The sequence below is a fragment of the Micromonospora sp. NPDC048907 genome, from assembly GCF_055586885.1.
The window spans coordinates 285530-343200 of record NZ_JBVJHI010000005.1 but is presented as its reverse complement, the minus strand read 5'-3'; the positions used below and the strand labels follow the sequence as shown (position 1 = coordinate 343200).

Here is a 57671-nt window from a genome sequence, read left to right as displayed (position 1 = left end):
CGCGGACTGCACTGGATGAACCTGTTCGTGCTGTTCACCACGGCGCTGCTGCCGTTTCCGACCATCGTCGTGTCGCACGCGCTGCAGGAGCACGACAACGCGGACCAACGTGTGGCCATCGCCTTCTACGCGCTGATCGGCGCGTCGCTGTGCGCGACCTGGCTGGCGTTCTACCACTACCTGGCACAGAACCCCGACCTGCTGAAGGAACAGGTCAAGGACGCGTTCTTCCGCGTCGAGCGGTTTCGCGCCCTCGCCGGGGTCGTTCTGTACGTCCTGGCGGGGGTGGTCGGCTACCTGGTGGCGCCGCTGGTCGGCCTCGCCATCTTCCTCCTCCTGCCCGTCTTCTACGCCGTCACCAGCGCCGGCCTGTACCAGTTTCCAGTGACCCGCCGGATCACCCACCGCCCTCCGCCACCCTCGGACTGAGGGCGGGTGAGCGCGGGTTGACCCCGGCGGGCGCGTGGGTACCCGCCGCAATCCGGGTTTGAGAGGGGATCCGAATGAACTACACCGAGTTCATCCAGTCCGTGGCAGCGCGACCGAAGGTTCCGCCGGGGCAAGCGGAACCGATCACCCGCCCTCGGGCGGGCCTGGGCATTTTCGGCGACCGGCACTTCGGCAGGCAGACGCATCGCGACACGAGCAAAGGCCCGCGGCGAGTGCCGCCAAGGGTGGAGCCGCGCCGTTTGACCTGACGCAAGCGAGCCTCATTGCCGCCCCTCGCCTACCGCCCGCAACACGGCTCCCTGGTCTCGCGCTGGGCTGACCGAGGCCCTGGCGTCTCTCGAGGCTCCGACCGCCCTCCACCTCGCGATCGCCGAGCGGATCGCGCCGACGTGGACCGGCGCCGTCCGCCGAGAAGGTGGGTTAGCTACAACATCTCCAGCGGTTGCGGGCCGGCCGGCGGCGGGAACGCCGTGTCCAGTGCCGCCAGGTCCTCCTCAGTCAGATGCAGGCCGCGCGCTTCCGCGTTCTCGCGGGTGTGTTCGGGCTTGGACGACCGGGGGATGGCTGCAACCCTCTCCTGCCGCAGCAGCCAGGCCAGCGCCACCTGAGCGGCCGTGGCCCCGTGCCGGGCGGCGACCTCCGCGACCTGGGGGTGGCCGAGCAGCCGGCCCTGCTCGATCGGCGAGTACGCCATCACCGGGATTCGGTGCTCCCGTAGCCACGGCAGCAGGTCGTACTCGGGACCGCGGCGGGTGAGGTTGTACAGGATCTGATTGGTCGCGCAGGAGTTCCCGCCCGCCTCGAAGAGCTCCGTCATGTCGGAAAGGTCGAAGTTGCTCACGCCCCACTGCCCGATGTCACCGGCGTCGACGAGTTCGGCGAACGCCTCGATCGTCTCCGCGAGTGGATGCGTGCCGCGCCAGTGCAACAGGTAGAGGTCGATGTGGTCGACGCCGAGTCGTTGCAGGCTGCGGCGGCAGGCCTGCACGGTTCCCCGTCGGCTCGCGTTGGACGGCAGCACCTTGTCGACCAGAAAGACGTCGCCGCGTCGTCCGACGATCGCCTCGCCGACGAGTTCCTCGGAAGCGCCGTCACCGTACATCTCGGCAGTGTCGATCATGGTCATGCCCAGGTCGAGCCCGGCGCGTAGGGCGGCCATCTCGTCCTGCCGCCTCGTGGGTTGCTCGCCCAGGTACCAGGTTCCCTGGCCGAGCACGGGCATCGTCTGGCCGGACGGCAGATCGATCGCGTTGGCAGCGAGGGTCATGTCATCCTTCCGGAAACCTGGGTAGCAGTGGGTTGTCTGCGTTACCCGCCGCGATAGGCAGCACACCTCGTAGCGCGACCCTTTCCTGCGCCGGCCCTCGTTGTGCGTCGGGCATGTGGCCGGACTGTCCGCCCTCGAGCGGCGTTCGCCGGCCTGTTTCCCGGTGCCCGCACCGGGAAGGCGACCGCGAGCGAACGATGCGCCGCCGACGGGGCGACGCCCGAGGGGAAGGCCGCAGAAATGGCGCAGAGCCAGCAGCCGCTGACCGGCAAGCGAGTCGCTTGCCTCGCCGCCGACGGGGTGGAGGACGTGGAGTACACCCAGTCCCGGGCCGCCGCGGAACAGGCGGGGGCCGAGGTCCACCTGATCTCGTTGAAATCCGGCGAGATCCAGTCCATGAACCAGGACATCAATCCGGCCAACCACTATCGGGTGGACCGGACCGTGAACGAGGCCAATGCGGCCGACTACGACGCCCTGCTGCTGCCGGGCGGAACGGTCAACCCCGACCGGCTCCGGATGAACCAGCAGGCGATGGACTTCGTCCGGGCGTTCTTCCAGCAACAGAAGCCGGTGGCAGCGATCTGCCACGGCCCCTGGTCGTTGGTCGAGACTGGGATGGTCAACGGCCGGACCGTCACCTCGTTCCCCAGCCTGCGCACCGACATCCGCAACGCCGGCGGGAACTGGGTGGACCAACAGGTGCAGGTCGACAACGGCCTGGTCACCAGCCGCAGCCCCAGCGACCTCCCGGCCTTCTGCGCGAAGATGGTCGAGGAGTTCGCCGAGGGTAAACACGTCCGCCAGATGGCGACAGCCTGACCGATGGGGCTCCAGGCCGGGTGGATCAGCCCGCCCTGAGCCCCGCCGCGGACCTCTTCGCCGACCGGCGCGGCCGGCGTGTCCTGGTCCTGCTCTCCTTCGTCGCCGGGATCGTCTCCCTGGTGTTGATCACCAACGGCCGCTACCGGCTGGTGCGGGTGACCGCCGCGCTCGCGGTCGCAGTCGTGCTCCGCTCCTGAGCGGGGCCTAGTACCCGATCCTGCTGCCAGCCGATCTCACCGTGGCCGAGGCGGCCGGCGGTCCCAGCGCGCTCGCCACCGTGCTCGCCGTCCTCGTCGTCGGAGCGTTGCTCCTATGCCTCCCTGCTCTGGCTGTTCGGTATTTTGCAGGGCGCCAAGCCGGCAACGGTGAAGCCGCCGCCGGGCGGCTGACGCGCGCCCGGTCAGCGGTCGTTTGGCGATGTTCGCCGCCAACCACCGGACCGGATGGCAACCTGGGCACGTGGAGTGGGCAGGGACCTGGGCGAAGGCGGCATCGGGATCACGGTGAGCGGCTTCTGATGCGATCGGCCTGATCCTGATCACCTTCCGGCCGGTACGCCTCTTCGGCATCTCCGTGCTGACCTCGGCGGGGGTGGTCGGCGCAGTGATCGGCCTGTCCGCCCGAACCGCGCTCGGCAACGCGTTCGCCGGCGTCCAGGTCGCCTTCGCCGACGGGCTGCACGTCGGCGACGTGCTGGTGGTGGACGGCGAATGGGGCCGAGTCGAAGAGGTGAAGCTGACCAACGTGGTGATCCGGCTCTGGGACGAGCGGATGCTTATCCTGCCGACCACGTACTTCACTGAGCGGCCGTTTCAGAACTGGACCCGGAACGAGTCGCGGGTGGTCGGCAAGATTCAGATCCATGTCGACCACACCGCCGACCTGGACGACCTGCGTCGGGAGGCGCGCCGGCTGGTTGAGTCGTCGCCGCTGTGGGATCGCGGCCAGTGGGTGCTCCAGATGGTTGACTCCACCCCCTCAGGCGGTGGTCATCCAGGTGCAGGCATCGACCGCGGATGGTGCCAGCGCCTGGGATCTGCGCTGCGACCTGCGCGAGGGACTGATCAGCTACCTGCGCGACCACCATCCGCAGTGGCTGCCCCGCACCCGCAGCCAGTACCAACCCTGACCGGCGGTTCCGACGGGCTGCCCGTGCCGATGACTGCCCGTCTTCGTGATCGAGGACGGTTGAGCAGCAATCGGTGGCGCGTCGCCGCTCCAATCCACGCGCAGCCGGACCCGCCTGACAGCGCTGATCCGCGACTCACCGAGGACAACTACCGCTACCTGCACGACACCCATGGGCTGCCGCGCGAAATGGACGGGATGCGGTGCCTACGGACCGGGCGCGCAGCACTACCGCGGGCAGTCACCCGCACGAGGTGAGTGCCTTCACCGAGGTCCTCCTGCGACTCCCACGGGAACGGCTGGCCGGCACCGTCAGCATCGACGCCCGCATCGTCACGCCGATCGGCGTGCGTCGCGTGACCCAGTCCCTCAGGGGTTCGGTCGTGAGTCGCGGCATGCGCTCACTTATCCCCCTGCGGTGGGGCTGCGCTTTCCCTCTCGTCCCGCCAGCCGCCGGGTTCGGGGTGGTAGCCGTAGGCGGCCGCCCGCACCGTTTCCTCGTTCTCCAGCCCGGAGCCGATCGCGCCGCCGACGGTGGCCAGCGAGCTGGTGATCCAGGCGAGCGTCAGGTAGTCGGTGAAATCGACCGGCCGCTGCAAGGTCTGTTCCAGCACGGATGTGTCGATCAGCAGCGCCCCGACGAGCGCCGTTCCGGCGAACAGCGCCAGGTAGGACACGGCCGTGGCCAGAGTGAGGGTGAGGATCGTACCCAGGTTGAACAGCCGGGCCAGCTCAGCGGGTGTCTCCCGGTCTGGTTTCTGCCACAGGTCATGCGCGATGATCAGCCAGGCGATCAACGCGGTCAGCCCAAGTAGCATGATCACGGCGAGCCGGAGTCCTCCGAGGGCATTGCCCATTTGCCAGATGGTGTCCGTGGTGAGCGCGAACGCGGTCGTGCCGAACGCGCCGACCAGCAGCTTGGACAGGCCCAGCAGGGCGCGCCCCGGGCGGTTGGCTCGGACCATGCCGGTCAACAGCCGCCCCCGGCCGATGAGCCGCGAGGCGACGAAGCCCAGTTCCCCGGTGTCGGCCTCGCCGACGACCCGGTGGACGGCGGGAATCCGGCTTGCCATCTCGGCCGGTGCCCAGCCGGCCGGCGGCACCCGCTGGTCGGAAGCGTCGGTGAGCAGTCGGCTCACCAGATCCGGAAGGGCCGCGCGGGCCGCTCGCAGCTGGGGTAGTCCCAGCGCGGGCAGGGACACCATCGCGACCCGGCGCCGAGCGGAGGTCTGCGCGACCAGCGGCACCCGCTCGGCGTGCAGCGGCAGGTCGGTCAGGCAGATCGCGATGTCCCACCGGTCGTTGGTGCGCCGTTGGGCAGCATCGTCGAGCAGCGCCTCCACCCCCGCGTCGCGGCGCGGCGCCACCTCACCCCAGCCCTCCCTGACGGTCCACCGCACGTCCGAGTCCACCCGCTCGGCGAGCCGGCCGGCCAGCTCGGCGGTGAGCCGCGCGGCCACCCGGGCCGGGTGGTCCGGCGGGGTCGCCACCAGTCCGACGACGATCTCCGGGCGGTGCTGCTCACTGTGCGTCATCGGTGCTCCTCACCGATAGCCGGGGCTCTTCGCCGCCATCGCCGCCATCGCCGCCATCGGCGCCGTCGTGAGCTCTTCAACCGTCATGGTGCTTCCCTCTCGGTGTCGGCACCGAGGTGTACCCGCCACCCCGGTCGGGGCGAGTGGCCGGACTCGGCGGGATTGCTCCTGTGGTTCAGCCAGTTCACCGCGAGGTAGAGGTACGACGTGACGTGGGCCAGGTAGACCGGCCGGCGGGTGAGTCGCGCGTGCAGCAGCACACCGGCGGTACCTCAGGGTGCGCAGGTCGAGCACGCCGCCGCGCGCCTCGACCCGCTCCCACCAGTCCGCGAACGCGTCGAGCGCCCCGGCCAGAACCCGTATTGAGGCGATGTCCACAACGTACCGAGGATCGCGCCTTTGCCGCCCCGCGTCCACCCCGCTACCAGCGAGCGGCGGCTGTCGTACTAGCGCCGACCGTCAGGGTGCAGCAGGACCTTGGTCCAGCCGTCGTTGCGAGCATCGAAGTTCTGGTACCCCGTTGGCGCCTCGTCCAAGGTGAGTTCGTGGGACACCAGGAACGAGGGCTCCGCCTTGTGTGACTCGATGAGGTTCATCAGCTGCCGGTTGTAGGCCTTCACGTTGCACTGCCCGGTGCCCATGCTCTGTCCCTTGAACCAGAACATGCCGTAGTCGAAAGGCGTCTTGCCCTGTTTCTGCAGCGGATCCGGCGACCCGGGGTCCTGCGGGACGTATACGCCGACCACGCCGATCGTGCCGCCGAACCGCACGGAGTGCACGAGGTTGTTCAACGTCAGTGCCGCCTTCTCCTGGCCCTGCGGTTCGTGCGCCTGGTAACCGACGGCCTCGCAGCCGCGGTCCGCGCCCATCCCGCCGGTCTGCTCCAGGATCTGGTCCACCGGTGATGCCTTCGAATCGTCGATCGGGATCGCGCCGATCTGCTCCGCCAGGCGCAGCCGGTCCGGATGGCGGTCGACCACCATCACCTTGTTGGCACCCTTGATGATCGAGGAGTAGGCGGCGAGCAGGCCGACCGGCCCGGCGCCGTAGACCGCCACGTTGTCGCCGGGCCGCACGCAGGCGAGCTCGGTGGCGTGCCAGCCGGTCGGGAAGATGTCCGACAGCATCACGTAGTCGCGTTGACGCTGCATGTCCGCTGCGTCCGGCGGGAGAACCAGACAGTTGAAGTCCGCCCACGGCACCCGCAGCAACTCCGCCTGACCGCCGCTGTAAGGACCCATGTCCGCGTAGCCGTAGGCCGCGCCGGCCATGCCGGGCGCCGGGTTGGCCACCAGGCAGAACGCGGTCAGCCCCTGGTTGCAGTTGGCGCAGGACCCGCACGAGACGTTGAACGGCATGCACACCATGTCGCCGACCTTGACCAGATCGACCCCTTCGCCGATCTCGATGACCTCACCCATGTTCTCGTGCCCGAGCACCCGGCCGGGCTCCATGTCCGTGCGTCCGTCGTACATGTGAAGGTCGGACCCGCAGATGTTCGTCGTCGTGATTCGGACCAGGGCATCCGTCGGTCTCTCGATTCTCGCGTCCGGCACCTCCTTGACGCTGACCGTCTTCGGTCCCTCGTACACGACTGCCTTCATCTACTACCCCCGCGTGAAGATTCGCCCTACCGCGGCTCCAAGACCGCCCGGCAGTTGAATTCTTGCAATCCGCTTCGCCCGCCACCTCATGATTCGCGCTATCGGTTCGGCTGCGAGGAACCGGTTCACGCGGGCCGCGGCGGGTAGCCAACGGCCCCGAGTGGGCCGTGACCAAGTCCACGACCACGGCGGCCGCCAGCGCGGCCACCACGATCGACGCGGCACGCATCAGAGGCGTCCAACGTGATCCGGATGCCGCTCCTCCTCGAGTCGCGATCGCATTTCCCGCCGTTCAGGGTGTCATCCGATCGGGTGGCAGGCGGCGGATATCGGGTTGCCAGACAGCCGTGACCGATGCGCCGCGACAGCGAGGATCTTCTCGCGGTCGTGGATCGCGTTGTTCGTGGCTCGGCTGTTCGTCGGGCGGCGACATCCGTCGCCCGCGGCGTCGTGCACGTACCACCGCTCCTTGCGGCGTGTGGGAATCCCCAGCGTGACAATGTGTCGATATGGCAGGGTTCGTCCGTGACGGAGCCGTCGGGCGGGCAGATGCGGCGACGGGTGGGGTCGACTCGGGGGCGTACATGAAGGCATTGGTCAAGGCGGGGGTCATCGTGGTCGGGGGGTTGGCCCTCCGCAGGCTCCTGCTTCCGTCGGGCCGTAAAGGGCCCTGGCAGCGGGCCCCGTTGATGCGGCGCGAACCGCGCTGGCACGTGGTGACCGTGAACCCGACACGCGACGAGCTGACCCCGGACTCGCCACTTCCTGAGCCACTGGCCGGTCTCGGTGACGCCGTGGACGTGCAGATCCGCCGCGCCGCGGCTGACCGCGGCATCGAGCTGGCGGTACGGCTGCGTGACGGTGCCCAGTCGCCGGTGACCGCGGGAGCCAGGCGGTTCGCGGGTCGCGATCCCAACCAGGCGATCCGGGCCGCACTGCGCGAGGCGAAGCAGTTGCTGGAGACCGGCGAGGTGCTGCACCCCGATTCTCCACCCACCACCCAGACGACGGCGGTCAACAAACCGCTGCAGATGGCGACGCGGCAGGGTCGCCGGGAGGGGCGACTGTGAAGGCACTGTTGTGGCAAGGCGTCAACGAACTGTCGGTGGGCGAGGTTCCGGACCCGACGATGCGCAACGAGCAGGACGCCATCATCCGCGTGCGCAAGACGGTGACGTGCGGCTCCGACCTGCACCTGCTGGGTGGGTACATCCCGTTCATGGAACGGGGGGACGTCCTCGGGCACGAGTTCCTGGGCGAGGTGGTCGAGGTCGGCCCGCAGGTGCGTAAGCACAAGGTGGGCGACCGGGTGGTGGTCTGCTCGTTCGTCTCGTGCGGCCGCTGCTGGTACTGCCAGCAGCAGCAGTACTCCTTGTGCGACAACGGCAACACCAACCCCGCGATCACCGAGAACGTCTGGGGCTTCGCACCCGGCGGCTGCTACGGCTACTCGCACGCGCTCGGCGGCTTCGCGGGCAGCCACGCCGAGTACATCCGCGTCCCGTACGCCGACCAGGGGGCCTTCGCCGTCCCGGACGGGGTGAGCGACGAGCGTGCTCTCTTCGCCTCCGATGCCGCCCCAACCGGCTGGATGGGCGCGGACCTCGGTGGCGTCAAGGCCGGTGACGTGGTCGCGGTGTGGGGCGCGGGCGGGGTGGGCCAGATGGCCGCACGCGCGGCGGTCCTGCTCGGCGCGGAGCGGGTGATCATCATCGACCGTTTCGTGAATCGGCTGCAGATGGCGGAGAAGTACCTGGGCGTGGAGACGCTCAACTACCAGACCCAGGACGTCGGCGGTGAACTGCTGGAACGCAGCGGCGGGCGCGGGCCCGACGTGTGCATCGAGGCGGTGGGGATGGAGTCCCACAGCACCGGACCGCAGTACCTGTACGACCAGGTCAAACAGCAGCTGCGCCTGGAATCGGACCGCCCCATCGCCGCCCGGGAGGCCATCTACCACTGCCGCAAGGGCGGGAGCGTGTTCCTGCTCGGCGTCTACGCGAACCTTGTCGACAAGTTCCCACTCGGGGCGCTGATGAACAAGGGCCTCACCCTGCGCGGCGCCCAACAGCACGGGCACCGCTACATCCCGATGTTGCTCGAACGGATGGCACGCGGCGAACTGGTCACCGAACACCTCGCGACGCACACCATGCCACTCGACGAGGCGCCACAGGGATACAACATGTTCAAGAACAAGCTCGACGGCTGCGTACGCGCCGTCTTCGAGCCCGCCCGATGACCGGTGCGCGGGGTCGTGTGTCGCGCTCCGGGGCCCACCCTCAGGCCACGCTGATCCGTACCGGCTCGTCGTCGGGCCTGCCGGGAATCCGCACGGTCACCCGCCCCTGCGCGCCGTGCACGCTGCCGCGGCTCGCGGTGACCGGCCGGTCGGTGGCCAGCACCACCTCGTCGTCGCCCTGGGTGGGGCGCAGCAGCACGGTGTTCCCGTCGCGGGACACCAGTTCGCAGGTGGTCTCCACCAGCGTGGCGGCGCCGACCCGGATCCCGTACGGCAGGATCAGCCCGGTGCGGGCGGGCACTCGCAGCCGCCGGCCGGCCAGCACCGGGACGCCCTGCCAGCCGAGCGTGACTGTCACCGCGGACGGTGCCACGTTGACCAGGTGCAGCAGCCGCTGACCGGCTGGGTCCACGGTGGAGGTGAGCACGAGACCGGGCCCGTCGGCGTCCGTGGCGAGCCGCGGACGCACTCCGAGCCGCGCCACCGCGGCGCGCCAGAAGTCCAGGTCGCAGGGCACGTCGGCGGCGATCACCAGCGCTCGTCCGGCGCCGACGGCGACCTCCACCGCGCACGGCTCGCCGGAGCCGACCTCGAGGAGCACGGGCTCGGCGGCGGCGCCAGCCAACCGCTGTGCGTAGCCGACCCGGGCCTCGGCCCGGCCTGCCGCCCAGCGCTGCCCGAGCACCGACGGGAACGACTGCGGCCCGTCGTGGACGCGGCCGGTGACGGTCAGCCCGAGCGCGTCGGCGAGCAGCGTGCACCGGGTGCCGTCGTGGTCCCGCTCCGGCAGGACGCCGTGCAGCAGTAGCCGACCGCCGCCGTGCAGGTGCTCGACCAGCCGCTGCTGCACCTCCCGCCCGAGCGTGGTGGCGCTGGCCAACGCGATGACCGGCGGCGTGTTCGCCGGCAGCGGCGACTGCAGGTCGACGGCCGGGAACGAGTGGCCGGCGAGCAGCAGCGCCCGGGCGAGCACGTCGCGCGGACCCATGCCGCGGAACCGTTCCAGGTCGGCGACCTGCGTGGCCCGCGACGCCGAGGCGGGGTGGTGGTATTCGGTCAGGTAGTGGTCGGGCACGAAGCCGAGCGCCAGGCCGTCGTTCTCCTCGTCGGAATCGGCGAGCAGGTCGGCGACCCCGCGCACGGCGTGCAGGGCGCGTCGGGCGGCGGCGTAGGTCGGGTTGAGCCGCCCCTCCGGGTCGACGGGCGCGGCGAATCCGTGCCGCTCGCCGGTGAACGCGATCCGGTCGTTGCCGTCGCCCACCGGCTCGGCCAGCGGCGGGTTGTATCCGCCCGCGAAGAGGTAGAGGTTGAGCAGCCGGTTGCCCTGCGCCACGCAGAGCCGGGTCTTCAGCTCGATCGCCTCCGGCGGGTAGAGCGTGGACAGGTCCTGGCCGTAGTCGCCGTTGCCGGCCTCGAACTCCAGCGACATCGGCGGCTGGTCGGCGTCGTGCACGGCGGCCAGGAAGGCGTTGCTGACGTACAGGTCGGCGACGTTGGTGACGGTGAGGTCGCCGAGGTAGTAGTCCGAGCCGGAGGTGAGCTGCGGCTGACCCCGGTAGGACTCGAAGAGCTGGCTGATGCCGATCGGGAAGGTCCGGCCCCGCCCGCCCCCGGTGCCGTGCACGTTGATCAGGAACGGCACTCCGGTGACCCCGTGCCGTTCGGCGGACTCGCGCAGCGCGAGCACGTACCGCCGGTACCGGTCGCGCATGTAGCGGCCCAGATCGTCGTGGACCGTCAGCGACCGCGCCTCGGCCGGGGTGCGCAGCGCCGCCGCCCAGGCGTCGGGGTCACCCGGGTCGGCGCCGATGCGCGCGGCCGCGGCGTCCTTGCCGTACCGGTCGACGGCCCAGCGCCGCAGGTCCTCGCAGACGACGTCGGTGAGGTCGGGGGAGTTGGTCACCCAGGACAGCATTCCGATCTCGTTGTCGAGTTGGACGCCGATCACCGGTCCGCCGCGGTCGGCGAGTCGCTCGGCGATCACCGGCATCACCTGGGCGTACCAGTCCTCGGCCGCGGCCAGGAACTCCGGGGCCAGGTAGTCGATGGTCCGGGTCTCGACGGTTCGGCCGTCCCAGGTGGTCGGCAGCAGGTGCGGGTGCTCGTCGTACAACCGGTAGGGGATGCCCTCGTTCTTGATCTCGGCCATGATGAACGGGCCGGGCCGGACCAGCGCGTACAGGCCCTTGTCGTGGGCGAGGTCCAGGAAGCCGGCGAGGTCGCGCTGCTCGTGGGTACGACCGGTCAGGTCCACGCTGCGGTCGGGCAGCTCGTGCCAGAGCCAGGGCACGTAGGTCGCCACGGTGTCGCCTCCGCACTCCCGCAGCCGGTCGAGGCGGTCCGCCCACTCGGCCCGGGGCAGCCGGAAGTAGTGCACCTCCCCGGCGAGCAGCAGGCGGGGGCGACCGTCGACGACGATCCTGCGGTCCTGGAGAAGAACGCGCGACATGCGGGGTGACTCTTCCTCTCGGCGGATCTTCAGGCGGTCCCACTTGTGATCTGGCGGGTGCCTGCTTATGGTGCCTGAAACCGGTTACCGTCACGCACGTTACGGATAGAGGAAGCCATGGGCAACAGTCGGGTCACGGTTCGGGAGATCGCCCGGCTCGCCGGAGTCTCGGTCGCCACGGTGTCCCGGGTCTCCAACGGCACCGGTCAGGTGTCGGAGGAGATGCGCCGCCGCGTCCTGGCGGCCATCGAGGAGCACGGCTACCGGCCGGACCACCTCGGTCGGGCGCTCGCGGCGGGCCGGCACGGCGCGCTCGGCCTGGTCTTCCCCGGCCTGTCCGGCCCGTACTTCACCGAACTGATCCAGGGCTTCGAGTCGGAGGCCGTCCCGGCCCGGGCCAGCGTGCACATCCTCTGCACGCACCTGCGCGAGGACTCCGACGACCAGGTGCTGGAGATGGCCCGCCGGGTCGACGGCATCGCCGTCATCGGCGGCACCATCTCCGACCCGGCGCTGCTCCGGCTCGCCGCGACGGTGCCGGTCGTCGTCCTGGCCGGCCGGGGCCCCGACGCGGTCTCCTCGGTCAGCGTCGACAACGCCCCGGCCATGACCCGGCTGACCCGACACCTGCTGGTCGACCACGGCCTGCGCGAGCTGGGCTTCGTCGGCAACCCGGACGGCTCGCCCGACGTGAGCGAGCGGTGGGCCGGCTTCCGGGCGGCATACCAGGAACTGGGCCGCACCCCGCCGGCCGAGCCGGTCCGGGTCGCCATGCAGCAGCCCGACGGCGTCCTGGCCGCCGAACGGCTGCTCGTCGACGGCGCGGCGCCGCAGGCGGTGGTCTGCGCCAACGACGAGATCGCCATCGGCGTCCTCGTCGGGGCCCTCGGCCGGGGGCTGCGCGTGCCCGAGGACCTCGTCATCACCGGTTTCGACGACGCGCCCATGGCCGCGCTCGTCTCCCCGTCGCTGACCACCGTGCGGCAACCGATCCGGGACCTGGCCGCCGAGGCCGCCCGGCAGATCCTCACCGCCGCCGGCGACCCCCACGCCGCGGCGCCCGAGAGCATCGTCCTCCCCACCGAGTTCGTCGTGCGTCGCAGCTGCGGCTGCCCGGCGGAACCCCCCACTGGAGGTACCGGCAAGTGAAACGATCGAGACTGGCCCGGATCGCCGCGGTCGCCGCGGCCGTCGCCCTGGCGACCGCCGGGTGCACCGGTACGGAGCAGAAGTCCGGCCCCGGCACCGACGGCCGGATCGCCTACCTCGACTACGGCGACTTCGGCGGCGGCAGCAACCCGCAGGCCAACTACAACCCGTACCTGGACGCCAGCCGGCTCGGCGCCACCGAGTACGTCTTCGAGCAGTTGATCACCTACGACAACTACGGCTGCCAGGCCAAGCCCTGGCTCGCCACCGAATGGACCTGGACCGACCCGAAGACGCTGGTCTGGAAGCTGCGCCGGGGCGTGAAGTGGAACGACGGCAAGCCGTTCTCGGCCGACGACGTCGCCTTCACCTACGACATGCTCAAGCAGCACAAGGCGCTCGACACCAAGGGCATCTGGCGGTACCTGGGCGCGGTCGAGGCGACCGACCCGCAGACCGTCACGATGCGGTTCGCCCAGCCCGGCGCGGCGGCGTTCACGCTGTTCAGCGAGATCAAGATCGTGCCCAAGCACGTCTGGTCCACCGTGGGTGACCCGGTGACCTTCCCCAACGCGGAGAAGCCGGTCGGCACGGGACCCTTCACCGTCAAGGCCTTCAACCCCCAGCAGCTCACGCTCGGCCGCAACGCCGACTACTGGCAGGCCGACAAGGTCAAGGTCGACGAGCTGCGGTTCCACAAGGCCGACGGTGGCGGGCAGATCGACCAGCTCAAGCTCAGCCGCGGCGAGTACGACACCAACGCGATGTTCGTGCCGGACATCAAGAAGGCGTACGTCGACCGGGACCCCGAGCACAACAAGTACTGGTTCCCCTCCGGCGGCTCGATCAGCGTCTACATGAACCTGACCAAGGCGCCGTTCAACGACACCGCCTTCCGCAAGGCCCTGGTGCCCGCGTTCAACCGCCAGGAGATCGTCGACAAGGCGCAGCTCGGCTACGTCAAGCCGGCCAGCCAGACCGGCCTGGTGGTCCCCGGGCAGGCCGAGTGGCTGCCCAAGGACATCCCCAACCAGGGCGTGGCCGGCTACGACGCGGCCCGGGCCGACGCCGAGCTGACCGCCGCCGGCTACCCGAAGAACGGCGCCGGCAAGCGGGTCGGCAAGGACGGCAAGCCCATCGCCTTCAGCTTCCGGGTCCCCGGCGCCTGGACCGACTGGGTGCAGGCGCAGCGCATCATCGTGGCGAACCTGAACGCGCTCGGGTTCACCGTCCGGGCCGAGACGCCCACCCCCGAGGCGTACGAGAACGACCGGGCGATCGGCAACTACGACATGCTGCTCGGTGTGCACGGTGGAAGCTGCAACATGTTCCGCAACTTCCAGGAGCCGCTGGCCAGCGACCAGTCCGCGCCGATCGGCAAGAAGGCGGTCAGCAACTTCGTCCGCTGGAACGATCCGCGCACCGACCAGTTGATCGACACCCTGCGCACCGCCACCGACGAGGCGGGCCAGAAGGCCGCCGTCGCCGACCTGACCCGGGTCATGACCGAGCAGGTCCCGATGATCCCGCTCTGGTACGGCGCCAAGTGGTTCCAGTACCGCACCGCGAAGGCCACCGGCTGGCCCAGCGAGGAGAACCCCTACGCCGCGCCCAGCGACAACCTGCTCATCATCACCAACCTGCGGCCCGCCGGAACCAACGCCAAGTAAGCCGATGGCCGGCCGGCGCGCACCCCGCACGCCGGCCGGCCCGTCCCCCGGAAGGGAGGGTCCCGGTGGCCTACTTCGCCCGACGCTTCGTCTTCTTCCTCGGCACCCTGTGGGCCGCCGTCACGCTGAACTTCCTGATCCCGCGGCTGCAACCCGGCGACCCGGCCGAGGCCATCGTCTCCCGGCTCGCGGGGCAGAGCGAGAGCGTCGACCCCGCCCAGGTGCAGGCCGTCCGGATCATGCTCGGCGCCCCCGACGGCAACCTCTTCGAGCAGTACCTGCAGTACCTCGGCGCGGTGCTGCACGGCGACTTCGGGGTGTCCTACACCTACTTCCCCTACAGCGTCACCCACATGATCGGCCAGGCCCTGCCGTGGACGGTGATCCTGGTCGGGGTCACCCAGATCATCTCCTTCATCGTCGGCACGCTGCTGGGCACCTGGGCCGCGTACCGTCGCAACAGCCGGGTCGACTCGGTCATCACCCTCGGTTCGACGTTCATCGGCACGCTGCCGTTCTTCTGGCTCGCCCTGCTGCTCATCTACGTCTTCGCGATCACCCTGCGCTGGTTTCCCGAGCGGGGCGGCTACGGCGGCGGCAGCAGTCCCGGCTGGAGCTGGATCTTCATCTCCGACGCCTTCCAGCACAGCGTGCTGCCCGCCGTCGCGCTGCTGATCACCGGCCCGATCGGCTGGATCATCGGCATGCGCAACAACATGGTGCAGAGCCTCGGCGAGGACCACGCCCGTCTCGCCGTCGCCCGCGGCCTTCCCCGGCGGCGCATCGCCCTCACCTACGGCGCCCGGATCGCGATCCTGCCCAACGTCACCGGCTTCGCCATCGCGCTGGGCAGCGTCCTGGGCGGCACGGTCCTCGTCGAGACGGTCTTCAACTACCCGGGCATGGGCCGCCTGCTGCTGGAATCCGTGTCCAGCCGGGACTACCCGCTGATGCAGGCGATCTTCCTGTTCACCACCGTCGGCGTGCTGGTGGCCAACTTCCTCGCCGACCTCCTCTACGGGTTCCTCGACCCCCGGGTGCGAAAGGCGGAGACGGCATGACCGCGCGGACCAGGGAGCTGTCATGAGCACACCCGCTCCGGCCGTACCGGCCCCGGGCCGGGACACCGAGGGCCTGCAGACCACCGCCACCGAGCTGGCCCGGCGCAGCCGGCTGCCCGGCTGGTTCGTCATCCTGTGGCGCAACCGGAAGTGCCGCGCCGGCCTGCTGCTGCTCGCCGCCTTCATCCTGGTCGCGATCTTCGCCCCGCTGATCGCGCCGTACGGCCCGCGCGACGACGACTTCCCCACCTCACTCGGCCCGACCGGCAGCCACTGGCTCGGCACCACGGCGCAGGGCGAGGACGTCTTCTCCCAACTCGTCGTCGGCGCCCGCACCTCGCTGATCGTCGGACTCGCCGCCGGGCTGCTCTCCACGCTGATCGCGCTGGTCATCGGGCTGACCGCCGGGTATCTGCAGGGCTGGGTCGACGAGGTGCTCTCCTTCCTGATCAACCTCGGCCTGGTGGTGCCGGCGCTGCCGCTGATGGTGACGCTGGCCGCGTACGCGCCGGTCCGTGGTCTGTGGCTGATCATCTTCGTGATCAGCGTGACCGGCTGGGCGTACGGCGCCCGGATCAAGCGCTCGCAGATCATCACCCTGCGCACCCGCGACTACATCACCGCGGCCCGGTTCGCCGGCGACGGCACCGCCCGGATCATCGCCCGCGAGATCGTGCCCAACATGACCTCGCTGATCGTGGTCGGCTTCATGGGCGCGGCGCTCGGCGCGATCGGCGGCGAGGCCGGCCTGGCCTTCCTGGGGCTCGGCGATCCGCAGACGGTCAGCTGGGGCACCATGCTCAACCAGGCCAGCCTCGGCGGCGCCCTGCTCACCGGCCAGTGGGCCTGGCTGATCGCCCCCGGCCTCGCGCTGTCGCTGCTGATCACCTCGTTCACCCTGATCAACTTCGGTATCGACGCGCTGAGCAACCCGCACCTCCGGGAGGATTGACATGGCCCTGCTCGAGGTGCAGAACCTCTCCGTCACCTACACCCCGCGCGACCAGCCGGCCAACCGTGCCGTGCACGACGTCTCCTTCAGCATCGACGAGGGCGAGTTCGTCGGGTTGCTGGGGGAGTCCGGCTGCGGCAAGTCGACGCTGGGCAACGCCGTCCTGCGGCTGCTCTCCCCACCGGCGCGGATCAGCGGCGGGCGGGTCACCTTCGACGGCGTCGAGCTGACCGCCGCCACCGAGGACCAGTTGCGCGAGCTGCGCTGGACGAACCTGTCAACGGTCTTCCAGAGCAGCATGAACTCGCTCAACCCGGTGATCCGGGTGCAGGCGCAGTTCGCCGACACCTTCGCCGCGCACAAGATTCCCGGTGACGTCACCGCCCGGGCCACCGAGCTGCTCGACCTGGTCTCGCTGGATTCCCGGGTGCTCAAGGCGTACCCGCACGAACTCTCCGGCGGCATGAAGCAGCGGGTGGCGCTGGCCCTGGCGCTGGCCCTGCGCCCCAAGCTGGTGCTGCTCGACGAGCCGACCACCGGGCTCGACGTGGTCGTGCAGCGCAGCATCCTCACCCGGCTGGCCGAACTGCGCCGCGAGTTGGGCTTCGCCGTGCTGTTCATCAGCCACGACCTCGGCACGGTGCTGGAGATGGCCGACCGGGTGATGGTGATGTACGGCGGCGAGATCGTCGAGAACCGCGCGGCGGCCGGCATGCTGCGCGAGCCACGGCACCCGTACACCCGGGGCCTGCTCGGCTCGTACGCCGACCCGCGCCTGCCCGACGTGCAGGTCACCTACATCCCGGGCCGGCCACCGGACCTGTCCCGCCCGCAGGCCGGCTGCCTGTTCACCCCACGGTGCCCGCACGCCGAGGACGCCTGCCGCCAGGTCCATCCCGAATTGCTGCCCGACCACGGCGGGCTGGTCCGCTGCCTGGTGGCCCAGGAGAACCGGCTGCCCGTGGTGCGGCTCGGCGCGGCGGACGCCGCCGCCACGATCGGCAGCCACTTCCCGGCCACCGGCGCCCTCACCGACCCGAGCGACACCACCGACGCGGCGGCCGAGGCCGTCCTGTCCGTCGACCGGGTCACCAAGCGCTACACCAGCCGGCGTGGGCTGCGCACCAGCACCGTCGAGGCGGTGCGTGACGTGTCGTTCACGCTGCACCCCGGCCGGGTCACCGCCCTGGTCGGGCAGAGCGGCAGCGGCAAGTCCACGATCGCCCGCCTGATCACCGGCGTCGAACGTCCCACCACCGGCGAGGTGCGCTTCAGCGGGGTACGGGGCGCGGAGATCCGGGTGGACCGGCTGCGCGGACGGGGGCTGACCGACTACCGCCGGCACGTGCAGATGGTCTTCCAGGACCCGTTCAGCGCGTTGAACCCGACCCGGACGGTGGCGTACGCCCTGTCCCGCCCGCTGGTCAACTTCGCCGGGCTGCGCGGCGCCGCTATCCGGGAACGCGCGGCGCAACTGCTGGAGAGCGTCGGACTCTCCCCAGCCGGACAGTTCCTCGACAAGCTGCCGCACCAGCTCTCCGGCGGGCAGCGCCAGCGGGTGGTGACCGCCCGCGCGCTCGCCCCCGACCCGCGGGTGCTCATCGCCGACGAGCCGATCTCCATGCTGGACGTCTCGATCCGCGCCGAGATCCTGGAGCTGCTCGGCGAGCTGGTCCGCAACCGGCGGCTCGCGATGCTCTACATCACCCACGACCTGCTCAGCGCCCGCCTGCTCGCCGACGAGGTGCTGGTGCTCAACCAGGGGGTGCTGGTGGAGCGCGGCCCGACCCGGGAGGTGATCGGCGCGGCCCGCGACGACTACACCCGGCTGCTGCTCGACTCGATCCCCAACCCCTTCGCCGCCAAGGCCGCCCGCTCGTAGCAACGTCGGGTCCGCCGCCACCGGCGGCGGACCCGACGTCCGGTTGAGGTCGGCCGCATCCTGGTCCGCAGTTCGGGCACTTGTGCGGGAACGGTCAGGTGAGCCAGGCGGCCGACCGGGCGGGCAGCGTCGGGCCGTCGACCGGCGCGCTGGCGAGCAGCACCGACCCGTACGGTCGCGTGTCGATCGCCGCGTCACCCAGGTTGACCAGGCAGGTGGGGCCGTCGGCGCCCCGCCGGAACGCCAGACAGTCCGGCGGGCTGTCCAGCCACGCCACCTCCGCCGGGCGGCCCCGCCAGCAGCGCCCGCGCAGCCGCACCGCCGCCCGGGTCAGCGCCAGCGCCGACGTCGGATCGTCGGTCTGCCGGGCCACCGAGAAGCGACCCCAGCCGGCCGGCTGCGGCAGCCACGGCGTCGACCCGTCCGGCCCGAAGCCGTACGGCGCGGGGCTGTCAATCCACGGCAGCGGCACCCGGGCGCCGTCGCGGCCCCGCTCCTCGCCGCCGGAGCGGCGGAACACCGGATCGCGGATCTCGTCGTCGGCCAGCGCCACCTCGGGCAGGCCCAGCTCGTCACCGGCGTAGAGGTACACGGCGCCCGGCAGCGCCAGCATCACCAGCAGCATGGCCCGGGCGCCGTCGGGGCCCCACCGCTGCGCCGCCCGGCTCACGTCGTGGCTGCCGTGCACCCAGGCGGGCAGCCGGCCGTGCCGGGTGGTGGCCGCGAGCAGCGCGTCCACCCCCGCCCGCCAGGGCTCCGGCCGCAGCGGCCAGTAGAGCGGGTCCATGGCGAAGGCCTGCCCCAACTCGTCCGGGCGCAGGTACGGCCCGATCACCTCCGGCCCGCCCCAGGTCTCGGCCACGCCGAGCCGGTCACCCGGATACGCGGCGAGCTGCCGCGCCCACCGGCGGTAGATCTCGTGCACCTCGTCGCGGTCGCTGTACGGCGACGGGTCACCGGCCTGCCAGCCGGCGGGCAGCTCCGGATAGGCCGGGTCCTTGACGAGCGAGCCCGCGGCGTCGAAGCGCACCCCGTCGACGCCACGGTCCAGCCAGAACCGCAGCGTCGCCGCCGCGTCCGCGGCCACCTCAGGATGCTCGTGCCGCAGGTCGGGCTGCTCGATGTCGAACAGGTGCAGGTACCACTCGCCGTCGCCGAACGGCGCCCACGCCGGTCCGCCGAAGATGGACCGCCAGCCGTTCGGCGGCAGCTCCCCGGCGACGCCCCGGCCGCGCCGGACGTGGAACCGGTCCCGCTCCGGCGCGCCGGGGCCGGCCGCGCGGGCCGCGGTGAACCACGGATGGGCGCTGGAGACATGGTTGAGGACCAGGTCGACCACCACCCGCAGGCCGAGCCGGTGGGCGTCGGCGACGAGCCCGTCCAGCTCGGCGAGCGTACCCATGCGGGGGTCGACGGCGCGGTGGTCGGACACGTCGTAGCCGCCGTCATGGTCCGGGCTCGGGTAGAACGGGGTCAGCCAGACCGCGTCGACGCCCAGGACGGCCAGGTAGGGCAGCCGGGACCGCGCGCCGGCCAGGTCGCCGAGGCCGTCGCCGTCGGCGTCGGCGAACGAGCGCAGATAGACCTCGTAGGTGACGGCTTCGCGCCACCACGGCCCAGTGTCGGTCCTGCTCATCGCGGGGTCAGCTCCAGCAGGGACATCGACGGCATGGGCAGGGTCACCGACAGCCCGACGGTGCCGCGATCCGGCGCGAGGGTCACCGGTGGGGTCGCGTCGGCGAGACGGTCGGCGGCCCGCAGCGCGGCCCACTGCTCGCCGGTCGGCCACCCGTCGACGCCGAGCCGACGCGCGGTGGCGGCGAGGTTCGACGTCTGCTCGTCCAGCCGCCGGTGCCGCACCTCGTACGCGCCGTGCGGCAGCCCGTCAATGCGCAACCGCACCGCCCGCGCCAGCCGGGCGCGCTGGTCGGACCGGTCGAGCACGCCCTGGTCCAGGGTGCCGTTCCAGAGCACGACGGCGACCCGGCCGGTGTCCGGGTCCAGCGACGGCCACGCCCGGACCAGGGCGCCCGCGCCGTCACCGGTGAGCCGGGCGGCGAGCTGCACCGCGGCGAGCCGCTCCAGCATCCACAGCGCCCAGAACCGGGGCTTGGCCAGGCCACCCACCGAGAGCAGCCCGAACCCGCCGTGCAGCAGCGCGGGCGGCCGGCCCAGTTCCTCGAAGTGGTCGCTGGCCACCCAGCAGGCGAGCGACGCCACCCGGCCGGCCGCCTCCTGCATCCCGGTCGCCACGAAGGCCGCCGAGAGGACCGAATCGTTGACCGGTGCGAAGTGGGTGGGGGAGGGGCCCCACTCGGTCCAGCGCAGCGGCGTGCCCGCCCGGCCGTGCCGGGCCAGCGCCGGGCGCAGGTCCAGCGGCGGGCTGCCGTAGACGTGGGTGGACAGGAAGTCCAGCGCGGCGCCGGAGCCGTCGAGGTGGTCCAGGAACGGCTCGATCCACTTCGTCGCGGCGGTCGCCGGCCCGCCGACCGGCAGGCCGGGGCAGGCCTCCCGCACGGCGCGGGCGGTGACGTCGTACATCCGCAGGTAGTCCTCCCGGCTGCCGGTCCAGAAGCAGTCCAGGTCGGGCTCGTTCCACACCTCGACCGCCCAGCGGCGCAGCTCGGCGTCGCCGACACGGGCGCGCAGGTGCCGGATCAGGTCACCGACCAGCGCCGCCCAGCGGTCCCAGTCCCGCGGCGGGCTGGACACGCCCGCGGCGGTGACCACCCGGGACGGGTCACGGGCCAGCGCCCGAGGCGTGAACGACAGCTCCAGCACCGGCCGCAGCCCGGTCGGGGCCAGCGCGTCCAGCACCGCGTCGATGCCGGTGAAGTCGTGCACCGGGCGGCCGTCGACCTCGCGGTAGACGCCGAGGTCGTCGCCGAGGATGCCGTGCGCCCGGACCCGCTGGACCCCCAGCTCGCGGTGCACCCGCCCGAGCGCGGCGGCGAGCCCCGCGCCCATCTCCTCGCCGCCGACCCGGTCGGTGCTGAGCAGCAGGCTCAGGTGCTCGGAGCCGATCATGTCCCGCCACGGGCGGTGCACCGGCCCGAGCGGGCCACCGGCGTCGACGCTCACCTCGACCAGGCCGTCGCCGTCGGCCCGCGCGGCGACCGGCGCGGACGGCGGTCCGAGGGGCGCCTCGCCGGACCGGTCCGCGTCGAACACCGGGCGCACCGCGTACCGCACGCTCCGCCCGGGCTCGACGGAGGTGTCCGCGTACGGCGGGCCGGGCACCGCCAGCAGGTCACCGCCGCGGTGGTCGACCACCCGGTACGGGCCGTCGCCGTCGGCGCGGTGCACCAGGTAGCCCACGGCGCCGGGCACCGGGTCCCAGTCGACGCTCACCTGACCGCGCCCGGCCCGCGCCCGCGCCCCGGGCGACCCGTCGCCAGCGGACGCTTCGAAGGGGACGGTCACGCTCAACTCCCGGCGACCTCGATCAACACCGCCCCGGGCTGGGGCAGGTGCAGCTCCACGACCGCGGCGCCGGCCCGCGCGCGGGTGTCGACCTTCTCGACCGGCAGGGAGTCGACGGCGCGCAACGCGTCCCACTGCTCCTCGGTGGGCCAGTCGGCCACGCCGAGCTGCGCGGCCAGCGTGGTGACGTCGCCGTGCTCGCGGTCGAGCCGGGTCACCGTCACCGTCCGGCCGGCGGCGCCCTCGACGGCCAGCCGGATCCGCCGGGCCAGCGCCGGATCGCCGTCACGCTTGGACTGGTCGAGGGTGGAGGCCCACACCAGGATGGCGAGGCTGCCGTCGGCGCGCCGGCTGGCCCAGCTCTGCACCAGCCCGCCGGCGCCGTCTCCGGAAGCCTGGACGCTCAGCTCGGTCTCGCCCAGCTGGGCGAGCATCCGCAGCGCGTGGTAGCGGGGCTTGGCGATGCCGCCGACGGTGATCAGACCGAAGCCGCCGTGCAGCAGCCGGGGCGGGCGGCCCAACTCCTCGAAGTGGTCGCTGGCCACCCAGTAGGACAGCGCCTCGACCCGGCCGGCGGCCGAGCGCATCCCGCTGAGCAGGAAGGTCGCCGCCGAGGTGCCGTCGTTGACCGGGTGGAAGTGGGTGGGCGTGACGCCCCACTCGGTCCACAGGATCCGCGCGTCGGGAAAGCCCAGCCGGCGCAGGGTCGGGCGCAGGTCCAGCGGCGGGCTGCCGTAGGTGTGGGTGGAGACGAAGTCGACCGGAGCGCCCGAGCGGTTGGCGTGCTCCAGCAACGCGTCCACCCAGCCGGCGGCGGCCGACGACGGGCCACCGACGGGAATCCGCGGGTCGACGTCCTTGACCGCCTTGGCGGTGACGTCGTAGAGCCGCATCCACTCCTCCCGGGTGCCGGACCAGAACACCTCCAGGTTGGCCTCGTTCCACACCTCGAAGTCCCAGGTCAGCACCGTCTCGCCGTACCGCTCCAGCAGGTGCGCGACGAGTGCCCGGACCAGCTCGGCCCAGCGGTCCCAGTCCTTGGGCGGGGAGATGACGCCGCGGTACTCGAAGACCGTCCGTTCGGGGTCGCTGGCCAGGTCGCGGGGCATGAAACCGATCTCGACCACCGGCCGCAGGCCGATGGACAGGACCAGGTCGTAGACCCGGTCGACCCCGGTGAAGTCGATCACCGGCGCGCCGTCGACCTCGCGGTAGACGGCCAGGTCGTCGTGCAGGATCGAGTGCGCGCGGACCGTCTCCACGCCGATCTCCTGCCGGATGCGGCGCAGCGCGGCCAGCAACTCGCTGCCGATCTCCCGGCCGCCGGAGGTGTCCGTGCAGAGCAGCTGGGACAGCCGCTCGCTGCCGATCATCGGCTGCCACGGCCGGGGCAGCGGCACGCCCTCGTCGGCGGCGTCGACCCGCAGGGCGACGGTCGGCACGGTGCCGTCGGCCGGCAGCGCGGCGGCGTGGACCCGGGCGCTGAGCGGACCGGTCACGGTGACCTCGGGAACCGCGGCCACCGCGTAGGCGTACGACGTGCCGGGCTCGCCGGTGGTGTCGACGTACCAGGTGTCGGGCACCGAGAGGACGTCGCCGCCGAGGTGGTCGATCGGGGTGAGCTCACCGGCGGTTTCGCCGTCGCGCAGCGGTGCGCGGTGCACCAGGTAGCCGACCGCACCGGAGACCGGCGACCAGGACAGCCGGACGTGGCCGACCCCGGCGGTGGCCGTCAGGTCACCGGGCGGGGCGAGCAGCGGGATCCCGCTCGTCGTGCCCTCCTCGTCGCTGCGCAGCGCGATCCGGGCCTCCCAGTCGGATCGGGCGTCTGCCGGCTGGTGGTCGCTGATGCTCGTCACCGGGGCACCTCCAGGGTTCGTGTGGTCCGGTCCGAGCACTGTAACCGGTTTCTGCGGCGGTTGCGCCGGGGGCACGGCGGCTTTTTTGCGTAAGCGCACCGGTCCACCTGGGTCGATCTCGGGGTGTGGCCGAGCGAAGTGGGTCGATGGCGGTCGAGGTGTGTCGGCGGTACCGGGAACCAGTCGACGTGCTGCCGGCCACAGCCAGGACCGTGCTGATGTTGGTGACGGTGTACGGCGGATTCGCCCTGCGATTTGGGCTCGCGGCCGTCAACCCGGACGACAGCAACCTGGTCGATCATTACCGCGACTCCGTGTCCGCGGTTGCGTGGCCTGCACCTCACGCGGTGGGAGTACCTGCGGATGAGGTGTCAACGGGCGAAGACCTCTGTGGCGTATGCCTGCAAGCTGCGCGGCAGGTTGCCGGTGAGCCGCTGGACGTCGTCGGTGACCGGCGCGAAGACGCCAGCTCTGACCAGTTCGAACAGGTGCATCATGTGGTCGACCCAGGCATCGGGGCGGCCGGACCTGGCGAAGTGCGCCCGGTGTTCGGCGAGGTTCGCGTCGACATGCCGGATGGGCCGGCCGGAGGCCCGGCCCAGCACCTCCGCCACGTGGCTGAAGGTCACCGCCTCCGAGCCCGTCAGCGTGTAGCCCCGCTTGTGGTGTCCGTCCTGGCTCAGGACGATGACGGCGGCGTCGGCAACGTCCCGGGCGTCGACAAAGCTGACCACCCGGTCGCCACTGCCGGCGTACAACTCGTCATCCTCGCGGAGCGCCCTGGCGTACACCCCCTCGTCCTCGTCGAAGTTCTGCATGAGCCAGTTCGGCCGCAGGATGGTCCATTCCTTCCCCGCGTTCTGCACCGCCAGTTCCACGGCGTGACGCGGCGTGTCCTCCGGCGAGCGGTCGACGCCCATCGCCGACATGAGCACCACGCGCCGGGCGTGCGGGGCGGAGGCGATCAGCCGGGAGATGATGCTGCTGGCATTGTCGGCGCTGTCCAAGCCCTTGACGAACAGCGTGTCGGCGTTGCCGAGCGCCGCGGACCAGGTCGTCGGGTCGTACCAGTCGAAGCGCACCGGAATCACTCCGGGCGACGGCTCTCCGGGGTGACGGCTCGCGGCCCGTACGGGTATCCCGGCGGCGGCCAGGGCCGCCACCACCCGCCGGCCGGCCTTGCCCGTGGCACCCTCCACCCAGACGCTCATGTCGTTTCTCCACTTCTTCAGCGTTGGTCTGCAGTTGCGACGCTAGGCGGCAGCCGTGAGACGGACGATGGCTGAGGCGCTCGTGTAGTTGTCTGGACGTCTCGCCGATCAAGACGGATATCGTGAGCCCGTGGACGTGCTCGCGGACATCCTCACGGCCATGCGGGTCGGCGCGCCGGTCGCCGCGCACACCGAGGCGCACGCGCCCTGGGGGCTGCGCTTCGACCACGCCACCGCCGCCGCGTTCCACGTCGTCCTCCAGGGGTCGTGCTGGCTGACCCCACTGCCCGGCGGTGCCGACTTCGAGCCCGTCGCGCTCGGACCCGGCGATGTGGTGCTGCTCGGACGCGGCGCCACCCATGCGATCGTTTCGGCCCCGGACGTTCCGCTCGCCGACTTCTCACCGTCGCGCACGTCGGAGTCCGCGCCCTTCGGGCGGATGGTCGTGCCGGGGCAGGGCGCTCGGTCGACGATCGTGTGCGGCGCGTACCGGCTGCAACGGCACCGCCCGCACCCGCTCCTGCGGGACCTACCGGAAGTGATGCACCTGCCGGCGCTGCCGGGCCGGCACCGGGGCCTACGCGCGATGGTCGAACTGCTCGGCGACGAACTGGAAACCCAACCTCCCGGCGCGACCGCGGTTACGCCGTCGCTGGTCGACGCCCTGCTGGTGTACATGCTCCGCGCCTGGCTGGCGGACACCGCCGACGCGGACGGATGGCCGGCGGCTCTGTCCGATCCCGTGATCGCGCGAGCGCTGGCCGCCATCCACGCCGAACCCGCGCGCCCCTGGACCGTCGAGCAACTGGCCGTCACGGCGCGGCTGTCCCGTGCCGCGTTCGCCCGACGGTTCACCACGGTGGTCGGCGAGCCACCGCTGACGTACCTCACGCGCTGGCGGATGACCACCGCGGCACGGCTGCTGCGCGAGACCGACAAGACCCTGGACCAGTTGGCCGCCGCCATCGGGTACGGCTCCGCGTTCGCGTTCGCCAAGGCCTTCCGGCGCGAGTACGCCCGCACACCGGGTGACTACCGCCGCCGAGCTCGAGATCCTGGGTGACGTACTGCCGGCCGCGACCCCGCTGCACGCCCACCTCGCCGAACGGCCGCCTACGCGGCTCGCCTTCCGCCACGCCGGGGAGGACCTGCGCGAACTGCACACGTCGGCCACCGGTCCGCTCCAGCTCATCCGCCAGGCCGTCGAGGCCGCGGTTCCCGGCCGCGGCGCCGGGGGCGCGACCCTTGAGGAGGGCTGGGCTCGTGTCGGCGCACGCCTGGCCGCGATCCCCCGCGGCCCTGGTCGGGTACGCCCGCAGCCTCCTACTCGCCGCGGTGGCCGGCAATGTCCCGACGCGGCGCCAGGTGGAGCTCGTCACGCAGCGCCGCCGCAACTGGATCGACGCCACCGCAGCCGGTGAGGGCGAACGTGGCGGCGACGGCAGGGGCCACGAAGGTGTGTCGTAGTCGCATCGGTCGATGAAGCGCCTCCGCCGGGTACGCCGACCGCCGGACGGCCCGCCCGGCTGCCGGATCCGTGACGCACCCGATCTTGACCTGTCTCGTTGACCGAAGCAACGGCCAAACATGACCGGCGGGAAGGACAGCGGTGACGGCAGTAGGGCGGGACACCAGCCGGCCGAGCGCAACCACAGACCCTCGGCTGACCCACGGCGGCGGGCTTCGCACCACCGGGCTGCTCCTCGCCCCGCAGTTGGCCGCCGCCGCCGCGAGCCTGCTCATCAACGTCTTCGCCGCCCGCACCCTCGGCCCGGCGGGGCGAGGGCAGATCGCCCTGCTGTTGCAGATCGGCTACCTCACCAACCTGTGCGCCCAGGCCGGCACCGACCGCGCCTATCCGGTGCTCATCCCCCCGGGACGGACCGCGCTCACGGCCGTGGCCGACACGATGCGGCTGGTCGCCCCGACCGGGCTGCTCGTGCTCGCCGCCGCCGTGCCGGTCGTCGCAGTCGTCGGCGCCGACACCGGCGACAGCATCAAACTGACCGTGGCCGCTTTCGCGGTCGCGGCGGCGGCGATGGTCACGGGTGGGGCGGTACGCACTGCTGCCGCGGCGTCCGGCACCGCCGTCCCCTTCGCCGTCGGCGCGGTCGCCGGTCAGATGGTGCTGATCGCCGCCGCCTGCGCGTTGACGGTCGCCGACGTGGACTCGGCCGCCGGGTGGTTGGCCGCGTACGCCGCCGCCCTCGGCACCGCCCCCGCCCTGTCGTGGCTGATGCTGCGCCGCCACCGGAACTCCGGCGCACCGAGCCCGGCCGCCGACCTGCGGCAGGCCCGCCGGCTCGGCCTGCGGCTGCTCCCCGCCGGCCTCGCCAGCCTCGTCATGCTGCGCGCCGACCGGCTGATGCTGCCGTGGCTCGGCACCTACGAACAGCTCGGCCTCTACATCGTGGTCGCCACCGTCGCTGAGTTCGCCGTGTGGCCCGTCCAGTCGTGGGTGGACGCGCACGCCGCCCGCTGGCACCGGCAGCACCTCGCCGGCGCCCTCGACCGCACCCGACCGATGCTGGCCGCCTGCGGGTACGGGCTCGCAGCGGGGACCGTTCTGGTCGTCGCCGGCCGGCTGCTCATCCCCCCGGTGTTCGGCGACGACTACCGCCACTCCACCACCCTGCTCCTCCCTCTGGCCGCCGGCACCCTCGCCTACGCGATCAGCCGGGTCGCTGTCGGTCTCGGCGTCGCCACCGGCCGCGCCCGGTCCTCATTCATCGCCGACATCCCCGCCATGCTCGTCGCGGTCGCCGCGTACCTGCTGCTCATCCCCCGCTGGGGCGCGTACGGAGCGGCGCTCGGTTCGGCGATCGCCTACGCGGCCGGCGCGGTCCTCGCCGTCGCCGCCCTCGCCACTTCCCGACCCCAGCCGGCGCAGCCGGTGCTGCCCCAGCAGGCGGCGGCGCGGTGAGCACCATGGAGGCCGTCCCGCCCACCCAGCAGCGGCTACAAGCACCGGCCCCCCGGCCCGCCCTCTCGGTCACCTGGCTCACCGCCCTGTTCCTGGTCGCCCTTGCCGGCCGGATCACCACCGACCGGGCCGGGCTGCCCGACCTCGGCATAGGCGACCTCCGCAAGACCGCCGTCGTCGTCCTCGCCGCCGGTGCCCTGCTGTGGCAGGTCGACCTGTGGGCGCGCGGCGCCGCCCGCCCGTGGCCCCGCCTGCTCATTCCCTTCACCGCGCTCATCGCCCTGCAGGTGGCGTCGGCGTGGTGGGCTCCGTGGGCTGCCCGCGTCGAACAGGTCACCTGGGACCTGCTGCTGTTGTGGCTCCTGGTGATCTGCACGGCCACGTTGACCGCCTCGAACCCGCAGCGGGCAGCCCGCGTCCTGCTGACCCTCATGCTGGCCGCCGGGATTGTGTACGCGGTCGCCGGCCTGCAATCCGGCCCTCAGGCGCAGGGCCGCATGTCGGCGTTCGGCGGCGGCCCCAACGTGTTTGTCCGCGTCGTCTGCCTGGCGGCCATCGCGGCGGTCACCCTCGCCGTGGCCCGCCGCCGCTGGTGGCTGCTCGCACTCGTCCCCCTGCTCGGGGCAGCAGCGGTGTTGTCCGGCTCCCGGGGTGGCCTGGTCGCTGCCACCACCGCCGCCACCGTCTTCTTCGTGTTCTTCCTCCGCCGCCGCCGCATCACGGTCCTGGCCGCCACGCTCGTCCTGGGCGGGGCTGCCGCGTGGGCGGTGTGGCAGGTGATGGGCGCGGCGGTCGCCGCCCTGGCCGCCACCCGCTACAACGCCGCCATCCTCGGCGCGAACGGCTACTCCGAGCGCCCCGAGCTGCTGGCGGCCGCGTGGGAGCTGTTCCGGGAGCACCCCGTCGTCGGCGCCGGCATGGACTCGTTCAACGCCGCGACCGCCATGAACTACCCGCACAACTACCTCGCCGGTCTGGCCGCAGAGACCGGGATCGTCGGCGTCGCACTGCTGGTGTGGGCGGTCGTCCGCTGGTGCCGCGACGGGCACCCATGGACGGCCGCGACACCGGAGCAGGTCGGCTGCGCCGTCGCGGCCGTCTACGTTCTGGCCGCGTCGATGTTCTCCGGCGACTACTACGACACCCGATTCTTCTGGATCCTGGCTGTCGTCGCGGTCGGCCGGCACCACCCCCGCCCTCATCCCACCCCACAACCGAAAGGCATCCGATGGCAGGGGAGCGGCGGGTACTCGTCCTCAACCACTACGCCAAACCGACATCCAGCGCCGGAGGCACCCGCCACGTCGAGCTGTTCGACCGGCTGAACGGCTGGGACTGGCAGATCACCGCCGCCGGCCTGGACCACGTCACCCACCGCGAGTACACCACCGACGACCCGCGGTTCATCACCGTCCCGGTCACCGGCTACACCCGCAACGACCACCGGCGGGTGATGAGCTGGATCACCTACGCCCGTAACGCCTTCCTGGCCGGGCTGCGCCAGCCACGCCCGTCCGTGGTGTACGCCTCCTCGCCGCACATCCTCGCCCCGCTGGCGGGATGGGCGTTGGCCCGCCTCCGCCGGGCACGGTTCGTTATGGAGGTCCGCGACCTGTGGCCGGAGGCCATCGTGAGCCTTGGCTACCTGCGTCGCGGGTCGATGACCCACCGGGTGCTGCGGGCGCTCGAATGCTGGCTGTACCGGCGGGCTGACCGGATCGTCATGGTGGCGGGCGCGTGGCGGCCGTACTTCACGGAAGCCGGCATCGACCCGGCGAAGCTGGCATGGGTGAGCAACAGCGCCGAGCCCGAGGACTTCCGCCTCCGCCCGGACGTCTACCGGCCGCTGCGGGAGCGTGTGCCGGTGCGGGGCCGGCTGTTCGTGTACGCCGGCTCCCACGGGCCGATCAACGGCCTCGGCCGCCTTCTCGATGCTGCGGCCGACCTGGCGGAGCACACGTTCTTGCTGATCGGCGACGGCCACGACAAGCGGGAGCTGGTGGCGCGGGCCGCCGACGAAGGCCTGTCCAACGTGCACTTCCTGGACGCGGTGCCGAAGGAGGAGCTGCGCGGGATCCTGGCCGGCGCCGACGTTGGCGTGCACGTCCTGGTTGACAGCCCGGTGTACCGCAAGGGCGCGAGCCCGAACAAGCTGTACGACTATCTGGCAGCTGGGCTGCCGGTGTTGAACAACTGCCCGGGTGAGCCGGAGGACATCCTGATGTCGAGCGGGTCGGGGTTGACGGTGGCGTCGGGAGAGCTCGCCGCGGGGCTGCAGAAGCTCGCCGAACTCGACGACGCGACGCTGATCGAAATGGGCCGGCGTGGCCGCGAGTACATCCAGGAGCACCGGTCCCGCACGGTGATGGCGGCGCGACTTCAGGAGGTTCTGGACGGGGTGGCCGTGAAGCGCCGGCCAGCGTCGTAGGCGTGGGGCGGGCCCGCCACCCGGTAGAGGCGGCGGGCCCGCAGTAGGTATCGCCCGCAACGGACTGCAGGACGAACAGTGCCGGCCACAGAAGACTGACAGCTTCGCATGGCACCCGGGCAGTTGCATCGGCCTGGCGCCGCCGATGAATTTTGTGAGCCGGGTCGGTCCAACCCTGAGGACAACGGTCAGGAGGTCTCGATGGGCACCGTGGTGCTGCACAAAAGCATGTCGTTGGACGGCTTCGTCGCCGGCCCCGACATCGGCGCGGAACACCCCATGGGGAAGGGCGGCATGCGGCTACACGAGTGGATGTTCACCGACCGTCCCGACCCGCGCGACACGGAGGTCGTCGCTGCCACGTTCGCCTCGGTGGGCGCGGTCGTGGTCGGCAAGCGCACGTTCGACGTCGGCTTGCCCCACTGGCAGGACACCCCGTATCCGGCGCCGACCTTCGTGCTCACCCACAAGGCCCGTGACGAGCTCCGCATGAACAGCGCGACGTTCACGTTCGTGACCGACGGCATCGAGAGCGCCCTCACGTCCGCCCAGGCCGCGGCCGGCGACAAGGACGTGATCGTGATGGGCGCCCAGACGGGACGGCAGTTCCTGCGCGCCGGGCTGCTGGATGAGTTGCAGATCAACCTGGTGCCCGTCGTGCTGGGCGCGGGAACCCGGCTGCTGGACGACCTGGGCCACATCGAGTTGGAGCGCACGCGGGTGATCGCCTCCGAGGCGGTCACGCACCTGCGGTTCCGGGTCGTGAAATAGCGGGCAACCGTACCCGCGCGGCCGCAGCCCACGCCTGTCATGCGAGATTGTCGGTTGACCCCGCGTTGTCCCCGGGGCAGGAGAGTGCGTTGTCGCCGTGGTCGCGTCGGTGGCATAAGCGAACGTGGACCGGACGCCGGACCTCATACTCATCACGCCTCCCTCATCGCGGAAGGCGCCCTTGGATCCTATGTTCCCGGGGAGCGTGGCGGACCTGGTCCGTCGCAGCGCCCCTCACTCCGGCATAGCCGACCGTAGATGGCCGGAATGAGTCTCGGCAAGCCCGCCCTGTCCGCAGTGCCGGCAGGCATCGCACTGGCGCAGGTGGTACGTGATGGTGGCAACGCCGAGCGCGACGCCCCAGAGCACCCAGGTCGCCGTCCCGGTCGCTGAGTCGGCGATCCTCAGCTGCGCCTTCGTCGAGCGGATCGCCAACCTGCGCGCCCGGGCCGTCCACGAGGATCCGGCGATGCCGGAGCGGTGCCTCTGGCATGTGGGGACGGGCCTCCTCGCACGGGCGATTGTGGACCCAAGGGTTGTGAAGTTCGTCGCAGCTGCCTATGGTCGCCTGAAACCGGTTTCTGTCACGCACGTCACGGATCGAGGGTGTGATGGGCAACAGCCGTATGACGGTCCGCGAGATCGCCAGACTCGCCGGCGTCTCCGTGGCCACCGTCTCGCGCGTCTCCAACGGCACGGGGCAGGTCTCGGAGGAGATGCGGCGCCGGGTGCTGGAGGCGATCGAGAAGCACGGATATCGCCCCGACCACCTCGGTCGGGCCCTGGCGGCCGGCCGGCACGGCGCCCTCGGTCTGGTCTTCCCCGGTCTGTCCGGCCCCTACTTCACCGAGCTGATCCAGGGTTTCGAGTCCGAGGCGGTGGGGTCGCGGGCCAGCGTGCACATTCTCTGCACGCACCTGCGCTCCGACTCCGACGACCAGGTGCTGGAGATGGGCCGCCGGGTGGACGGGGTCGCCGTCATGGGGGGCACCATCGCCGACGAGGCGCTGCTCCGGCTCGCCGAGATGGTTCCCGTGGTGGTGGTCGCCGGCGGGGGGCCCGGCGACATCCCCTCGATACGCGCGGACAACGCCGGCAGCATGCTGGCGCTCATCCGTCACCTGCTCGCCGACCACGACCTGCGCGAGCTGACCTTCGTCGGCAACCCGGCCGGCTCGCCCGACGTCAGCGAACGCTGGGCCGCCTTCCGGCGGGCGCACCACGACCTCGGCATCGAGCCGCCCGACGAGCCGGTCGCGGTGAGCATGCAGCAGGCCGACGGGTTGCTCGCCGCCGACCAGCTGCTGGGCGGCGACGCGTCCAGGCCCGCCGGGGTGGTCTGCGCCAACGACGAGATCGCCCTCGGCGTACTGGTCGGCGCGCTCGGCCGGAGCCTGCGCGTGCCGCAGGATCTGGTCATCACCGGCTTCGACGACGTGCCGGCCGCCGCCCTCGTCACCCCGTCCCTGACCACCGTCCGGCAACCCGTACGCGAGCTCGCCGCCGAGGCGGCCCGGCTGATCCTGCGTGCCGCCGAGCAGCCCGCCGAGACTCCCGCGGGCAGTCTCGTGCTGCCCACCGACGTCGTCCTGCGCCGCAGTTGCGGCTGCCCGCCGCCTCCGACCGGAGGTACCGGCGCGTCAGGAGCTCACACCCATCGAAACCACCAGCCTCAGGAGGTACGAGATGAGAAGTAGGCGGTTAACCGCGGCGGCCGCGGTCGTCCTGGCCGCGTCGGTCGCGCTGGCCGGTTGTGGCCGTGACTCGGGCGGCGGCCAGGACGAGGCGAAGTCCGTCGGGGCGGGAAAGGCGAGCGGGGACATCACCGTCTGGGCGATGGGCACCGAAGGCGAGAAGCTCGCCGAGTTCGCCAAGGAGTTCTCCACCGAGAACCCCGACGCCAAGGTCTCCGTGACGGCGGTGCCCTGGGACGCGGCGCACCAGAAGATCGCGAGCGCCATCGCCGCGAAGCAGACGCCGGACGTGTCGATGATCGGTACCACCTGGCAGGGCGAGTTCGCCAAGACCGGTGCGCTCGACCCGACCCCGCCGGACCTCATCAAGAAAGACGACTTCTTCCCCGGCGCCTGGGACACGACGATCGTCGACAACACCTCGTACGGCGTCCCGTGGTACGTCGAGACCCGGCTGATCTACTACCGCAAGGACCTGGCCACCAAGGCCGGGTTCCCGGACGGCCCGAAGTCGTGGGACGACCTCAAGGCCATGGCCAAGGGCATGAAGGAGAAGGCCGGCGCCAAGTGGGGTCTCAACCTCCAGCCCGGCAAGACCGGCAGCTGGCAGTCGGTCCTGCCGTTCGCCTGGTCCAACGGCGCGCAGGTGGCCAGCGCCGACAAGCTGAGCTTCGACACCCCGGAGATGACCGAGGCGCTCGCCTACTACCAGTCCTTCTTCACGGAGGGACTGTCCCCGACCGCGCTACCGGAGGGCTCGCTCGAACCCGGCTTCGTCAAGGGTGAGATCGGCGCCTTCATCTCCGGCCCGTGGCACATGGGCATCGTCGAGGAGCAGGGCGGCGCAGGCTTCAAGGACAAGTACGCGGTCGCGCAGATGCCGACGAAGAAGTCGTCGACCTCGTTCATCGGCGGCAGCAATCTCGCGGTCTTCAAGGACGCCAAGAACCGTGACGGCGGCTGGAAGTTCGTGCAGTGGCTGAGCAGGCCCGAGGTGCAGGTCAAGTGGTACCAGGCGGTCAAGGACCTGCCCGCGGTGCAGTCGGCCTGGAACGACCCGACGCTCTCCGGCGACACGTTCCTGACCACGTTCGGCCAGCAACTCAAGAGCGCCAAGGCACCGCCGGCGATCACGACCTGGGAGCAGATCGCGGCCGCCTTCGACCTCGAGGCCGAGAAGCTGTGCAAGCAGAACACGGACCCGGCCGCGACCGCCAAGGCGATCCAGGAGAAGGCGAGCGCCATCGGGACCGGGAGCTGACATGGCCGGCGCCCCCACGGCGACGACACCAGCGCGACCGGCCGGGGCGACGAGCCCGGGCCGGCCCGCCGGCTCGGTCCGGCGCCGGCAGCGCCTGCGGCGGGCGCTGACCGGCTGGGCCTTCTCCGCGCCCTTCACCGTGTTGTTCCTCGTGTTCATGGCGCTGCCGGTGGTGGTCTCACTGCTCATGAGCTTCACCGACCTGCGCTCCACCGACCTGCGCAACCCGTTGGCCGTCAACGTCGTCGGCATCGACAACTACACCCGCCTGTTCTCCGATCAACTGTTCCTGCGCTCGTCGGTCAACACCCTGGTCTTCGTCGTCATCGGCGTGCCACTGACGATGGTCGCGGCCCTGGCCGCCGCGACCGCGCTCAACTCCGGGCTCGTACGCTTCCGCGCGCTGTTCCGGGTCGGCTTCTACCTGCCGGTCGTGACCAGCATCGTGGCGATCGCGGTGGTCTGGCGTTTCCTGCTCGACCCCGAGATCGGGCTGGTCAACAATCTGCTGCGCCTGCTCGGCATCGACGGGCCGAGTTGGCTGTTCGACACCAGGCTCGCGCTGCCGTCGCTGATTGTCATGGCGGCGTGGCGCAACTTCGGCTTCCTGATGGTGATCTTCCTGGCCGGACTCCAGGCGGTGCCGGCCGACCTCTACGAGGCGGCGACGCTCGACGGCGCGACGCGGTGGCAGCAGTTCCGCAACGTCACCGTGCCGATGCTCCGGCCGACCCTGCTCTTCGGCGGGGTGATCACCGGCATCGGCTACCTCCAGTTCTTCGAGGAGCCGCTCGTGATGACGCAGGGCGGACCGCTCTCCTCGACGCTGTCGGTGTCGTTCCACATCTACAACCAGTTCGGCTTCGGCAACTACGGCTACGCGGCCGCCGCCAGCTACGTGCTCTTCGTGGCGATCGTGGCGCTGTCGGCCGTGCAGTTCCGCCTGCTGGGGGAGAGGAACTGACGATGGCCACGAAGGACACCACCCTGCGTACCCGCGATCGGGTTGCGAAGGCCATGCTCTACGCCGTTCTGCTCCTCGGGCTAGTCGCCGTCGCCGGACCGTTCCTCTGGATGGCGTTGTCATCGCTCAAGCCGGAGCGGGAGATCCGCGACGTGCCGCCTACCTGGTGGCCCGAGACGGTCACGCTCGACAACTTCCGTGGGCTGTTCTCCCGGCTCGACTTTCCGCTCTACTTCTTCAACTCCGCACTGGTCGCGACGCTGGTCATGGTCGGCAACCTGCTCTTCTGCTCGCTCGTCGGGTACGCGTTGGCGAAGCTGCGCTACCCCGGCAAGCGGGCGCTGTTCCTGGCCGTGCTCGGCATGCTCATGGTGCCCGGCATGGTGACCTTCGTCCCGCAGTTCGTGCTGGTCAGCAACATGGGCCTGACCAACACGTACGCCGGCCTGATCCTGCCGTTCCTCGTCGGACCGTTCGGCGTGTTCCTCATGCGGCAGTTCCTCCAGTCGATCCCCGACGAGCTCATCGAGGCCGCCCGGGTCGACGGCGCCGGCGAGTTCCGGATCTTCTGGCGGGTGGTGCTTCCGCTGTGCCGGCCGGCACTGGCCACCCTCGGGATCCTCACGTTCCTCGCGTCCTGGAACAACTTCCTGTGGCCCCTCGTGGTCGCCACCACGGAGGACAAGTACACGTTGCCGGTCGCCCTCGCGCTCTACAGCGTCGGCGAGAACGAACGCAACTACGGGCTGCTCCTCGCCGGCGCGGTCGTCGTCGTGCTCCCGGTGCTCATCGTGTTCCTGTTCCTCCAGCGACACTTCCTGCGCGGCATCGCGACCACCGGAATCAAGTGACCCATCCCGCACCAGACAAGGAGACCCATGCGACGCCTTCTCGCACCGCTCCTCGCGCTGGCACTCGTGCTGGCAGGCGGCCCGGCCGCCGTCGCGGCACCCGACGAGCGCGGCCCCGACCGGGCCCTGCTCCGCTACGCCTCGGACACGTGGCGCTCGATGGCCGCCATGACCGACCCCGGCACCGGCCTGGTCGCGGACAACATCACCGGCGACCTCGCCGCCGGCGGCCGCTCCACCTACACGTCCCCCACCAACATCGGCGGCTACCTGTGGTCCGCGGTGGTCGCCGCCAAGCTCGGCATCATCTCCCGGACCGAAGCCCGCCAACGGATCGCCAGGACCCTCGACACGCTCGCCCGGCTCAAGCACCACACCGCCTCGGGCATGTACTACAACTGGTACGACCCGCGAGACGGCTCGGTCGTCACGGTCTGGCCCGACGACGGCAGTCCGGTCTACCCCTTCATGTCCAGCGTGGACAACGGCTGGCTCGCGGCCGCGCTCAACGTGGTCAAGGGCGCCGTGCCGGAGCTGCGCGGCAAGGCCGACGCGATCCTGCGGAAGATGAACTTCGGCTTCTACTACAACCCGGCGGCGTCGACGCCGTTCGGGGCCAGCGGGCTGATCGCCGGCGGCTTCTGGGACGCGCCGCCCCCGGGGTGCTCGCAGCAGCGCGACGGTGTCTGGTTCACCTGCAACCACTACGACATCACCGTCACGGAGCCGCGCATCGCGACGTACCTCGGCATCGCGATGGGCCAGATCCCGCCGAAGGCCTACTACAACACGATGCGCACCCTGCCGGCCAGCTGCGACTGGAGCTGGCACGAGATGCAGCCGGTCGGCTTCGACACCACCTACGAGGGCGTGCCGGTGTACGAGGGCGCCTACCGGTACCGCGGCATCCAGTTCGTGCCCAGCTGGGGTGGCGACATGTTCGAGGCCCTGATGCCTGACCTGTTCGTGCCGGAAGCGCGATGGGCACCCAACAGCTGGGGCCGCAACCATCCCGCGACGGTCGCCGGACAGATCGAGCACGGGATGAACGACGCCGGGTACGGATACTGGGGCTTCTCCCCGGCGAGCGACCCGGCCGGCGGCTACCAGGCCTGGGGCGTCGACGCGATGGGCATGGACACCGACGGCTACCCGTCCGACGTGCAGCACTCGAGGTACGACGCGGGGTTCGGCGACTGCCGCCCCGCCGGCCCGGACCCCGACTACGGCGACGGCGTGGTGACCCCGCACGCGGCGTTCCTCGCTCTCCCGTACGCCAAGGCAGCCGTCGTCGACAACCTCGCCCGACTCAAGGCCAACTTCGACTCGTACGGCCCCGGCGGCTTCTACGACGCGATCGCGGTCGGCAGCGGCACCGTGGCCAAGCGCTACCTCTCGCTTGATCAAGCCATGATCATGGGTGCGCTCGGCAATGAGCTCGCCAACGACCTCCTGCACCGCGCGTTCGTCTCACCTGAGTTCGAACGCCGGATCCGTCCACTGATCGCACAGGAGACCTTCAACGTGCCGGCCAACCAGGACCTGCCGCAGCTGCGTGGGGCCGCCTGAGGGCGCTGGATGAGGTAACGGTCGACCTGCCCGACCCCGTCGGTCGCACCGGTGCTGCGAAGTAGGGTCCACGGCCACGCGCCGTAGGGCCCTACTTCCGCGATCGAGCACGATCCTGCCGCTACTGCCTTCTGGTGCACCACGCCGCTGCCCGCGCCGCCGACATCCCGCCGTCCAGGTCGAGATCTCCGCCGTCGGGAGCGGCCCCGGTCGGTACATCAGCGCGTTGAACCTGGCGCTGATCGCCCGAGGCGTTCTTCGCCCGGACGTGGACTTCCAGCGATACGTCGCAACCCGGGTGGCGTCCGGCGCAGCCGGGAGATGTTGGCTTTCCAGATCGTCAACGACAACACGCTGCTGGACCGCGTTCTCCGCATGCTGAGCGCGAAGGCGGGCTTTACACAACTGGCCTGGCAGACGTACGTCGGCGTGGTGAAATGCGACGGGTGGCCGATTCGCGGTGACCCTGCTCGGTGCCGATACCGCGCTGCTGGGGGCCTCGGGGAGGCCCTGACCACGCTCGACCGGGCTTCGCGCTCTCTCCCGAGGCGACTATATGCCGCTTTGGCGCAACCCAGAGAGGAGTTCTTCGTCATTCTCGCTGCTGACCGGGCGTGGCGTAGGTGCTGGCCTCGCGCTCGTGGCCATGCTCGCCGTGGGTTTCCGGTGGCGCACCTGGCGGGGCCGGGGAGCCGCGGCAGGGCAAGGGACGCCCAGCAACGGTCAAGCACTGGCGTTCCGCAGGTGATGGTGGAACTTGTCGTAGCCCCGTCACTGGCAGTGCATTGAATGTCCTGGGGCGAAAGGAGAGGGTTCTGCAACCAACATGGCTCGTGGCGCTCTCGTGGGCTGTGCTCGTTGTGAGCTCTGCCAGCACCGTCGCCATCGTTTTTGATCACTTTGTGCTTCGATACCGTCAGCCGATGAGGGTCATGGAGATTGTCTGGCCGGCGACCGGCCTCTATTTCGGCCCGGCAGCGGTTCTGGCCTACCGGAAGTGGGGCAGACCTCAATCTCCGCGGTGGCTGGAGCGGCACCGCACCCCGCCTAGCAGGTCGCGACATGCTGTGACGCTGATCGAAACCATGCATTGTGCGACGCACTGCGTTCTGGGTGCCATCATTGCTACTGTTGTCAGCTTCAGCTTTGGTCTCGAATTGTTCGGTAAGAGACTGTGGCCCGAATTCATCGGCGACTACGTAGCCGCAGTGGCGATAGGCCTTGTATTCCGCTACTTCAGTGCGCCTGACACGGGAGGTCGAAGAGCGCGGGCCGCCATGCGGAACTTCCTCAGGGGAGACCTGCTGAGCGTGTCCATCTTCGAGGCCGCCCTACTGAGTTGGCTGGCGCTCATGGAGCTTATGGTTTTCCACGAGACCGTGCAGCCCAGTAGTCCGGTGTTCTGGCTCATTGTCCAGATCGGGCTGATCATGGGCTTCTTTGCCGCTTGGCCACCAACCCTGTGGCTGGTCCGCCACGGCGCCAAAGCGGATTTGCTGAGCACGCCCCAGTAGGTGGTGCCCGCGCCGACGCCCGTGGCCTGCTTGGTTCGCGTTCCAGCGGGCGATCGGTGATTAGCCCGATGGGGATGAGGCCAGATCACCCGCCGTCCCAGCACGCTGTCGAGGTACCAGTTCGCGTGCCGAAGCGAAGTGCCGCGTTCCTGCCATGCGACGGGGATGCTGCCCGGAGAGGGAGAATCAGATGGAATACGAGGATTTCGTGAATGCAGTGGCCACGCGGGCAAAGGTCTCGACCGAGCAGGCGGCGACACTGACCAGCGTGACGTTGGAGACGTTGGCAGACCGGATAAGCGCCGGCCAGGCCGAGGACCTCGCCTATCAGCTTCCGGATCGACTTGCCGGTAACCTGAGCAGACCGCTCGGAGGGGAAATGGCCACCTCGTTCGGACTCGACGAGTTTGTGCGGCGGGTGGGGGATCGTCCGGGGGTCGACCGTGCGCTCGCCGGTGCCGGGGTCCGCGCGGTGCTCTCCACCCTGCGTGAGGCCGTAACCCGAGACGAGTTCGAGAACGCCATGGCCCAACTTCCCGAGGAGTTCTCGCAGGTGATCGAACCGGTGGGAGCCGGTGGCGGGCGGCGCTCCCGCTCGTAGCAGGCAGAGTGGGAGCAGGAGCAGTGTGGCGTCTTCTGTTCCACGCCGACGGCGGCGCCGACCCGAGTCTGACTCGCGCCGGTCAGCCGACTGAGCCTGCAGGACAGCTCGCCGATGTCTCGCCTGCCTAGCGGCTCGCGGACGGCCTTGTCGAACCACACGTTCTCGGGGACGCTTCGGTCACGACCTCGATCGGGCGCTGCCCGGTCACATCGACGCCGTTTACTCTCCCTGAGCCGGCTCCTGGCCTCGTCAACTCGGCGGGGTGGCCGGTCTCAAGCGAGCTGCGGCTGGCGGGTCTGCTCCCTGGCAAGGTCGGACCGGCGCTGGCGGCGCGAGCGCGCGGCGAACACGAGCAGCCACACCATGAGGACGACCTCACCGACGAACGTGACTGCGGCGACCTGAATCGTGTACGTGGTCGAGACCAGCGCTCCGATCGAGTCGGTGAGGTAGCCCGCGCCGGCGATCGCCACGAGCACCGCCCCCCAGGTCGGCACAGTGCGAGACCGCCACGCCAGCCACCCGATCATCAGCAGGTGGACGCCGAACAGGATCAGACCCAGGCTCCAGATCTCCTCGAATTCGGTGATCTGCGCGTACACCCTGGGGCTGATCTGGTCGGTCGCCACGCCGTCACGCAGGAGACCAGCGGCGGCGATCAGGTGCGTGATCGCGACGGCGAAGACGACCGCGTACACGGTGCGGCACCAGGCCGAGATCAGTGCGACGGTGCGGTGGGTGTCGTCGAAGAACGCCCGCAGCGCCCAGGCGACCAGCACGTCGAGGCAGGTCACCGCGAACAGAGCGACGACGGCAAGGGCGAATGCCCGTTGATTCGACAGCAGCCGGGTGGTGGTCTCGACGGCGTCGGTGGAGACCAGCCGGCCCACGACGCCGAAGTTGGCCAGCCCAGCGAGAACCGCCATCAGCAGCAGGCCGAGCCCGGCGGCCAGCGCCGCGCGGCTTACCCGGGAGCCGCCCTCCACGGCCGCCGCTGCGCTCGACTGCCCGCCGGAAGCGGCACCGGGCTGCACAACAGCGGTGGGCGGCGCGAAGCCGCGAGCGAGCAACAGCAGACCGAAGACGATCTCGAACAGGCCACCCGGGATCGCCAGCACGAGCCCGACCGCGGCCCCCATCAGCTCGGCGGCCGCGCCGGCCGCCAGCAGCGCGTATCCGACGGATCCCCAGATCGCCAGCCAGCTCGGCAGCCAGCGCTGCCGGTGAAGGGCCAGGCAGAACGGCAGGCTGCCCAGCCCCAGCGACAGCATGGCCAGCTGGTATGCGATGTCGGCGGCACCGGCACCGACCGGGTCCAGCAGGACGACCCCGGCCGTGAGCAGGAACCCCTCCGCGCCGCGCGCGACAAGGTACGCCCAGGCGATCCCCGGATGCGGTCGGCGCAGCGACCAGAAGACCAGCACGCCGATGGCCGCCACCATGACGGCGTTGAGCATCACGAGGGTCGTCCCGGCGGCCTGCCCGGCGAGAGCGGTGCCGATGCCGTAGGAGACGAACGCCAACAGGAAGAACGCACCGGCGCATCTGCCGGTCACGCGGAGGGACATCTTCGCCTCACAGGCTTTCGTACTAAGTAAGAAGTACTAAGTACGATAGCCTTGGCGGCGAGGCCGGTCAACGGAAGCCAGGAAGACGGGAACCAGAGGGTGGGCGAGCCAGCACGACAGCTGAGTCGCGAGCGGGTGCTGCAGGCCGCGGTCGGCATCGCCGACGCGCACGGCCTGGGGGCGTTGACCATGCGGTCGCTGGCCGCTGAGCTGAACGCCAAGCCGATGTCGCTGTACTACTACATCCGTAACAAGGACGATCTTCTCGACGCCCTCGTCGACGGGGTTTTCGCGGAGATCGAACTGCCGGAGACGGGCGGCGACTGGCGCGCCGAGGTGCGCCGGCGATGCCTCTCAGCCCGTACGGTCCTCGCGCGGCATCCCTGGGCGCTGGCCCTGGTCGAAAGCCGGACCAGTCCCGGGCCGGCCACCCTGCGCCATCACGACGCCATGCTGGGCGTGCTGCGGGCCGGGGGCTTCTCGCTACAGATGACGGCCCACGCGTACGCGATCGTCGACGCGTACGTCTACGGCTTCGTGCTTCAGGAGGCGTCCCTGCCGTTCGACAGCGGAGACTCCGCCAACGCCGTCGCGGATTCGATCATGGAAGGCTTCGCGGCGGGCGACTACCCGCATCTGGTCGAGTTCGCCACGCAGCACCTCCAGCAGCCTGGATACCACTTCGGCGGGCAGTTCGAATTCGGCCTCGATCTGATCCTCGACGCACTCGCGGTGCGCGGCGGCGCCACGCGCCCGCCGTGAGTCCCGCTGCCGGGCCCGTCGGTGAAGCTGGGCTGACCGAACCCGCTGACAGCGGCTTCGAAGCGTCCAGCATGAGAAGGAGCTCCGGTGATCTCTGCGAAGTTCTGGTCGTACATCGCCCTGCTCGATGGTGCCGCGACTCCTGAGGGCTGCGGGCGTCTCGTCGAGTCGCTGGGTTCGGCCGGGGAGGCCGACGTGCGGCAGTTCGCCGACGATCTCATGGAGGCGGTGCGCGCCCTCACCACGGCGCGACACCAGTCGCAAGCGGTCTGGGACGTGTCAGAGCCGGCCGCCGCGCCTGCGCTTCCCATGTCCGACGATGTCTTCCTCTACGCCAGGCTCGCCGTTGTCGCCGCCGGCCAGCGAACGTGGCAGGCGGTCCTGGCCGACCCCGACGCCATGTCGGGCCGCTGGCGGGTGGCGGGTGCCGAGGAACTGTTGGACGTGGTGCCGGCGGCGTACCGGCGCGCCACCGGGTTGGACTGGGACGACGACCTCGTCTTCGACATGCCGCTCGCCGACGACGCCCGAGCCGAGGCCGGCGCCGGTGACGGCGAGGGCAAGTGGTGGAACTGGTACATGTGCGGACACATGTACGACGTGAAGGCCGAACGCGACGAATTCGACACCGCGTCCTATGCGCTGGAAGCGGCGATCGACGCCGATCCCGCCTGGCGGGCATGGTGGGGCGCCTCCGGCGTGCCCGATCTGGAGACCTACCCGTTCTACACCTGGGGCGCCGTCCCGAAACCGCGCCTGAGCAAGGGCCGGAAGGTGGTACGAGTCCACTTCGGCTTCGACGCCGCCGTGCTGCACAGCGCACCCGTCCAGGATCTGCCAGGCCTCGCGGCCGAGCATCAGCGGGCGCTGCTCGGGTACGCGCAGTCGAGACTCGGACTGCCGGACATGCCGCTCCTGCCCAGCCCTGAGGAAAGGTAGTCGGCGCCGCGCCGCGTGACGCTTCAAGCGAGCCCAGGACGACAGCCGATAGCAGCCAGGCGGGAAGCGTGAACGCTGACCACCTCGGTCAGCCGAGAACGATGGGCGGGCCAAGGTCGACCACTCCGCCGATTCTCGCGACGATGCCGGATCCGGTACGGGTCGCGCTCGCGCAGATCGATGATGGCCTCTTGAGTGTGTCACCCTGGTGGACTTCGATGTCGCCGTTGCCGGAGGTGTCGAGGAGGTGGGCGGCGAGGCAGCCGACGCTGTTGGCGTTCGCGATGTCCTCGTTGACCCCGATCGCGGGGGCGAACATGCGGGCTGCGGCCGTTCTCGCGGTCGGTGAGAGTGCGTAGGTGAAGCAGCCGAGATATCCGAGTCGGCGGCACTCGGTTGCCAGCCGATCGAAGTCGGGCTGTATGGACAGCAGCGTCCGGTGATCTCGGACGGGGACAAGAAGTCGTGGCGTACCCGGCAGAGCGACCCGGACGTCGGCGGCGATGTCCGCTCGTTGCAGGCCGAGGGCAGCGATGATGCCCCCACCGGTGGCGTCGCCGTCGTCAGCCAGGGCGATGGCGCCTTGGTCGAACCAGACTTCGACGCCGCCGCGACGGCGGATGGCCGTCGTGGCGAAGGTGCGGCCTGCGGTGTGCTGGCGCCCGTGGTGCTCGGTGGCGCCCCTGCGGTCCAGCAGGACGGCTTGCGCGGCGAGGGTGCCATGGCCGCAGTTCGTGAGTTCCCCGGCGCTGGTGAAGAAGCGCACCGTGGGCGTGTCCGCTGTGCCGGTGTCGATGAACGCGGTGTGGGAGGTGCCGGTCCTGCGGGTGATGGCGTGCCGGTCGCCGTCGGTGAGGGTGGCGTCGTCGATCACGACCGCGGTGGGGCTGCCGCCCTGCCCGTCGCGGGTGCAGGCGTTCACCACTGCCACCGGCGGGTCGGCCATCAGGCGGCCGTGATGTCGGCGAAGCGGGGAGCGCCGGGCTCGAGGTCGACGCGAGCGGCGCGGGCGGCGAAGCAGATCGCGTGGTACAACCCGCACAGCAGGAGCACGTCGAGTAGTTGCCGCTCGTCGAACGACTCCTGCGCGGATTGCCACAGTTCGTCGTCGATGTCGCTCGCGTCGTGCAGGGCGTCCACCATCTGGATGAGCGTGGCTTCGCGGTCGGCCGTCCAGCAGGGATCGTCAGGGCACCCGCAGGTGAGCGAGGTGATCTCGGCCGGTGTGAGTTCGGCACGGTCAGCGAAGACCATCACGTGGACGCCCCACTCGTATTCGCAGCGACAGCGTGCGCAGGTGCGCAGGATGACGATCTCCCGTTCGCGGAGGGTCAGGCTCAGGTCGCGGCCGAGTTCGTACCTGCCCCAGTTGCTCATCGCCATAGTCATCGGCAAGTTCTTGGCGAACGTCCGGAAAAGGCCGATAGGAGGCACCCCGGCCGGCGTCATCGTGGCGAGTTGTGCCGCCACGTCCGGCGGGAACGGCGGTTCGAGCGCCAGGATGCGAGCCATGGCCCCCTCCAGGTGTTTCGGATTTAGAAGCACCGTAGCGATTCGGTTTCCGAAGCGCCAGGGGTGATGCTGCACGGGTTCAGTTTTCGCGGTTCTCGTCCAGGGCGGAGGCCCAGGCCTCGGACCAGCGGGCGAGCGGGCGCAATGCCTGGTAGACGCCATGGCCCAGGTCGGTGAGCGTGTAGGCCGTGTCCGGCTGCTGGGCGACGAGGTGGGCGTCGAGGAGCTCGGTCAGCCGTTGCCGCAGGACGCTGGAGGACATGTTGTCACAGCGCTCCTGCAACGCGCGGAACCCGACCGGCCCGTACTGCAGCTCCCAGATGATGCGCAGGTTCCAGCGGCGGCCGAACAGGTCGAGGGCGGCCATGAGAGGTCGCCCGGTGCTCGATCCGCGTACCGGCCGGCCCGGCCTGGGTGCCGTCATCGCCTGTGCCCCCTCTTGATGCTTCGATCTTCGATACAGTAGCGTCCACCGCGTTGATTCGACTTCCGAAGCGATGGGGATGGCTTCGTGAGACGTCTACCGCTACTCGGGACAACCAGGGACCTGGCCTGGCGCCTGCAGCACCTGCCAGTCGACGTCCTGCGCCGGTGGCCCGCGTCCGGGGTGTGGTCGGCGTTGGAGTACGCCTGCCATGTCCGCGACGTCTACGACACCCGGGTTCGCCGCACACTGACCGAGCACGAGCCCACGCTCGAACCGATGCGCAACGACGAGCGCGCCGAGCAGGGTGCCTACAACGAGCAACCACTGGCCGCCGTCCTGCTGGATCTTGAACGTAATATCGACCGGTTCGCCGCCCTCACGAGCGAGATCAGCGAACCGCAGTGGAGCCGGACAGCTGTCCGGCTCCCTGGGGAACGCCGCACCGTGCTGTGGATGGTTCGGCAGGCCGCGCACGAAGGGCTCCATCACCTCCACGACATCGGTGCGGGCACGAACGACAAGGCGGTGTTATTCGACGTCGACGGCGTGCTCGTCGACTCGTACCCCGCGTACCGCCGGATCTGGAGCCGATGGGCCGACCACCGCAACCTCGACCCGGACCTGGTCTGGTCGCACACCCACGGCCGCCGGCCCGTCGACACCATCCAGGCCGTAGCGCCACAACTCGACGCCGCCGCCGAATACTCGCTGATCCGGGAATTCATGGCGAACGAAGGCGACGGGTTTCCCGTGTACCCCGACGCCGCCGCAGTGTTGCGCCTATTACAGAACCGACGGTGGGGCGTCGTGACCTCAGGCCGAACGCCCACCGTCCTGCAACGCCTGCGCGCAGGTGGGCTACCCGACCCTCCGGTCCTGGTCGACAGCAGCCAGGTCCGCCGCGGCAAACCGGATCCGGAGGGCTACCTACGCGCGGCTCAGCTCCTCGACGTGCCGGCGCCCGACTGCCTGGTGATCGAGGACGCTCCCGCCGGCGTCGAAGCAGCCCGATCCGCCGGCATGACAGTGGTCGCGGTACGCACCACCCACCCTGACGACGAGCTCGCCGGCGCACACCACCGCGTCGACACCCTCAGTCACACCGTCCCACTCATCACCGGCTGGCTGGAAGGACACTCCCATGAACCAGGGAACCGAACGACTCGCTGACTCTGGCGGTCTCCCGTGCCCCGACTCGAACGGCTCGACTCACAAGCTGCTGGTCCTGTATCCCGAACCCGCCGATCCCGACCACTTCCGCGAGTACTACGTGACCAACCACCTCCCGCTGGTCGCCCGCATGCCCGGCCTGCTGGCGTGGCGCTACAGCTTCGACGTGGCGGCGACGCAGGGAGAGACGCCGTACTTCGCGGTCTTCGAAGCCGAGTTCGCCGACGCCGCGGCGATGACCGCGGCGAGGGCGTCGCCACAGGGCCGGCAGGTGACCGCCGATGTCGCCAACTACGCCACCGGCGGTGTGGTCGTCATCCACTATCCGGTGCAACACGGCACCGTCTGAGCCCGGGACTTGGCGCCCGATATCCACGGAGCGCACCGGTGGCCTCAGCACCAACGGCGCCAGCCCTGGCGGGCCGACACCGCGGCCGTCGACGATCGGCCGAACGTCTTGGGCCGTCCGTGCCGACCCAACGCCGCACACCGATCCGCTGCCGGCGGGCGCGTTCGACCGGGTGATCCGTGATCAGCAGCGACGGCCCCGCACCGCACGCTTTGCGAAAGGGTGCAAGACTGCACATGGTCAAGGCGTGACTCACCATGATTGCCGGCCGAGTCAGCTGACGGACCTACCCGAGCAGCGCCGCCGCCGCGGCCAGGGTGGCCAACGACAGCGTCGTGGTCACCACCACCGACCGGTTGGCCACCGCCTCGCCGACGCCGTACTCCTGGCCGAAGATGAACGTGTTCTGCGCTGTCGGCAGGCCCGCGTACACCACCACGGCGAGCAACTGCGGCGCGGACAGGCGCAAGGCCATCCCGGCCGCGTACGCGATGACCGGCTGTGCGACGAGCTTCAGCGCGGTGATCACGGCCAGCTCGGCCAGCTCAGGCGGCGCTGCCCGCGACGGCGCCGTACGGTGCAGCGACGCGCCGAGCGCGACCAGGGCGGCCGGAACCGCGGCGCCCGACAGCAGGGTGAGCGACGCGCCGACCGCCGACGGCAGATGCAGGCCGGCAGCCGAGCACGCGACACCGAGCAGCGACGCCAGGATCACCGGGTTGCGTACCGGTTGGGCCGTGCCCGGCCTGTCGACGGGGTGGGCGGGGCGCCGAACCACGGGACGGCGGCCCGCTCCCCAGACGGGCGGGTCGGCGGCAGACGGGATGGCAACCAGCTTTGCGGGTGCGGGTACACATCCCCTCCCGCCTCATCAACGGCACGGATGTTGCGAGCGTCAGTGATGATCGGCGGGTGGTTGACAAGGAGTTCAGCATGCGCGGGGGCGTCGCCTACGTTGACCCCGGCGTGCGGTCGTGAGGGTCGGGTTTCAAGAGCTACAAGAGCGCCACGTGGCCCTTCGCTCGGCTCCGTGTCGGAACGAGCCACATTACGGTCTCGTCTCTGTTCGGAGAGTTCCGCGTCACCCGCACGAACCCCGTATCGATCTCCCGGTTAAGCCGTATCCCCGTTCTGGCAGACGGCGTCAAGTTTGTGCGAGATGACCACGACGAGGCTGTGATCTTCTGGGCGGCCCGTGCTGGCAAGGTGTCGGGCGAGCTGCAACGCCGAGGCTGGCCAGTGGCCGGCTCATCGTGAGCCGCCGTGCTGGGTGACCAATTGGGTGACGACGGGCACGAGCATGGCCGGACGCCGGTGGACGCTGATGGACCGTTGAGGCAGGTCACCCGGAATGATTGGCCAGCTCATCGACGGGTGATGGTTCTTTCACACCGAAGGAGTCGCGCCTCCGGCTCGTCGAGCTCGCAGCTCTGTTAGCCAGTGTCGTACCTGGTCGTCATCGTGCAGGAAGCCTGCTTCTGGTCCGGCCCGCAGATCGATGCCTTGAAGCAGATTGAGGGCCCACCACTCCACGTCGCCCCAGCAAAGCTCGTCGTCCATCACCCACCTCTGAGCCCACCGGTCAGCAGAGTCCCGGGTTCTACGGCCGTCGGCAACGGCAAGCAGCCATCCCTCGATCTCATCAAGGTCCGGTTGCTGGCTGCCGTCCACGCCCGTGAGCTTACGGTCCTGAGTGACTAACTGAGTGACGATCGGGACGGACGTGGGCGGACAACGATGGACGACAGGGAATCGCCTCGGCAGGTCAAGGGCCCGGTCGTTCCAGGTCAACGCCCCGAGTGAGTTGCCTGGGGGTCAAGCGCTCATCCTGCTGCCCTCGGGGCGTGACCAGGGGGCCTACGGTGGCTCTGTGCCGCGCATCGAGCTGACTACGGACGTCCAGGCAGTCCCGGAAACCGTCTTCGACGCCTGCCTCGACGTTGATATGCATACCGAGTCCATGGGGACAAGTGCCGAACGGGCGGTCGGCGGCGTAACGACCGGCCGGTTGAAGGCCGGCGATGCCGTCACGTGGGAAGCCAGGCACTTCGGCCTACCCTGGCGGATGACCGTTCGAATCACCGACTACCGGCGGCCGCATGGCTTCACGGACGAGCAGATCAGTGGCCCATTCGGCCGATGGCACCACGAGCACAGCTTCACGCCGGATCCGGCTAACTCCTCGGCGACCCTGATGCGCGATGTCATCTTCTTCACTGCGCCAATGGGAGCCGTTGGCGGCTTCGTGGCCAGCCTCATCCTGCGGCCGTACCTGCAACGCCTCATCGCGGGCCGCAACGCCTATCTTGCTGCCAGCCTGGCGGAACCCAGACATGGGGAGGGGGCACAAGATCCAAAACATGCGCGGAACGATCAAGGCCGCCGCTGATAGAGCATCGGGCGTATGCCCTGGTAGGGGGCCGGTGCTCCGGGTGAACACAACCCTTCCTAAACCGTGTGCCCGCCACCTGGTGGGGAGCCGTGATCGCCTGCTCTACTGGTGACATGCGGGCCAGCTTCCTTCTGTGCGTCACTCTGCTGGGAGCCGGCGTGGTGGTGGCGGGGGTCGGCCCCCTGGTCGCCTTGAGCTACGTCGACCAGCCAGGGCCGTTCAATGAGGCGATTCTCGGCACTGTAGGCGGGGGTATGGCCGGGGCGGCTGTTCGCCGGTGGAGGAAGTACCGCCGCTTAGGCTTGGGGCACGTACGGGGCACAAGACAGTGAGAAACTCGGCAATCAGTCACCAATGACGTGGAGTTGAGGCGCGACTTGACCAGCGCTTCGACCGAGCCGACGCAGGTCACGAGGAGGCCGGTCTAAGTCCCGCTTCGACTCAACCAAGTGGATTGTTTGACCCCTACGGGGCGGCGACCAGTTGGGCAATGCCCCCAGCGCCCCGGACCAGCGTGCCGAGAAGGATGAGGGCACCGCCTCCGACGAATGACCCTGCCTCGCCTGATGCCATGGCAGCAAGGACGCGACGGAGGGTGTACGGCTCGTGGCCGTTCATGGTGTCCGGTGTGATGCCGCGCTTGGCCAGTTCGGCGGCTCGCCAGCCAGGCGTCTACCACCTTCGAGTCTTCGCCTGCCCTCTGGCGCTTGACGCTCTCATACGTCGTCCACTCGATGAGTCTGATGTCCTCTCGCAGCCGCGCTACCGCCGACCTGACCTGGGCACCCGCCGGCACGCTGCACCGGCGCTTCCTCGGCTGAACCCGATGAGCATCCTGCGGCCCGGCGACGAGAAGTTCCACTACAGCGGCGGTACTGCAGAGACCGGTACCCGAGCATGCGGGAGTGGGAGGAAGCCCAGCACGCGGACTTCCTCGAAGAAGCCCAGTGGCGGTTCGGATGACAATCCGCACTCCCCGGCACCGGCGCCCGCACCAGCGAGGGTAGGCGGTTGGTACGTCGCCGCAGTTCCCTGGCCGTGACAGCCATACCTTCAGCATGACTAAGTGGTGAGCGACCCGGCCGCGGGCAGGCCCAGCGGTGGAGTGTCGACGCGAGAGCGCTGCCAGGACCTTCTCGGCGGGATGAAACCGGGCCGCGACCAGAGCGGATGCCACTGCCGGCACGGCCGGCGCCGGCGATCTTTGACAGTGGTGCTTAGCGGGTCTTCCTGGTCGCCCGCTTACGGGGCGGCGTCAACAGCTCGGCGATCGCCGCGATCGCGGACGGCACCAGGCGGTAGTACGCCCAGACGCCCCGCTTCTCGCGCTCGAGCAGCCCGGCCTCGGTGAGGATCCGCAGGTGATGACTCACGGTCGGCTGGGAGAGCCCGAGCGGCGCGGTGAGGTCACTGACCGACGCCTCGCCCTCGGGAGCGGACTGGATCAGACTGAGCAGTCGCAGCCGGGCGGGGTCGGCAACGGCCTTCAGCACTCCCGCGAGCCGTTCGGCATCGGCACGCTTGATCGGCTCGCCAGCAAGCGGCGAGACAACAGCGGGTGCAGCGGTTTTCGGGGTTCCCACGTCATGCATCGTTGCACCAACACCAAGAATGCGTTGGCGGAACCCAGTACCGGGCCCACCGACGGTCCGCGGGTAGGGATCTCCTGCTACCGGCCGCGTCCGTGCCCGGACGGGGTGTGGGCGTCGGCCCGCGTGTCGGCATCTTCAGCCGCTCTGCATGATGATCTGCGGGCGGAGGAGGTGCCGGAGCGTGTCCGGATCGTGTGACGTGGCGGTCATAAGGAGGTGAGCAGGCCGGCTGGGCGGCGGGCTACTACCTGCGCCGAGCCGGTCTGGAATACATCATCCTTGACGGCCAGTCGCAGCCGGGCGGCGCGTGGCGGCATGGCTGGAACTCGTTGCGGTTGTTCCCTCCAGCCGAGTACAGCCCGCTGCCGGGGTGGGGGATGCCCCGGCAGGAGCGCGAGGAGTTCCCGACCGCCGATCAACTGCGCGGCCGAGGCGGCAGGCCCCTCGGTGAGCAGCCGGTGGATCTCCGCCGTACTCGTGATCCGTGCACCACATGCCGCCTGCCACCCGCTTCTGCCGCGGCTCCACCGTCCGCGCCGCCCGCGGCATGAGGCGTGGAGGACGATGCCGGCTCGGGTGAGCCGGGGTAGGCCAGCCTGAGGTAGCTACAGCTTGGGGCCCGACCCCCTCGCGATTGAAAGAGTCGGGCCCGTAGGGCTACTCGCGTGCCTCGCCTACTTCTGGCACCGTCCGCTGGCCTGCCCCTCGGCAATGACCTTGTCGACGCCCTTGGCGTAGTCCGCCATCGACTCGGCGTCCGGCTGGTACCGCCACTGCCCGTCCTCGTACCGGATCTCGGACATCCCGGCGGCGATCGACCGCTTGAAGTTCACGACCGCCTTGTCCTCGCCCTCAAGACGGGCGCCGGTGATCTCGAAGGTCAGGCCGGTGATGGTCTTGCACTCGGTGTGCAGGCGGGCGTACTCGTCGCGGGTGATCGCCGCCTTGCCCTCCGTGGTCCAGAGGTCCCATGCACCCTTCCAGTCGCCGGCCGCGTAGGTGTCGTACTCCTTCTGAGCTAGCGCCTTGGCCGCCTCCACCGTCTTCGGCTCCTGCGGCTTGTAGGCCTTGGCCTCGGCGGAGGCGGCACCCGGGGCGGCGGAGGTGGTCGGCTCGGTGGTGTCCTCGCTCCCGCAGCCAGCGGTGAGCAGGGCCAGTCCGAGGGCTCCCACGGCGATGATGGTCTTGCGCATTCCTGTGTCTCCTGGTCATGGTGCAGTGCAGGCCAGTCGGCCAGCGTGGCCGCTATCGGTCGTGAACCGTCGCCGCCCTCGGCGGGTCGCGGGTGATCATGGCAGGTCGGTGCGACAGATTCGCGGTGGGGCGTACGGTCGCTGGTCAGCTCATGCTGGTACCGGCTCAGTGAGCGGCAAATGTGCAGCCTCGGCCGTGATCGCCGAGCCCTTCCCGGATCGCTTCGGTCGGTACCTCTTGACCGTCGCCAGGCTCAGCCGGGCAAGTTCGGCGATGCGCAGGTGAGTCGCCTTGGGCGAGACCTGCCGGGCTGTGGCGACATGTGGAATGGTCTTGTCATGCCGATAGATCAGCACCTCCTCGTGGCCTTCACCCTGACCACGATCATCGCGATGGTCAGTCCCGGGCCGGACATGTTGTTCGTCTTAGGGTGTGGGATGCGCGGCGGTCCGCGCGCCGGCCTGCTCGCCACGGCAGGGGTGGCAACGAGCGAGGCCGTTCACGTTGCCGTGGCGGCCGCTGGGCTGGCCGCTCTCTTCGCGGCAGTGCCGACCGCCTTCACGGTGGTGCGGATCGTCGGAGGCGCCTATTTGATCTACCTTGGTGTGCAGATGATTCGGCACCGCAAGAGCGAGCGGAGCGAGTTGCCAGTCGTCGGCGGAGGCATTTCGGGCCGCCGGGCTTATCTCAGTGGATTGTTAACCAACCTACTTAACCCGAAGATGGTCACCTTCACGATCGCGTTCCTCCCACAGTTCATCAACCCAGAACTGGGTCGGGTCTGGGCGCAGTTCGCGATCCTCGGCACCATTCTGATCGTCCTGGAGTTCATCGTCGACGGCACAGTCGGCGTGCTCGCAGGGCGGATCGGGGGATGGCTCCGTCGCCGGCAGGCCGCTCGCCGCCGAATCGACACAGCGACGGGAGGCGTATTCATAGGGCTGGGCGTGCGACTGGCCGTCGAGCGATGATGCCCCTTCCAAGTCAGACAGGGTTGAGGGACGTCATCCGGCCCGAGTGGACGGGCGCCCGGGGACCAGTAGCCGATGTCGCCAGCGGTCACGAGCGGGCATGAACGGTCAGGGGCGACAGCCGCCGTGAGCAGCCGTTTCGGGCATCACAGCCCGTTGAGCCCGCTCTTCCAAACTGACGGTGCCGTGATGATCAATGCGGCGATGACCGGATCTGCGACGTTTAAGACGGCCCTGGCGCGACCGTGGTGATCACTAGTTGTTGATGTCGAGCAGGAACATGGTCAGTGCCGCGGCGACCTGGGTCTCGCCTCGGTGGTGCGGTCCGCAGTGGTTCAGTTTCGGAAAGGCGAGTACCCGCGACGAGGGGAGCACCTCGGCGAGCCGGGCCGTGGAGGGCCAACGTGCGCCAGGTCGCTCCGGCCGCCGGTCATCAGCAGCACCTCGGCGGAGACCTCGCGGTAGTGGGGGTAGCTGTTGTCGAGCCGGCCGACCTCCGCATGCTCGTTTAGGGCCGGCTCGAGCAGCTCGACGACCTTCGCCCGCTTTTCGCCGCGACAGGCCAGCCGGAGGATGGCGGCCATCAGCCAGCGGGGGTTGCGGCGTGCCGCGATCGGGCCGGTGGCGATGGAGAACGTGGCGAACCCGTCGATCGGGCGGCCTTGGGCCAGAAGCCGGCGGGCCGGTGGGATCCAGTCGGTGCGGATCAGGCCGTCGTAGCGGCACCCCGTTCGGTGGGACTGACATGTGCCGCGATCAGGCGCCATCCTCTGTCGCCGTCGAGGATCCAGGTACGCGTGTAACGGACCCGGGCGAGGAACGGTTCGCCGGCCAGGGTTCCTTCCAGCGTCCCGAGGAACCAGGTCACCCCGGTGCCGCCGACCACGAGCACCGACAGGTCCTCCTCTTCCACACGGGTCATCGACTGCCGGCCGGATCGGTGCACGCCTAGGTCGTCCTGCTTGGAGTACAAATTGCCGTCGGGGCCCGTGAACACGAGCCGGTCATCAATCAACCGGTCCAACGCCTCGACATCAGAGCCCAGCTGGGCCTGCTGTAACCGCCGTTCGGCAGCGCGCAGCGCCTCCACTTCGGCGAGATTTGCGCCGCCACTTCCGACGCCGAGAACATCGTCCGACGGCTGACCCACGTGGGACATCGACCGACCCCTTACCCTGCCGATTGAAGCATGTTCAACCATCCTGGCATGCCGCTGATCGCGCGTTGTGCAAGCGCCGATCACTGGTTGCCGTTACTCAACTTCCATGTCAGGTTGACCGCACTGTGACGGCAGGCATCGAGGTTGGATCCCAGTGGTCCAGCGTGACAAGCAAATCGCCCAGGCATCACGGGGGATGACGGTGATCGACCGCAGGAGCACGGGCGGAGCAGCCAGGCATGAGCGCGGGGCGACGCCGCCGGGTCGCATCAGCGTCGGCGCGACCGTCGCACTCGCGCTGTTGGCGATCCCGCTACTGCCGATCATGTGCTGCTCGGGCATCGAACTTGTCGTGTCCATGGCTCCGTCCGAGGCCTGCGCGCCCCCGTTCGTGCAGGACAAGTCGGACTGCGGGCCCGAGCCATTGGCCGTGCTTCCGAACGCGTTGCTGGCGGGCGGCTACGCCACGGTGGCCGCTGTCGTGGCCTTCAGGGTCAGCGTGCCGCCCTGGATGCGGATCCTCGCCCTATCTGTGGCGCCGTTGGCCGCTGCCCCACTTCCCTGGGCACTGTTTGTCTATTGCCCCTACTGATCACGAACAACACGGGCCGACTCAACCGCACGGGGCCGTCCGGCAACCCTGAAATGATCAGGCGCAGGCTCTCGGCCAAGGCGTCGTACGCCACCCGCTGACCGTACCTGGGCCGGGTCGCGGTCGCGGTCGATCCCTACGGCCGGATCCGTCCCGGTTCCCGGGCGTGGTCGATCCGGCCCGGACCGTGTCATGCTCCACGGACCCGGACGGGAGGACGACGATGGCTGCTGGCGATGCTGTAGAGGTGCGGCCGGCGCAAGGGGCGCTGCGACCGCTGGTGTCCGGGGCGACGCTGGTCGCGCTCCTGGCGTTGCTGTTCGGGCTGCCGTGGTGGACGTTAACGGTGGCGGCGCGGTGGCCGGCGCCGGTGGTGGCCGCCGGTACGAGCGTGTTCGTCGTCGCGCTGGTCGCGTTTCCCGCCCTGATGTACCTCGGGCACGGCCGCCGGCGGCTGGACGCGGCGGCCCGCGCGGGGGACACCCTCCTCGGCTTGGTCTGGATCCTGTTCGTCTGGTCGCTGATCGGCAACGTGGCCCGGCTCCCGCTGACCGCCGCGGGGGTCGCCGATCCGGCGCGGTCCCGGGCGGTGGCGGTCGGTGCGGCGGTCGTCTCGGTCGTCCTGGCCGTCTGGGGGTACGCCGAGGCGATGCGGGTGCCCCGGGTCCGGCGGGTGGACGTCACCGTCGACCGCCTCGGTGCGGGTCTCGACGGGGTCCGGGTGGTGCTGCTGACGGACACCCACTACGGCCCGATCGACCGGGCCCGTTGGTCCGCCCGGACCATCGAGGTGGTCAATGGTTTGGCCGCCGACATCGTCTGCCACACCGGCGATATCGCCGACGGTACGGTCGACCAGCGTCGGGCGCAGGCCGCGCCGCTGGGCGCCGTCCAGGCACGGCTGGCCCGGGTTTATGTGACGGGCAACCACGAGTACTACGGCGAGGCGCAGGGCTGGGTCGAGCACATGCGGGCCCTTGGCTGGGAGCCGCTGCACAACCGGCACCTGGTGGTCGAGCGGGGCGGTGCCCGGCTCTTAGTCGCCGGGGTGGACGACGTGACCGCGGCCTCGTCCGGCGTCGCCGGTCACCGGGCCGACCACGCCGCGGCGCTCGCCGGGGCCGATCCGGGGCTGCCCGTGCTGCTGCTGGCGCACCAGCCGAAGCAGATCGGCGACGCGGTGGCGGCCGGCGTCGACCTGCAGCTGTCCGGGCACACCCACGGCGGTCAGATGTGGCCGTTCCACTACCTGGTCCGGCTCGACCAGCCGGTCGTGCAGGGCCTGAGCCGGCACGGCCGGACCCAGCTCTACACGAGCCGGGGGACCGGTTTCTGGGGTCCGCCGTTCCGGATCTTCGCGCCGAGCGAGATCACCCTGCTCACCCTCCGTGCGGGCTAGCCTCGACCGGGCCGATATACCTCGCCGCCCTGTTGCGCACCGGGCCACCCGACGTTGTGGCCTGGCTCGCCGCCCGCTGCCCAGCCGCCCGCCACCCGCCGCGCCACCGCCGAGGCCATCGACGCCTTGCTGGCCCGGCTGCGCGGCGGCCCGGGCGTCGAGCGACTCCCGGCCGAACCATCGAGGGCCGACCGGCGGAAATGGCGGCGGGCAACGGCGCGGGTGCATGACGGCCAGCGGATACTCCGCGCATTGGTAGCCCCTGGCACCGTGCACTGTCATGCCGAGTTGGGTGCGTTACGCGGATGAGCCAGTCGGGGTGGCAGCGCCAGTGGGGCCAACGGGCGTTAAGGCGCCGGGCGGGCGCCCGGCGCGGTCGCTGCTCTGCAATGCTCCTGTACCGTGACTTCTTTTCGCCGCTTGGTGACTTCAGGATCACCGCTGGAACCGGAGATCGGCTTCTCACGCGCCGTGCGGATAGGGCCGTACGTATCCGTGGCCGGCACCGCGCCGATCGCGGACGACGGTGCCACAGCCGGTCCGGGAGATGTGTACGCGCAATCCGTGCGTTGCCTGGACATCGCCGAGCAAGCGCTGCGCGAGGCCGGCGCAACGCTGGCAGACGTCATCAGAACCAGGGTAATGCTTGTTGACATCGCCCGTTGGCGAGAGGCGGCGCGCGCACATGGCGAACGGTTCTCTCAGGTACGACCGGCGTGCACCTTCGTAGAAGTATCGCGTTTCATCGATCCGGAGTGGTTGGTGGAGTTCGAGGTCGACGCCGTCGTGGCAACAACCGACCCGAGAGACTTCGTTGCTCGCGAAGGACCTGAGGCGGTCGCGGATTCCGTGTCTCGAATCGTGTCGCGCCGACATCCTGATTTGCCGCCACCCGTGCGCGTCCCTACATGGCCTGTTTGTGGCAACTGGAGGCCGTTAGGCCCTGTTTAGGCCCCGTTAGGCTACACATATGGTCCGGGATGAACTGCTGCGACTGCGAGCAAGGGCGGAGGCTGAGGCGGCGACGCTGGCCCAGGATCTGGAGGCGCTGTTCCTGGCATCGCGGGATTCGAATGCCGACGACGAGCACGACCCGGAGGGCGCCACGATCGGCTTCGAACGCGCCCAGTTGACCGCGCTGCTGGCCGGGGCGCGAAAGCGGATCGCCGACGTTGACGACGCGCTGCGTCGGGTGGACGCGGCGACCTACGGCGTCTGCGAACGATGCGGACAGCCGATCGGCGATGAACGGCTCGCCGCGCGGCCGTTCGCCCGCTTCTGCATGGCATGCGCATAGGGCGTCAAGGCGAGTGAACACTGGGGGCTCGCTCACTAATTCCAGCGAAGCGTTTACGCGGGCCACGACCAGATGCGCTCAACTGCCGCCGAGCGCGCGCACGACGCGCGTCATGGCCACCGGGCTGGTGTCTGCTCCAAGGGCCTGGCCGAGGATGGCAACGAGGTCGTCGGCGGCTCGTTGGGCGTCGAATCTGTCCGCTTCGGTGGTCCACCCCTGAATCCACAGACCGTCGGGGCCGGCGACGAAGAGCAGCGCCTCCACTGCGGATGCGGCGAGGTCCGACGCTGACGCGGGAAGCAGCGCCATGTCTGTCTCGTCCGACAGCTCCGCTAGGCGGTGTTGTAGGTGCTTCCCGCCGGGAAGCGCGGCTGCCACGAGTGCTGCCGCCGCGATGATCTGGTCAGGAAAGAACTCCCGCCAGAGGAGGCCGCGGTTGGCCAGGACGTAGGTGAACATGTGCCGGAGCGCGTCGAGGTGCTGCTCTGGCGGCCGTTCGGCGAGTTCTTCGAGGAAGTCCTAGGCGCCGTCGCTGCTGAACGGCCCGGTTCCGAACGTGCCCATGTCACCCTCTCGTCAGAGGACAGCCACCGTCGAAGTCGATGAGCGCACTCCACAAGATCTGCGCAGCGTGGCGCCGTGTCACGCACGTCCGGTGCTCAGCGCAGCGACGCACATGAGTTCTACCGCCACCTCGGCGTCAAGGAAGCACGCAATCGCTTTGGCAGCCGCTCGACACTCTGCGCGACTGAACCGGACGAGTGACTGCGGACGTAAACCGACGTCGCTGGAGGGCACGGCCATCCTTGGGTCATCCCGGGGCCGTCTGGGCCGTTGCCAGGTCGTTAAACGCCTGCCATCGACGACTAGACGATCAGCGGTACCCGACGAAACACAGGTCAGCCATCATGTAGCGGCGGCTGACCTGGTGGCGACGGACGGGTCGAGCTGTACGCCGGATGCCGTTAGAGCGACGGTTCGTGGAAGTAGACGGTGGCCGACCACCAGTCACCGTCGGCAGTGACCTCGCTGTGCAGGATGACGTCCTGGACCTCGATGCCG

At 70.2% G+C, this 57671-nt stretch carries 51 protein-coding genes and 1 pseudogene (2 of these 52 running past the window's edge); 33 read left to right on the top strand and 19 right to left on the bottom strand.

Annotated elements, in window-relative coordinates; all coding sequences use genetic code 11:
- Nucleotides 1-429, top strand: the 3' portion of a protein-coding gene (locus ACZ6PY_RS19635; protein ID WP_466074091.1) for a TMEM175 family protein. The gene continues 204 nt to the left of window position 1, outside the view; only the last 429 of its 633 coding nucleotides appear in the window; the start codon falls outside the window, past its left edge; it ends in the stop codon at nt 427-429.
- A gap of 445 nt (nt 430-874) precedes the next feature.
- On the opposite strand, the gene ACZ6PY_RS19630 is transcribed toward ACZ6PY_RS19635, so the two are convergent.
- Entirely contained in the window at nt 875-1717 is an 843-nt protein-coding gene (locus tag ACZ6PY_RS19630; protein ID WP_466074089.1) for an aldo/keto reductase, read from the bottom strand.
- Between the two features lie 240 nt (nt 1718-1957).
- Here ACZ6PY_RS19630 and ACZ6PY_RS19625 point away from each other — a divergent pair, with 240 nt between their 5' ends.
- From ACZ6PY_RS19625 to ACZ6PY_RS19615, 3 genes are all read left to right on the top strand, one after another.
- Nucleotides 1958-2539, top strand: a complete 582-nt coding sequence (locus ACZ6PY_RS19625) for a type 1 glutamine amidotransferase domain-containing protein (RefSeq protein ID WP_466074087.1) — start codon at nt 1958-1960, stop codon at nt 2537-2539.
- Nucleotides 2540-2559: 20 nt separating this feature from the next.
- On the top strand, nt 2560-2739 hold the full coding sequence (locus ACZ6PY_RS19620) for a hypothetical protein (RefSeq protein WP_466074085.1): 180 nt from the start codon (nt 2560-2562) through the stop codon (nt 2737-2739).
- Between the two features lie 376 nt (nt 2740-3115).
- Entirely contained in the window at nt 3116-3928 is an 813-nt protein-coding gene (locus ACZ6PY_RS19615; protein ID WP_466074083.1) for a mechanosensitive ion channel family protein, read from the top strand.
- Nucleotides 3929-4071: 143 nt separating this feature from the next.
- Here ACZ6PY_RS19615 and ACZ6PY_RS19610 read toward each other — a convergent pair whose 3' ends face one another.
- The gene (locus ACZ6PY_RS19610) at nt 4072-5205 is read right to left on the bottom strand and encodes a hypothetical protein (protein ID WP_466074081.1); all 1134 of its coding nucleotides are present in this window, start codon (nt 5203-5205) and stop codon (nt 4072-4074) included.
- 446 nt (nt 5206-5651) lie between these two features.
- Complete coding sequence (locus tag ACZ6PY_RS19605; RefSeq protein WP_466074079.1) at nt 5652-6809, bottom strand: glutathione-independent formaldehyde dehydrogenase; 1158 nt, start codon at nt 6807-6809, stop codon at nt 5652-5654.
- A gap of 722 nt (nt 6810-7531) precedes the next feature.
- Here ACZ6PY_RS19605 and ACZ6PY_RS19600 point away from each other — a divergent pair.
- Complete coding sequence (locus ACZ6PY_RS19600) at nt 7532-7879, top strand: hypothetical protein (protein WP_466074077.1); 348 nt, start codon at nt 7532-7534, stop codon at nt 7877-7879.
- On the top strand, nt 7876-9051 hold the full coding sequence (locus ACZ6PY_RS19595; RefSeq protein ID WP_466074075.1) for a zinc-dependent alcohol dehydrogenase: 1176 nt from the start codon (nt 7876-7878) through the stop codon (nt 9049-9051). The genes ACZ6PY_RS19600 and ACZ6PY_RS19595 overlap by 4 nt, the downstream gene beginning before the upstream one ends.
- A 40-nt stretch (nt 9052-9091) precedes the next feature.
- Here ACZ6PY_RS19595 and ACZ6PY_RS19590 read toward each other — a convergent pair whose 3' ends face one another.
- The gene (locus ACZ6PY_RS19590) at nt 9092-11500 is read right to left on the bottom strand and encodes a beta-galactosidase (protein ID WP_466074073.1); all 2409 of its coding nucleotides are present in this window, start codon (nt 11498-11500) and stop codon (nt 9092-9094) included.
- 117 nt (nt 11501-11617) lie between these two features.
- On the opposite strand from ACZ6PY_RS19590, the gene ACZ6PY_RS19585 reads away from it, so the two are divergent.
- From ACZ6PY_RS19585 to ACZ6PY_RS19565, 5 genes are all read left to right on the top strand, one after another.
- A complete protein-coding gene (locus tag ACZ6PY_RS19585; RefSeq protein WP_466074072.1) occupies nt 11618-12649 on the top strand; it encodes a LacI family DNA-binding transcriptional regulator in 1032 nt (343 codons plus the stop codon).
- Nucleotides 12646-14319: an ABC transporter substrate-binding protein gene (locus tag ACZ6PY_RS19580; protein WP_466074071.1), complete on the top strand. Its 1674-nt coding sequence runs from the start codon at nt 12646-12648 to the stop codon at nt 14317-14319. The genes ACZ6PY_RS19585 and ACZ6PY_RS19580 overlap by 4 nt, the downstream gene beginning before the upstream one ends.
- A gap of 65 nt (nt 14320-14384) precedes the next feature.
- Nucleotides 14385-15380: an ABC transporter permease gene (locus ACZ6PY_RS19575; RefSeq protein ID WP_466074069.1), complete on the top strand. Its 996-nt coding sequence runs from the start codon at nt 14385-14387 to the stop codon at nt 15378-15380.
- 22 nt (nt 15381-15402) lie between these two features.
- Nucleotides 15403-16332, top strand: a complete 930-nt coding sequence (locus tag ACZ6PY_RS19570) for an ABC transporter permease (protein ID WP_466074067.1) — start codon at nt 15403-15405, stop codon at nt 16330-16332.
- A 1-nt stretch (nt 16333) separates the two neighbouring features.
- Nucleotides 16334-18214 (top strand): ABC transporter ATP-binding protein, encoded by a 1881-nt coding sequence (locus ACZ6PY_RS19565; protein ID WP_466074065.1) that lies wholly within the window; start codon nt 16334-16336, stop codon nt 18212-18214.
- A 94-nt stretch (nt 18215-18308) separates the two neighbouring features.
- Here ACZ6PY_RS19565 and ACZ6PY_RS19560 read toward each other — a convergent pair whose 3' ends face one another.
- The 4 genes from ACZ6PY_RS19560 to ACZ6PY_RS19545 form a co-directional block, all read right to left on the bottom strand.
- The gene (locus tag ACZ6PY_RS19560; protein ID WP_466074064.1) at nt 18309-19850 is read right to left on the bottom strand and encodes an alpha-amylase family glycosyl hydrolase; all 1542 of its coding nucleotides are present in this window, start codon (nt 19848-19850) and stop codon (nt 18309-18311) included.
- Nucleotides 19847-21637 (bottom strand): GH39 family glycosyl hydrolase, encoded by a 1791-nt coding sequence (locus ACZ6PY_RS19555; protein WP_466074062.1) that lies wholly within the window; start codon nt 21635-21637, stop codon nt 19847-19849. The genes ACZ6PY_RS19560 and ACZ6PY_RS19555 overlap by 4 nt, the downstream gene beginning before the upstream one ends.
- Nucleotides 21638-21639: 2 nt before the next feature.
- Nucleotides 21640-23496, bottom strand: coding sequence for a GH39 family glycosyl hydrolase (locus tag ACZ6PY_RS19550; RefSeq protein ID WP_466074060.1), 1857 nt, complete (start codon nt 23494-23496; stop codon nt 21640-21642).
- Nucleotides 23497-23867: 371 nt separating this feature from the next.
- Nucleotides 23868-24707 (bottom strand): NAD(P)H-binding protein, encoded by an 840-nt coding sequence (locus ACZ6PY_RS19545; protein ID WP_466074058.1) that lies wholly within the window; start codon nt 24705-24707, stop codon nt 23868-23870.
- 130 nt (nt 24708-24837) lie between these two features.
- Between ACZ6PY_RS19545 and ACZ6PY_RS19540 the strand changes: the two genes are divergently transcribed.
- The 12 genes from ACZ6PY_RS19540 (at nt 24838) to ACZ6PY_RS19485 (ending at nt 39283) form a co-directional block, all read left to right on the top strand.
- Nucleotides 24838-25770 carry an AraC family transcriptional regulator gene (locus ACZ6PY_RS19540; RefSeq protein WP_466074056.1) on the top strand — a complete coding sequence of 311 codons (933 nt, stop codon included), beginning with the start codon at nt 24838-24840 and terminating at the stop codon, nt 25768-25770.
- Nucleotides 25771-26316: 546 nt separating this feature from the next.
- Nucleotides 26317-27630, top strand: coding sequence for a lipopolysaccharide biosynthesis protein (locus tag ACZ6PY_RS19535; protein WP_466074054.1), 1314 nt, complete (start codon nt 26317-26319; stop codon nt 27628-27630).
- A gap of 5 nt (nt 27631-27635) precedes the next feature.
- A complete protein-coding gene (locus ACZ6PY_RS19530; protein WP_466074683.1) occupies nt 27636-28955 on the top strand; it encodes an O-antigen ligase family protein in 1320 nt (439 codons plus the stop codon).
- Nucleotides 28859-30058: a glycosyltransferase family 4 protein gene (locus ACZ6PY_RS19525; RefSeq protein WP_466074052.1), complete on the top strand. Its 1200-nt coding sequence runs from the start codon at nt 28859-28861 to the stop codon at nt 30056-30058. The genes ACZ6PY_RS19530 and ACZ6PY_RS19525 overlap by 97 nt, the downstream gene beginning before the upstream one ends.
- Before the next feature lie 201 nt (nt 30059-30259).
- Nucleotides 30260-30829 carry a dihydrofolate reductase family protein gene (locus ACZ6PY_RS19520; protein ID WP_466074050.1) on the top strand — a complete coding sequence of 190 codons (570 nt, stop codon included), beginning with the start codon at nt 30260-30262 and terminating at the stop codon, nt 30827-30829.
- Between the two features lie 611 nt (nt 30830-31440).
- Nucleotides 31441-32526, top strand: coding sequence for a LacI family DNA-binding transcriptional regulator (locus tag ACZ6PY_RS19515; RefSeq protein ID WP_466074048.1), 1086 nt, complete (start codon nt 31441-31443; stop codon nt 32524-32526).
- On the top strand, nt 32516-33784 hold the full coding sequence (locus ACZ6PY_RS19510; protein WP_466074046.1) for a sugar ABC transporter substrate-binding protein: 1269 nt from the start codon (nt 32516-32518) through the stop codon (nt 33782-33784). Before ACZ6PY_RS19515 ends, ACZ6PY_RS19510 begins: the two co-directional genes overlap by 11 nt.
- Before the next feature lies 1 nt (nt 33785).
- Nucleotides 33786-34748 carry a carbohydrate ABC transporter permease gene (locus ACZ6PY_RS19505; protein WP_466074044.1) on the top strand — a complete coding sequence of 321 codons (963 nt, stop codon included), beginning with the start codon at nt 33786-33788 and terminating at the stop codon, nt 34746-34748.
- Between the two features lie 2 nt (nt 34749-34750).
- A complete protein-coding gene (locus ACZ6PY_RS19500) occupies nt 34751-35599 on the top strand; it encodes a carbohydrate ABC transporter permease (protein WP_466074043.1) in 849 nt (282 codons plus the stop codon).
- Between the two features lie 27 nt (nt 35600-35626).
- Nucleotides 35627-37168: a glucoamylase family protein gene (locus ACZ6PY_RS19495; protein WP_466074041.1), complete on the top strand. Its 1542-nt coding sequence runs from the start codon at nt 35627-35629 to the stop codon at nt 37166-37168.
- 923 nt (nt 37169-38091) lie between these two features.
- On the top strand, nt 38092-38682 hold the full coding sequence (locus ACZ6PY_RS19490; RefSeq protein WP_466074039.1) for a DUF4396 domain-containing protein: 591 nt from the start codon (nt 38092-38094) through the stop codon (nt 38680-38682).
- Between the two features lie 190 nt (nt 38683-38872).
- Nucleotides 38873-39283: a DUF2267 domain-containing protein gene (locus ACZ6PY_RS19485; RefSeq protein ID WP_466074037.1), complete on the top strand. Its 411-nt coding sequence runs from the start codon at nt 38873-38875 to the stop codon at nt 39281-39283.
- A gap of 275 nt (nt 39284-39558) precedes the next feature.
- Here ACZ6PY_RS19485 and ACZ6PY_RS19480 read toward each other — a convergent pair whose 3' ends face one another.
- On the bottom strand, nt 39559-40842 hold the full coding sequence (locus ACZ6PY_RS19480) for a DUF4386 domain-containing protein (RefSeq protein WP_466074035.1): 1284 nt from the start codon (nt 40840-40842) through the stop codon (nt 39559-39561).
- A 111-nt stretch (nt 40843-40953) separates the two neighbouring features.
- Between ACZ6PY_RS19480 and ACZ6PY_RS19475 the strand changes: the two genes are divergently transcribed.
- Both ACZ6PY_RS19475 and ACZ6PY_RS19470 read left to right on the top strand, forming a co-directional pair.
- A complete protein-coding gene (locus tag ACZ6PY_RS19475; protein WP_466074034.1) occupies nt 40954-41616 on the top strand; it encodes a TetR/AcrR family transcriptional regulator in 663 nt (220 codons plus the stop codon).
- Nucleotides 41617-41703: 87 nt separating this feature from the next.
- A complete protein-coding gene (locus tag ACZ6PY_RS19470; RefSeq protein ID WP_466074032.1) occupies nt 41704-42555 on the top strand; it encodes a DUF4240 domain-containing protein in 852 nt (283 codons plus the stop codon).
- Between the two features lie 88 nt (nt 42556-42643).
- Here the strand turns inward: ACZ6PY_RS19470 and ACZ6PY_RS19465 are convergent, their stop codons facing one another.
- The 3 genes from ACZ6PY_RS19465 to ACZ6PY_RS19455 all read right to left on the bottom strand — a co-directional run bounded on the left by ACZ6PY_RS19465 (nt 42644) and on the right by ACZ6PY_RS19455 (nt 44491).
- On the bottom strand, nt 42644-43501 hold the full coding sequence (locus ACZ6PY_RS19465) for a PhzF family phenazine biosynthesis protein (RefSeq protein WP_466074030.1): 858 nt from the start codon (nt 43499-43501) through the stop codon (nt 42644-42646).
- Entirely contained in the window at nt 43501-44067 is a 567-nt protein-coding gene (locus ACZ6PY_RS19460) for a carboxymuconolactone decarboxylase family protein (protein WP_466074028.1), read from the bottom strand. Before ACZ6PY_RS19460 ends, ACZ6PY_RS19465 begins: the two co-directional genes overlap by 1 nt.
- 79 nt (nt 44068-44146) lie before the next feature.
- Nucleotides 44147-44491, bottom strand: coding sequence for a winged helix-turn-helix transcriptional regulator (locus ACZ6PY_RS19455; protein WP_466074027.1), 345 nt, complete (start codon nt 44489-44491; stop codon nt 44147-44149).
- Between the two features lie 87 nt (nt 44492-44578).
- Between ACZ6PY_RS19455 and ACZ6PY_RS19450 the strand changes: the two genes are divergently transcribed.
- Together ACZ6PY_RS19450 and ACZ6PY_RS19445 are read left to right on the top strand one after the other, a co-directional pair.
- Complete coding sequence (locus ACZ6PY_RS19450; RefSeq protein WP_466074025.1) at nt 44579-45664, top strand: HAD-IA family hydrolase; 1086 nt, start codon at nt 44579-44581, stop codon at nt 45662-45664.
- Nucleotides 45636-46013, top strand: a complete 378-nt coding sequence (locus ACZ6PY_RS19445; protein ID WP_466074024.1) for an EthD family reductase — start codon at nt 45636-45638, stop codon at nt 46011-46013. Before ACZ6PY_RS19450 ends, ACZ6PY_RS19445 begins: the two co-directional genes overlap by 29 nt.
- Nucleotides 46014-46299: 286 nt before the next feature.
- Here ACZ6PY_RS19445 and ACZ6PY_RS19440 read toward each other — a convergent pair whose 3' ends face one another.
- Nucleotides 46300-46791 carry an AEC family transporter gene (locus ACZ6PY_RS19440; protein ID WP_466074022.1) on the bottom strand — a complete coding sequence of 164 codons (492 nt, stop codon included), beginning with the start codon at nt 46789-46791 and terminating at the stop codon, nt 46300-46302.
- A 608-nt stretch (nt 46792-47399) separates the two neighbouring features.
- The gene (locus tag ACZ6PY_RS19435; protein WP_466074020.1) at nt 47400-47684 is read right to left on the bottom strand and encodes a hypothetical protein; all 285 of its coding nucleotides are present in this window, start codon (nt 47682-47684) and stop codon (nt 47400-47402) included.
- Between the two features lie 199 nt (nt 47685-47883).
- On the opposite strand from ACZ6PY_RS19435, the gene ACZ6PY_RS19430 reads away from it, so the two are divergent.
- Nucleotides 47884-48402 carry an SRPBCC family protein gene (locus ACZ6PY_RS19430; RefSeq protein WP_466074018.1) on the top strand — a complete coding sequence of 173 codons (519 nt, stop codon included), beginning with the start codon at nt 47884-47886 and terminating at the stop codon, nt 48400-48402.
- Between the two features lie 1220 nt (nt 48403-49622).
- Here the strand turns inward: ACZ6PY_RS19430 and ACZ6PY_RS19425 are convergent.
- Nucleotides 49623-49997, bottom strand: a complete 375-nt coding sequence (locus ACZ6PY_RS19425) for an ArsR/SmtB family transcription factor (protein WP_154226606.1) — start codon at nt 49995-49997, stop codon at nt 49623-49625.
- 674 nt (nt 49998-50671) lie between these two features.
- Complete coding sequence (locus ACZ6PY_RS19420; protein ID WP_466074016.1) at nt 50672-51190, bottom strand: hypothetical protein; 519 nt, start codon at nt 51188-51190, stop codon at nt 50672-50674.
- Between the two features lie 363 nt (nt 51191-51553).
- Here ACZ6PY_RS19420 and ACZ6PY_RS19415 point away from each other — a divergent pair, with 363 nt between their 5' ends.
- Nucleotides 51554-52162, top strand: a complete 609-nt coding sequence (locus tag ACZ6PY_RS19415) for a LysE family translocator (RefSeq protein WP_466074015.1) — start codon at nt 51554-51556, stop codon at nt 52160-52162.
- Nucleotides 52163-52868: 706 nt separating this feature from the next.
- On the opposite strand, the gene ACZ6PY_RS19410 is transcribed toward ACZ6PY_RS19415, so the two are convergent.
- Entirely contained in the window at nt 52869-53321 is a 453-nt protein-coding gene (locus tag ACZ6PY_RS19410) for a nuclear transport factor 2 family protein (RefSeq protein WP_466074013.1), read from the bottom strand.
- Nucleotides 53322-53475: 154 nt separating this feature from the next.
- On the opposite strand from ACZ6PY_RS19410, the gene ACZ6PY_RS19405 reads away from it, so the two are divergent.
- The 4 genes from ACZ6PY_RS19405 to ACZ6PY_RS19390 all read left to right on the top strand — a co-directional run bounded on the left by ACZ6PY_RS19405 (nt 53476) and on the right by ACZ6PY_RS19390 (nt 56609).
- Nucleotides 53476-53913, top strand: a complete 438-nt coding sequence (locus ACZ6PY_RS19405; RefSeq protein ID WP_466074011.1) for a hypothetical protein — start codon at nt 53476-53478, stop codon at nt 53911-53913.
- Between the two features lie 223 nt (nt 53914-54136).
- Nucleotides 54137-55312 (top strand): metallophosphoesterase, encoded by a 1176-nt coding sequence (locus ACZ6PY_RS19400; protein ID WP_466074009.1) that lies wholly within the window; start codon nt 54137-54139, stop codon nt 55310-55312.
- A 402-nt stretch (nt 55313-55714) separates the two neighbouring features.
- Nucleotides 55715-56263: a RidA family protein gene (locus ACZ6PY_RS19395; protein WP_466074007.1), complete on the top strand. Its 549-nt coding sequence runs from the start codon at nt 55715-55717 to the stop codon at nt 56261-56263.
- Between the two features lie 19 nt (nt 56264-56282).
- Nucleotides 56283-56609, top strand: a complete 327-nt coding sequence (locus ACZ6PY_RS19390) for a TraR/DksA family transcriptional regulator (protein ID WP_154226623.1) — start codon at nt 56283-56285, stop codon at nt 56607-56609.
- A gap of 78 nt (nt 56610-56687) precedes the next feature.
- Here the strand turns inward: ACZ6PY_RS19390 and ACZ6PY_RS19385 are convergent.
- Both ACZ6PY_RS19385 and ACZ6PY_RS19380 read right to left on the bottom strand, forming a co-directional pair.
- Nucleotides 56688-57116 (bottom strand): annotated as a pseudogene (locus ACZ6PY_RS19385) (hypothetical protein); the annotation flags it as partial.
- 458 nt (nt 57117-57574) lie between these two features.
- Nucleotides 57575-57671 carry the 3' portion of a hypothetical protein gene (locus ACZ6PY_RS19380; protein ID WP_466074005.1) on the bottom strand. It continues 122 nt past the right edge of the window, so only the last 97 of its 219 coding nucleotides appear in the window; its start codon lies beyond the right edge, outside the window; it ends in the stop codon at nt 57575-57577.

Excerpts from the sequence above, each read along its gene's own strand:
- ACZ6PY_RS19425 (WP_154226606.1), bottom strand. The coding sequence starts at position 49,997 with ATGCATGACGTGGGAACCCCGAAAACCGCTGCACCCGCTGTTGTCTCG.
- ACZ6PY_RS19510 (WP_466074046.1), top strand. The coding sequence starts at position 32,516 with ATGAGAAGTAGGCGGTTAACCGCGGCGGCCGCGGTCGTCCTGGCCGCG.
- ACZ6PY_RS19400 (WP_466074009.1), top strand. The coding sequence starts at position 54,137 with ATGGCTGCTGGCGATGCTGTAGAGGTGCGGCCGGCGCAAGGGGCGCTG.
- ACZ6PY_RS19515 (WP_466074048.1), top strand. The coding sequence starts at position 31,441 with ATGGGCAACAGCCGTATGACGGTCCGCGAGATCGCCAGACTCGCCGGC.
- ACZ6PY_RS19445 (WP_466074024.1), top strand. The coding sequence starts at position 45,636 with ATGAACCAGGGAACCGAACGACTCGCTGACTCTGGCGGTCTCCCGTGC.
- ACZ6PY_RS19560 (WP_466074064.1), bottom strand. The coding sequence starts at position 19,850 with ATGAGCAGGACCGACACTGGGCCGTGGTGGCGCGAAGCCGTCACCTAC.
- ACZ6PY_RS19390 (WP_154226623.1), top strand. The coding sequence starts at position 56,283 with ATGGTCCGGGATGAACTGCTGCGACTGCGAGCAAGGGCGGAGGCTGAG.
- ACZ6PY_RS19500 (WP_466074043.1), top strand. The coding sequence starts at position 34,751 with ATGGCCACGAAGGACACCACCCTGCGTACCCGCGATCGGGTTGCGAAG.
- ACZ6PY_RS19565 (WP_466074065.1), top strand. The coding sequence starts at position 16,334 with ATGGCCCTGCTCGAGGTGCAGAACCTCTCCGTCACCTACACCCCGCGC.
- ACZ6PY_RS19505 (WP_466074044.1), top strand. The coding sequence starts at position 33,786 with ATGGCCGGCGCCCCCACGGCGACGACACCAGCGCGACCGGCCGGGGCG.
- ACZ6PY_RS19495 (WP_466074041.1), top strand. The coding sequence starts at position 35,627 with ATGCGACGCCTTCTCGCACCGCTCCTCGCGCTGGCACTCGTGCTGGCA.
- ACZ6PY_RS19545 (WP_466074058.1), bottom strand. The coding sequence starts at position 24,707 with ATGAGCGTCTGGGTGGAGGGTGCCACGGGCAAGGCCGGCCGGCGGGTG.
- ACZ6PY_RS19610 (WP_466074081.1), bottom strand. The coding sequence starts at position 5,205 with ATGACGCACAGTGAGCAGCACCGCCCGGAGATCGTCGTCGGACTGGTG.
- ACZ6PY_RS19570 (WP_466074067.1), top strand. The coding sequence starts at position 15,403 with ATGAGCACACCCGCTCCGGCCGTACCGGCCCCGGGCCGGGACACCGAG.
- ACZ6PY_RS19530 (WP_466074683.1), top strand. The coding sequence starts at position 27,636 with ATGGAGGCCGTCCCGCCCACCCAGCAGCGGCTACAAGCACCGGCCCCC.
- ACZ6PY_RS19455 (WP_466074027.1), bottom strand. The coding sequence starts at position 44,491 with ATGACGGCACCCAGGCCGGGCCGGCCGGTACGCGGATCGAGCACCGGG.
- ACZ6PY_RS19605 (WP_466074079.1), bottom strand. The coding sequence starts at position 6,809 with ATGAAGGCAGTCGTGTACGAGGGACCGAAGACGGTCAGCGTCAAGGAG.
- ACZ6PY_RS19420 (WP_466074016.1), bottom strand. The coding sequence starts at position 51,190 with ATGCGCAAGACCATCATCGCCGTGGGAGCCCTCGGACTGGCCCTGCTC.
- ACZ6PY_RS19485 (WP_466074037.1), top strand. The coding sequence starts at position 38,873 with ATGGAATACGAGGATTTCGTGAATGCAGTGGCCACGCGGGCAAAGGTC.
- ACZ6PY_RS19410 (WP_466074013.1), bottom strand. The coding sequence starts at position 53,321 with ATGTCCCACGTGGGTCAGCCGTCGGACGATGTTCTCGGCGTCGGAAGT.
- ACZ6PY_RS19520 (WP_466074050.1), top strand. The coding sequence starts at position 30,260 with ATGGGCACCGTGGTGCTGCACAAAAGCATGTCGTTGGACGGCTTCGTC.
- ACZ6PY_RS19630 (WP_466074089.1), bottom strand. The coding sequence starts at position 1,717 with ATGACCCTCGCTGCCAACGCGATCGATCTGCCGTCCGGCCAGACGATG.
- ACZ6PY_RS19625 (WP_466074087.1), top strand. The coding sequence starts at position 1,958 with ATGGCGCAGAGCCAGCAGCCGCTGACCGGCAAGCGAGTCGCTTGCCTC.
- ACZ6PY_RS19465 (WP_466074030.1), bottom strand. The coding sequence starts at position 43,501 with ATGGCCGACCCGCCGGTGGCAGTGGTGAACGCCTGCACCCGCGACGGG.
- ACZ6PY_RS19460 (WP_466074028.1), bottom strand. The coding sequence starts at position 44,067 with ATGGCTCGCATCCTGGCGCTCGAACCGCCGTTCCCGCCGGACGTGGCG.
- ACZ6PY_RS19525 (WP_466074052.1), top strand. The coding sequence starts at position 28,859 with ATGGCAGGGGAGCGGCGGGTACTCGTCCTCAACCACTACGCCAAACCG.
- ACZ6PY_RS19490 (WP_466074039.1), top strand. The coding sequence starts at position 38,092 with ATGAGGGTCATGGAGATTGTCTGGCCGGCGACCGGCCTCTATTTCGGC.
- ACZ6PY_RS19590 (WP_466074073.1), bottom strand. The coding sequence starts at position 11,500 with ATGTCGCGCGTTCTTCTCCAGGACCGCAGGATCGTCGTCGACGGTCGC.
- ACZ6PY_RS19585 (WP_466074072.1), top strand. The coding sequence starts at position 11,618 with ATGGGCAACAGTCGGGTCACGGTTCGGGAGATCGCCCGGCTCGCCGGA.